The following is a 50,780-nucleotide window of genomic DNA, read 5'->3' on the forward strand; positions in this document are numbered from 1 at the left end:
GGCGCAGAAATAATATGTATCTCAACCTGTCGTCCGGAATCGATCGCTGTAACAATGTCGATGATTTCCGGGCGCTGGCGAAACGGCGCCTGCCCGATCCGATTTTCCACTACATTGACGGCGCGGCCGACGACGAAATCAGTTACCGCCGCAACACCGACGCATTTTCCACCTGTGATCTTGTACCGAACGTTCTGGCCGGCGTCGAGATTATTGACACGTCCGTGACCGTCATGGGCAGGAAATTGGCGCTGCCGGTGTTCTGTTCGCCGACTGCGCTGCAACGCCTCTTCCACCATGATGGAGAAAGGGCGGTAGCGCGTGCCGCCGAGAAGTTCGGGACGTTCTTCGCCATTTCTTCGCTCGGCACTGTCAGCATCGAGGAAATCGGGCGCACGATCAGCACGCCCAAGATGTTCCAATTGTATTTCCACAAAGACCGAGCGCTGACATGGAGCATGGTCGAACGCTGCAAGGAGGCGAAGTTCGATGCCATTGCTTTGACGGTGGACTCGATCACAGGCGGCAATCGCGAGCGCGACCTCAGGACCGGCTTCACCTCGCCGCCCAAGCTGACGCTGAGGAGCCTGATCAGCTTCGCGATGCGGCCGGCCTGGACCTCCAATTATTTCTTCCGGGAAAAATTCCGCCTTCCGCAACTCGAAGGACACGTCAGCGAGGGCATCAACATATCGATTTCGATCGGCGAGTATTTCACCAAGATGCTCGACCCGTCGATGAATTGGAAGGATGCCGAGGAGGTGCGCAAGAGATGGGGCGGCCATTTCTGCCTCAAGGGCATCATGAGCGTGGCCGATGCGAAGCGCGCCGTCGACATTGGCGCGACCGCCATCATGATATCGAACCATGCCGGCCGTCAGCTCGACGGCTCGCGCTCGCCCTTTGACCAGATATCCGAGATCGCAGACGCTGTTGGCGGCCAGATCGAGATTATTTGTGACGGCGGAATCCGCCGCGGCACGCATATCCTCAAAGCCATATCTGCGGGCGCGACGGCCTGCTCTGGCGGTCATCTCTACCTCTACGCTCTGGCCGCCGGTGGTCAGCGTGGTGTGGAGAGGGCGTTGGGTAATCTGCGCGCCGAAGTCGAGCGCGACATGAAGCTCATGGGCGTGACCCGACTGGATCAGTTGTCCCGCGACAACCTCCGCTATCGGTGAGTACTCATGGCTGCCCCTTTCTTTGTAGATCGACGGAAGCCCGGTAGTGGACTTACCGAAAATGGCAGTTCGGCGGGAACCGAGAGCGATTCCGGCGCGGTCGCTTACTCATCCTGTATCGCCGTGGGCTTCGAGGGCGTACAGGATGTTCTGCTCCGCCAGCCGGCAGCTTGACCTCGTCGGCGCGGTGGCAGGCGGTGATGCGCCGGTCCATCTCCAAGATCTGACGCTTAATCAGCAGCCGTTGCTCGGCCCGAGCCAGGACGCACGCGCGGGCCAGTTCCGGGATGCGCTCGTCCCCGTCGCCGACCATCAGCAGCAGCTCGTTGACGTCTTCGCGGCCGATCTTGGCCGAACTCCGCCAGGTGCGCTCGGATCGCATTCGTCAGCATGGTTTTCTGCCGGACTGCATCAGCCGCACCAAATAGGTGAAGGTGTGTATTCAGTTTTACATCCGGAAGGAGGCCATTCGAGTCGTAGTGCTTATCCGATTGCACCCAGAGACCGCCATCGAACAGCCAGCGTTTCCCGCTATGGGTGAGATGGCCTGCGACCATCGCCTCTGAACAGTAGCCCCCTCGGTGTCGGCCTCGGATTTGGTCACGAGCGGTCCACCGCGATCAGCGGATTTTCGCGCGGAGTTGTTCCCGCATACCATGCAGGTCCTATCGTCAATGCCGCAAATCCCGGCAATTCAATGCGCGTTCAATCATCCGTCTGAGCGGACGCAGTGATCCGCCGCGCCAAACCTGCGCGATCGCGTTCATCTCGGCCTCATCAAGAGGGGTGGCCCAGCGGTGATCGAATCCCTGTTTCTCCAGGATATCGACGATGATCTGACGACTGAGAACCGCTAGGTCTTCCGATCGTGGGTCGGGGAACTGGAGAATTTGACAACGATCCCGGAACGGCACGGAAAGTCCAACCAAGCTGTTGGCCGTCATCAGCCAAGTGACGTGAGAAACGTCGCAGGCGGCCTCAATGTAGGGATCGAAGAACTGACACGCCGTCTCTCTCTCCAGCATCGCCAGAAGCGCGGCGTGGAGATTGCCATTTTGATGGGATGTTCCCACTTTTTCGACTTCGTCCAGAACCGCTCCCGGATTGGCGAGCTTGTATCGCGTAATAAGAGCTAGCGGCAGCGATGGCTCTCCCGACGACCATCCGCGCGAAGTTCCCGCCAGTCGCGCATCCGAAACCCCGCCACATGGGATGATGTCGTGTGGCATGTTGAGGAGCGTCAGAAAGCGGCGAGCAAAACGGGATTTTCCGCAGCCTTGAGCTCCAACCAAAATGGTAGGCTCGACTTGGGCGTATTTCCTCGGCGCGAGGTTTTGAAGCAGACGATCAATGACGTCTTGTGCGTGAGGAAACTCCCACCGGAGCTTTTCACCAATGGCCGCCAGGTCGGGCGTCACCACGAGGGGCAGTGGCTTTCCCAGAAGATCATTGAATTCCTTCGCGAGCTTCTTTCCTTCCCCGGTATGCTCGTTCCCCACCTGCCTAAACACCACGGCAGAAAGAGTGCACTCATCCTGCTCTAAATCACTTGGCAACGGGAATGCCTCCGTGTCGGAGGCCGGATGTCTCGGTGCTGCTTCTGCGACTTCGCCGTGGCGATACGCTGCGGTCCGCGCCTGCTGCTCAATCAAGGCAACCAGGCTGGCTCCGCTCTGTCTCGCGAAAGCCGGACTCGCGCCGCGCGGGTGAAGGTTCCGCTGCTTGCCGAAATAGCGGAATGCAACATCGCATGCTGCAAACGAAAGCCAGCCTAGCGCCACTCGCAGCATCTCCACAGACTGTTCGGTCGAGTCATCAGCACCTTCTACCGAGGCTGCCATTACCACAGCATCGCGGGCAAGATCCAAGGCCGCCCCATGGTCCCCGAGATATGCCAGGTAAATACGGCAGCGCTGCTGCCACGATCGCTTCGTGGCGGGCAGGGATTCCCACGCGCCAGCAAGCGCATCCGCAACGTTCCGAATCTCATCCGGTTCTGCGCCAACGGTCAGTTGCTCGAGACGGTAGACCACGGCCGCGACGGCAATGTTGTCAGCCTTCTGCCGCAGCCGAGGCATCAATCTCTCCGCGAACGTACGGATATCGTGCTGGATATCACCCCCGAGAAAGGGCATTCCGATCAGCAACTCGTGTTCGGTGGGAAGATGGATGCCCGCAAGGGCGGCATTCTTTCGCCGCTCGAAGTGCTTTCGGTTTCGTTCCGCGCGCCGGGCGTAATTGTCGAGTGAGTGGTTCGAAGTCATTGATGGGCTCTGCTCATCACGAAGCTTGACCGACAGGTTCCTGCGGGCCGCGTAAAGGGATCGTCGTCACGAGAAATTCAGCTTGAGCTGGGCAGCAACTAGGCGGCAGCTAGGCAGGCGAGTCTCTGACGGTTGTCTTTCCGACCCTCCGGCGCATCCGAGAGGACCTTGGCAGTTGCAGCAACTGCGGCGGTGGCGTGTGCGCAGTTCTCAGTGCGGCCTGAGCAAGCGAGATCGCGATTCTTTTGATCTTGGGCGAGGGACTGAACCGTTTTCCAATCAGAAGCTGCTCCAGTTCATTGGGAGCTAGGTGCGGAATCCATTCGGGTAGCACCGAGATTTTTTCGCGGTGGCTCCTGTTCCGTTGATCGAATCCATCTGTCGCCGCATCCTTTCGCCAATTACCGACCGGCACCAACCAAGCGGCCGCGTTCTTTCGGGCGTTGCAACCGTCCGCCGAAAGCTCAAGAGAGCGCTCAACCAAGTCGTGATAGGTCTCCGCCGCAGCCTGGAGGTTGAGCCTTCCCTCGCGAATCGGAATCAGGAATGCGTACTCGAGGGGGGATAATCCATGTTCACACGGATCCCAGTTGGGGAAATCGATGACCACCGGCCCGAACTGCTCCCAGTTAGATGCAAGGGCGCACATCACTTTGACGGCACCCTCCTGATCGCGATGCGAATTGATGACGGTCAGATTGATGTCGCGGGGAGGAGAGTTCCCGAACAATGGCGGACCGCCCGATCCCATGACCTCAATCAGCAAGGCACGACGCCCGACGAGCATCAAGCCCCACGTGAGTAGGAGGCTCGTCACCGACCGCCCTGCTCCTCCCTTTGACGATGACAGCAGAAATTTCGTCATTCCTTGTGCTCCTCGAATTTACCAGCGACTGATCGCTTGAATCCTTGGAGGACGTTCTACCAGCGGCGCTTGCCGTTGCCCGGAGGCGAAGCTCGAAATCTCGCGGATATCCCCGGGACGTTTCGTCTGGGCAAGGATTCGTCTCTGGGGCTCACTTGTCCGCCGGGAGGTCGGAGGGACCTGACGCCGGGTGCTCCGTCTCGCCGCCGCGCGCGGCGAACTTCACGGCGGTGTTTGCACGGCCCGCCGGTAGCGTAAACTCGGGCCCGAATTCAGGCCTGGACAAAACCTGGATACTCTTCGCCGTCGATCGTCCGCGGAAGTCCCTTTAGGGCCGGTTTGAAGTCCTAACGAACCGGGGCCGCCGGATCATCGACCGCGTAAGCGACTGATGTCCCGGGATTATTTGGCGACCCCGCCTGGGCTCGAACCAGGGACCTACTGCTTAGAAGGCAGTTGCTCTATCCAGCTGAGCTACGGGGCCGTTGAGGGTGCGGGCGGACCTAGTGGGTCCAGGGGCCGACGCGGTTGAATTTGAAATTGTCCGAATAGGCCATGGGACGCCGCTTGATTTCCTGCGGTTCCTCGACCCGATAGGCGATGCCTTCGCGCTTGGCATAGGCCTCGGCCTCTTCCCGGGTGTCGAACCAGAGGCGGAGCTGCTGGCGGGTGTCGCCGGAACTGGTCCAGCCCATGAGCGGCTCGATTTCCCGCGGCTTGGCCAGATCGAAGGCCAGGAGCCATTGCTTGGTGCGGGCCATGCCGGACTGTGTTGCGGATTTGGCCGGCTTGTAAATCCGTGCTGCCATTGGTTCGGCCTTCTCACATTGTCCAACGGCGGAGATGGTCGGGGCGGCAGGATTTGAACCCGCGACCCTCTGGTCCCAAACCAGATGCGCTACCAGGCTGCGCTACACCCCGATGTCTCTCAAGCCGTGACGTTGCCTAGTGTTTTTTGCTCCCCGCCGCAAGCCCCTCGGAAGCATGAGATGGGCATAACGGGCACGAAACGCGAGGGGCTCGGCGTCGCGAGTGGGGGTTTCCGGCGGGATGTCGCAGGAACCGAAGCTGGCAGCTGCCGTTTCGTCCAGAAGCAATCGAGGAGTTCAACCATGACCAGCAAACCCCCACCCGTCCCCCCGGCGAACCAGAGCCACAAGGGCCCGGGCGACCCCAAGGGCGCCCCTGTCGATCAGACGCCGCATGACACGAAGCGCGGCCTGAATCCCGACAAGCAGGGCCAGCAGGCCAACACGAAACAGAATACGACCCATCAGGGATATCAACAGGATCGCTGAACGCGAGGCTCCCATGTCCACATCGACCAAGACGCCCAACACCATTCGTCAGGGCGGCCCGGGCGCTTCCCATGAGAACGCCAAGGCGCCGCTCGACGTGAAAAAGCCGCCGCCGGTCTCGGACCAGCGCGAACGCAGCACGGTCTCGGGAGGCGGTGGCGAACGGGACAGCCACCATACCCACGATTCCGAGAAGAAGGGCGGCGGCACCCGACCTGCCCATAGGAGTTGACGATGGCAAAACACGCCAAAACCCGGACGCCGAGCGATGCCGATCTTCGCAGCAATCCGCTGATCGGCGGCTCGAAAGGCACCACGATGGCGGCCGCGTCGCCCGACGAGCTCGACGCCGTGAAGGGCGTCAATACGGTCGAGGGCGACCTCGAGAACGACACCAACCCGCAGGGCGGCGTCGATAAGGCGACCAGCCGGAGCGGCCGTCGGCAGCATTCGTGACCGGCGACCCCTCGTCCCAACGGAGGAAGATCATGCAAGGTAACAAAACGCATGAGCAGCAGCTCCGCATTCTGGAGCGCAAAACCGATGTGCCGGAAGCCGGACCGCGTCCGCCGGTCGGCGGCGTGACGCCCCCCTCAAGGCCTGAGGCCCGTCGCAGCGAATACCCGGTCAGTCGCGGCGGCCTTCATCAGGAGAGCCGGGACCACAACAAGCACAACCGTCCCGGCCAGACGGGACACAAGCCTCAGCAGCACGGCCCGGCCGAAGAGAAGACGTGAACGCCAAAATCGCCGCTTCGCCCCACCGGGACAGAGGAATTGACTCATGGCTCATGCAAGCAAGAAACACATCGGACCCGGCGCCCAGGGCAAGGGCTCGGGAAGAGGCGCCACGACGGACATTCCGAAGGACATGGTCGAGGAGAACATGACGCTTTCTAACCGCGACAAGGCCCAGCACACGGCCGAGCGAGGATTGGACAGCAAGCAGGTTCAAACCGACCAGTTTCAGGACCATGTCGGCAACCGTCTCACTGACGATTAGCGCTTGATGTCCAGCACTGAGGAATCTCAGCGCTTGAAGAGCGGATGCTCGATCCGATCGCCGGCCTTGATGGCGAGCCGGCCGGCGGTCCCCGCATTCAGTTCGAGCACAGCCAGGACCGGCTCGCCCGAGGGAATCGTCCGGGTTGAGAGCGGTTCGGTATTGGCCGCGATGCGCGCGATGGTGCCGTCCGCGCGGACGAACAGCATGTCGAGCGACAGGTAGGTGTTCTGCATCCACATGTTGACCGGCGCGACCTTTTCAAAGTCGAACAGCATGCCGTGATCCGCCGGCATCGCGCGCCGGAACATCAGCCCTTGCGCCCGGTCGGCATCGTTGCGCGCCACCTCGACCCGGAAGCTCTGCCGTTGGCCGCCTTGCGTGACGATGGAAAGCGTCTCGAGAGACTGAGCGCCGGCCGCCGCGCCAAGCGCCAGAATGAGCAAGCCGGCGGCCGCGGCGACGGACGCGAAGCGGCCGGAAAGACCAGTTCTCATCGACAAGCGATCGCTAATGGGAATGCGGGAGAGCGGTGTCGGCGAGCCGGACTTCCGCCGCCATGAGGCCTTTGGAGCCATCGCCGAAGCGCACGAAGACCTGATCGCCCGGCTTCAATTCCATGATGCCGTAGCGCCGCAGGGTTTCCATGTGGACGAAGATATCGGGCTTGTCCTCGCCCTGTGTCAGGAAGCCGAAGCCTCGCAGGCGGTTGAACCATTTGACCGTCGCTGCCTCCAGCCCGCTGGTCGCGACCACCTGCACATGAGTGCGCGGCAGCGGCAGTTCGGAGGGGTGCAAGGCGGTCGATTCGTCCAGCGAGACCACGCGGAAGGCTTGAAGGCCACGCGGTCGCTGCACGGCTTCGACCACGATGCGGGCGCCCTCGTTGGCGATCTGGTAACCGTCGCGCCGGAGGCAGGTCACGTGCAGCAGAACGTCCGGCAGGCCATTGTCGGGGAGGATGAAGCCGAAGCCCTTGGCGACATCGAACCACTTGATCCGCCCGCTGACCTGGATGAGATCCAGGGACGGGTCCGCAGTGGTGTCCTGCGTGACCTCGCGACGGTTGTGATCCTGAGATCCTTCCTCGCGGAGATCGAATGACCGAGACCGAAAATCGCTAGCCATGCACAAACCCGAACTCAAAACAAAACGCCGATTCTGGAGGGCAGGATAACATTGTCCTGTTTCTGCGAAAGCCCTGAAACGCGCTTTGGCGGCCGAACTTTCTCCAGCATACGCGAATCACCTCAAAGATCATTGGCAATTCTGGAGAGGATCGGGCCAATTTCGCCAGCAATTACAATGTCGGCATGCTCATCCAGAGGGGTCGGTTCACGATTGATGATCACAAGCCGGGCGCCATTTTCCTTTGCTAGAGACGGCAATGTGGCGGCCGGATACACGACGAGCGAGGATCCGAGGACGAGGAAAAGGTCGCTCGCCAGCGCAAGCTCAAGCGCCGCGCGCAATCTCCCCTCCGGCATCGTCTGGCCGAACGAGATGGTGGCGGATTTGACGATTCCCCCGCACGCCTCGCAGGTCGGCGGCTCGCCGCTCGCCTCGAACCGGGTCCTGATCTCGGCCAGTTCATGGCGCCGCCCGCAGGCAAGGCAAGTCGCATAGGTGCCGTTGCCGTGAAGCTCGATTACCTGTTTGTCCGAAAGTCCGGAGGCCTGGTGCAGGTTGTCGATATTCTGGGTGATGACCGCCGGCATTTTCCCCGCAGCGACGAGGGCTGCAATGCCCAAATGCCCGCGCGTCGGAGCAGCGTGACGGTAAAGATCATCCATGGTGAATTTCCGCCGCCACGCTTCCCGACGCGCCTCCGCGCTTCGCAGGAACAGCTGGAACGGGATGGGCTTGTTCTGCATCCACGGACTGTCGGCCGACCGAAAATCGGGCACGCCGCTTTCGGTCGAAATACCGGCGCCGGTAAATCCCGCAATCGTGCCTGCCTCCCGGATCATCTCCTGAAGCGCGGCGATTGACGTGGCGAGGGGATCGGGCATGAAGCTACTATAACGCCGCCGCTCGGCGGGTCACACCCATCGCTCAACCGGATCGTTCACTTGGACATAGCCCCAGCAAACGCCCCTGCCCGCGCGCGCAGCCGATGGGATGCGATCGACGTGGCGCGCGGCGTCGCGATCGTGGCGATGATCATCTATCATTTCGGCTGGGACCTGAGCTTCCTGAAGCTGATCGAAACCAACCTTCTGGCGCTTCCGGCGTGGCGCTGGTTTGCGCGCGTCATCGCCGGCTCCTTCCTGTTCCTGTCCGGAATCGGGCTGGTGCTGGCCCATGGGCGCGGGGTCCGGTGGCGACCCTATCTGCGGCGACTGGCCATCGTCGGCGGCGCGGCGCTGCTGGTCACGATCGTGACCTATTTCGTCTTTCCCCAGAGCTTCATTTTCTTCGGCATCCTGCATTGCATCGCGCTGTCGAGCATCCTCGCCCTGCCCTTCCTGAAGACGCCGGTGGTGGTCACGCTGGCGGTGGCGGCTGTCGTATTGGCGGGGCCGTGGATGTTCACCAGCATCGCGCTCGATGCGCCATGGCTCGACTGGCTCGGGTTGGGCGCATTCGAGCCGGTGACCAACGATTACGTGCCGATTTTCCCGTGGTTTGCGCTTGTGCTTTTCGGCATCGTCTTCGCCCGGCTGGTGATGATGGGCGCTGGCCCGCGCACCCCTGGCTGGCAGGCCTCGGGCAAGCTTGCGACAGGGATCATCTGGGCGGGGCGGCACAGTCTGCCGATCTACCTGCTGCACCAGCTGGTGCTGCTCGGCCTGCTCTACGGCGTGCTGCAGATCACCGGGCCGAACGCGGCCGCGGAAGCCCGGCCGTTCATCGCCGAATGCGAAGCGACATGCCGCCGCCAGAATGCGCAGGCCGCGACCTGCCGGGCAATCTGCTCCTGCGTGGTGCAGAACCTGCGCCAGGAAGGCCTGTGGGCGAAGGTCCTCGCCAACGATGTGGGCGAGGACGAGCGCCTTCGGGTTTCGCGTATGACGCAGCAATGTCTGCGGCAAATACCGCAGGCACAGCCCTAGACGACATTCAGGCGCTTATCGCCTGCGCCCGCGCCCCGTTCCGAGCGCGTTTCAGCCAAAAGGCACAGCAACTCAAAAGCGATCGAGGCGCCGACCAACGCCGTATTGCCGGTCTGATCGAGCGGCGGCGACACCTCCACCATGTCGGCTCCAACCAGATTGAGATGACGGAAGCCGCGCACGAGCTGCAACGCTTCACGGCTCGTCAGGCCGCCGATTTCCGGCGTGCCGGTTCCGGGCGCGAAGGCCGGATCGATGGAATCGATGTCGAAGGTGAAATAGGTCGGCGCGGAGCCGACGACTTTCCGCGCTTCAGAGACGGCGAAGGCGACGCCCTTCTCGCCGACTTCTTCCATGTCGATGATGCGGATGCCTTGGTCGAGCGCCCATCGGCGCTCGTCGGCCGAATACATCGTGCCGCGAATGCCGATCTGCACCATGCGTTTCGGATCGAGAACCCCGTCCTCGATGGCGCGACGGAACGGCGTGCCATGCGTGAGTTTCTGGCCGCCGAAATAGGTGTCGCCAGTATCGCTGTGCGCATCCACGTGGATGAGACCGAGCGGGGCCTTCGCGCCGAGCGCACGCAGGATCGGATACGAGATGATGTGGTCGCCGCCGATCGACAGGGGCGTGATTCCGGCCTGATGCAGATTGCGAATAAAGGTTTCGATCCGCGCCAGGGTGTCCTCGACATTGATCGGATTGACCGGGATATCGCCGATATCCGCGCACGCGCAGAGATCGTAGGGCGCAACGAGCGTGCCGTAATTGACAAGCCGCATCAGCGAGGACGCCTCGCGAACCTGACGCGGGCCGAGCCGCGTGCCAGGCCGGTTCGTGGTCGCCCCATCGAACGGGATCCCGAGCAGCGCGATGTCGATTTCGGCGAGCGCCTGTTCGGGCTCGATATGGGGCAGCCGCATGAAGGTCGAGATGCCGGCAAAGCGCGGCACGACCATGCCGGAGAGCGGTTGATAAGCCTCCAGGTGATCGGACCGGCGGGGCGTGAGATTGCGTTTCGTCTTGGCGTTCTGGGTCATCGGTGTGGTCTTTCGGTCAATGGACGGCGCGGGAGAAGACGCGTTCGACGCGCTCCATGCCCCAGTCGATTTCGTCGCGGGTGATCGTGAGCGGCGGGGCGAAGCGGAGCACGGTGCCGTGCGTGTCTTTCGACAGAACGCCCTCTGCAAGCAACGCGTCGCAAATGACGCGGGCAGACGCCACGGTCGGATCGATCTCGACCCCGACCCAGAGCCCCTTGCCGCGCACATCGGTGACGATGTTGCTGCGGATCGCGCGCAGGCGGTCCTTCATGTAGCGGCCCATTTCGGCGCTGCGCTCCACGAGGCCCTCGTCCTGGATGATCGCCAGCGCCTCGGAGCCGATCCGCGCCGCCAGCGGGTTGCCGCCGAAGGTCGAGCCGTGCGAGCCGGGATTGAAAACGCTCATGACCTCGCGGGTCGAAACGAAGGCCGAGACCGGGTAGACGCCGCCGCCGAGGGCTTTGCCGAGGATCAATCCGTCGGGACGAATACCCTCGTGTTCGTGCGCGAACCAGCGCCCGGTGCGGCCAAGGCCGGACTGAACCTCGTCGAGGATAAGCAACACGTTTTGCCGGTCGCACAGCGCGCGAAGCTCGCGCAGATATCCCTCCGGGGGAACCACGATTCCGGCCTCGCCCTGGATCGGCTCGATGAGGATGGCGCAGGTATGCGGCGTGATGGCATCAGCGACGGCTTGCGCGTCGCCGAACGGCACAGCCCGGAAGCCGCCGTCGAAGGGGCCGAAATCCTCGCGATAGGATTCATCCGACGAGAAGCCGACGATGGTGGTCGTGCGACCGTGAAAATTGTTTGCGGCCACAATGATTTCGGCGCGGTCTTGAGGAATGTCCTTGAACCGATAGCCCCAGCGCCGCGCCGCCTTGATGGCGGTTTCCACCGCCTCCGCGCCGGTATTCATCGGCAGCGCCATATCTAGGCCGGTGATCTCCACCAGCCGCTTGAGAAATGGGCCGAGAAGCTCGGTGTGATAGGCGCGGCTCGTCACGGCGAGTTTGCTCGCCTGCTCCATCATCGCTTTCAGAATGCGAGGATGCGCGTGACCGAGACTGACAGCCGAATAGGCGCTCATCATGTCGAGGTAGCGCTTGCCATGCACATCCGTGACCCACACGCCCTTCGCCTCGCGCAGGACGACCGGGAGCGGGTCGTAATTCGCCGCGGTGACAATTTTTTCGAGAGCAATGCTGTCCATGATGGCCTCCGGGGAGAAGCCTAGCGGTCCGGCGGTCCCGATGAGGCTGAAATCCTACCCGGCCCCAGCCAATTCGGCTGTGGGGTCCAGCGGCGCCGTCACTCTCGGCTGTCCCCGACCGGATAGCCGTCGAAGCTCTTCAGGGTCTTCAGAACAAAGGTCGTGTGAATTCGCCCGATACCGAAACCGGGATCGGCCAGAAACGCCTCGGTCAGAGCCTCGTAGGATGCAAGGGTCGGGGCGACGATGCGCGCCACGTAATCGTTCTCGCCGTTGACCACCTGCAGCTCGACGATGGAAGGATGGGCGCAGAGCGCACGCTCCAATCGCTGACGCGCCGCCGCCGATGGGTCGCGCATGGTGATGCCGGCGAGTGCGATGATGTCGTGGCCGACGGAGGTGGGATCGATCAGCGCCGCATAGCCACGGATGACGCCTTTCTGTTCCAGGCGCTTGACCCGTTCCAGGCAGGGCCGCGGCGAAAGGCCCACGCGCTCGGACAGGGCCTGATAGGTCATCCGTCCGGACGCGGTCAGGGCTTCCAGGATCGAGAGATCGATTCGATCGAGAACGGCTCTTCCGGGTCGTGCGGGGGGCTTCATGGCTCTTCTCGCGTGGGGCTCGTCGATCTTTGAAGACGCGCCGAGGTCGTTGAGGGTCTCTAGCTCACCGGTCGCAATCAATCAAAGGCGAAGACGCGGCATCAAGGCCGACGACGCGGTTGAAACCGGCCCCGCGACGGCCAACTATGAGGCGGCGGACACAACAACATGCAATGTCCGGCCCAGAAGGATTTGACCATTGCTGCGCGATTACCTGATCGATCTGCCGCTTGTGGCGATTTTGCGCGGGCTGCGCCCTGAAAATGCGGAGGGCGTAGGCCAAGTGCTCGTGGAGGCGGGCTTTCGCATCATCGAGGTGCCCCTCAATTCGCCCGAACCGTTCAAGAGTATCCAGACCCTCGCGCGAAGCTTGCCGGAGAGCGTTCTGGTCGGGGCCGGCACGGTCATCGATCCGGAGGACGTGAACGGGGTCCTCGATGTGGGCGGCAAGCTGATCGTCATGCCGCATGCGGATGTGGCGGTGATCCGGCGAGCGAAGGAACTCCGCATGGTCTGCACGCCCGGCGTCGCGACGCCGACGGAGGCTTTCGCAGCCCTCAAGGCGGGCGCGGATGCGATCAAGATTTTCCCCGCCGAAGCCATCCCGCCGCAGATCGTCAAAGCCTGGCGCGCGGTGCTGCCGCCGGACACCATCGTGCTGCCGGTGGGCGGAATCAAACCGGAGACGATGAAGCCCTATCTCGACGCGGGTGCGAACGGGTTCGGGCTCGGCTCGGCCCTGTTCACGCCAGTCATGTCGACGGCCGATATCAGCCGCAACGCGCGCGCTTTCGCCGAGGCGTGGAAAGCGCTTTCAGCGCCCGCGTGAACTGCGTTGCCCGCGAAAAAACGGCACGGTGAGCAGTCGCCGTCCGGTTTCGTCGGCGATTTCCAACTCGATATTGCCGGCATCGCCGAGTTGGTCGCGCAACTCCTCGACGGTCGCGAGTGCCTCGGCACGGGCCGCATCGAGATCAGGAAGCTCGATTCCCTCATCGTCCTCGTCAAGGTCGTAGCCATCGCGGATGTTGAAGAAAAAGCGGGGCATGGCGGCACTCGATTTCGCAAGGTGAGATCGGTCTCGCGACCGACCGGAAGCGTGCGGGGGACTTTGGTTTTGGTAAAGGGGGAAAAGTGGCGCGGCCTAGGGGAGTCGAACCCCTCTCCCCAGCGTGAAAGGCTGGTGTCCTAACCGATAGACGAAGGCCGCGGATCGGGGCAGAGCCGCCGAATTGCGCGGACATATAGATGGGTTCGCGCGAGGGGGCAAGCTTAAGAATGACCTATTCTGGCTTCGCCGCATCCATAATTCGCAAGGCCACTTTTCCACCGCCGCCCCACCGGTCGATGGACAAGGTTCCTGCCACGTGCAGGTTGCCGCCAATCGCCGCGGCGAGCGTTTCGCCTAGGGGCTGACCGGCTGCGCGGAAGGCGATTCCTCCGATGAAGGACCCATCGCCACCACGCAATTTCACCCGCACATGGCCGCCGCTGCCAACCTCCCGCGCCTCGACGACGCGATGATTGGCGAAAACGAAGACGGGCTCCGGTTGCGCCGAGCCGAACGGCCCTGCCCGCTCGAGTGCCTGCACCACGCTCGTCTGGGCACCGCCCGCCGTCAAAGCCGCATCGACCAGGAAATGGTCGTCGAGCAGCGCTTGGCCTACGCGCTCGGCGAGCCTGGCTGAAATGAATTCGTGGAATACCGGCAGATCGGCTGCCGCAATCGTCACGCCCGCCGCCATCGTGTGGCCCCCGCCCTTGATTGCCACGCCCGATTCGACCGCGGCCCTGACCGCACTCCCGAGATCCACTCCCATGACCGAGCGGCCGGAGCCAGTAGCCGTCCCGTCAGGATTGAGCGTGAAGGCGAAAGCCGGCCGGCGGAAACGCTCCTTGGTCCGTGCGGCGATGAGGCCGACAACCCCTGGATGCCAACCGGCAGAGGACGTCATGAGGATGGGAAGATCGGGCGCGGCCTCGATTGCGAAAAGCGCCTGTGCCTCAGCCTCGGCCACCGCCTCGACCTCGATCGCCTGCCGGTCGCGATTGAGCCCATCGAGTTCGCCCGCGAGCTTGGCGGCCAGCAGCGGATCCTCGGTCAGAAGGAGCCGCGACCCGAGAGCCGCATCGCCGATCCGTCCGCCCGCGTTGATTCTCGGTCCGACGAGAAATCCGAGGTGCCAGCATTCAGGCGCGCCCGACAGCCCGGCGACATCCAGCAGGGCCGAAAGTCCGGGGCGGCGGCGATTGCGCATGATAGCAAGCCCCTGCCGCACGAACGCGCGATTCAGGCCGATCAGCGGCACCACATCGGCCACTGTCGCGAGCGCCACCAGATCAACGCTCCCGAGGAGGTCGGGCTCGGGCCGCGCCTGAAAAAAGCCGCGCGTCCGAAGAATCCGGTTGAGCGCCACCAGCGTCAGGAAGACGACCCCTGCGGCACAGAGATGGCCGAGCCCCGAGAGATCGTCGAGCCGGTTCGGATTGACGATGGCAACGGCCGCCGGAAGCTGCTCCGGTGCCTGGTGGTGATCGAGCACCACAGCGTCGAGATCGAGGCGCTTTGCTTCCGCCAGAGGAACGATGCTGGCCGTCCCGCAATCCACCGTCACCAGCAGGCCGGCGCCCTGCTCCTTCAGTGACCGGATCGCCTCGACATTGGGGCCGTAACCTTCGGTGATCCGGTCGGGAATGTGAATGACGTAGTCGATCCCGCAAGCACGCAGGTATTCTGCGAGCAACGACGCGCTGCACGCGCCGTCCACATCGTAATCCCCGAAAATTGCGACTTTCTGTTGCGCGAAGACAGCATCAGCCAACCGGTTCGCCGCGACCTCCATGTCGGTCAGGACATGCGGATCCGGCATCAGGTCGCGCAGGCGCGGGTTCAGGAAGCCATCGACCTCGGCCACGCCCACGCCGCGCCCGGCGAGCACGCGCGAGAGAACGTCAGGCAGCCCGTGCGTCTGCGCAATGGCAAGCGCGATGGTGCCCTGAGCGGCATCGCAACGCTCGACCCAGGTGCGACCGAGGGCCGAATGGGCGACGCCGAGGAACGGGCGGGAAAGCGCGAGGGGGAAAGCTGATTCGTTCACGACGCGAGTCTAGAGCGATTTGCCGACGAACAGAAACCCACAGCAGACGCCGTTTCCCCCGCATCTTGAGGAGGTCACAAGGTGGCCGTCTCGAAAGATACTCCAGTGCTCCCTGGAAACTCAGCATGAGGCTCCGGGAATGGAGGCGCGGTGTCGTGAACGGTTGCTGGCTCTACATCCTGGAATGCTCCGATGGCAGCTATTACGTCGGCACGAGCCGCCGGGACGATCTTGAAACGCGAGTCAGCCAGCACAACCAAGGCACAACGCCCGACTATACCTTCAAACGCCGTCCCGTGGCTCTCGTCTATTCCTGTTATTTCGACAAAATCACCGATGCGATCGCTTGCGAGCGACAGGTCAAAGGCTGGTCACGGGCCAAGAAGGAAGCCTTGATTAGACGAGATTTCGACGCTCTTCCGGGATTGTCGAAACGTGGTTCGAAGCGCGATCCGATCCCGTCGTCCTGACCCTGGCCGGAAATTGCCTGCGGCATAAGCGTGTCCGTCTCCACCTCATCCTGAGGAGCAGCCAAAGGCTGCGTCTCGAAGGATCCTCCAGAGACCACTGAAACGCCTCGTGCTTCGAGACAGGCCTTCGGCCTTCCTCAGCATGAGGCTCCGGGAGCTGGAGCACGGGCCCCAGCCCCAAGGCTCAAACAGTCTGGCGGTATTGCACGAATCCGCTCTGCGCCGCGACCTTGTCGTAGAGCGCCTGCGCGGTCGTGTTGGTTTCGTGGGTATGCCAATAGACGCGGGTGGCGCCTGTGGCCTTGGCCTGTTCGGCAACGGCCGCGATCAGGGCGCGGCCGACCCCGCGGTTGCGGGCGCTCGCGGAGGCGAACAGATCCTCAAGGTAGCAATAGCTCTCCATCGCCCAGGTCGAGCGATGGAAGAGGTAATGGACGATGCCGACGATCTCGCCGTCGAGAACCGCCACCAGCCCGTGAACTGGTTCGGTGGGGTCGAGAAGGCGCGCCCAGGTTTTGTCGGTGATCTCATCCGGAAGGGCCGACTTGTAGAAAGCCAGATAGCCCTGCCACAGAGGGCTCCAGGCGTGACGATCCGAAGGCTCGAGAGCCCTGATGACGATTTCGTTTTCAGCCATGCCCGCCCCCGACGCCACCCATTTTCACGCGATTGAAGAAGGCCCCGACCTAATCGAGGTGGAACTTCGACAATTCCCGGTGTTCGCCGTAGATGCGGCGGACCGTTCCGGTGGCTGAACGGTAGACGATCGTCTCGGTGGTGATGATCGGACCGCCGAACTTGACGCCCTTGAGGAGACCGCCATCGGTGACGCCGGTCGCCGCCACGATCACGTCGCCGCGGGCGAGATCGGTCATGTCGTATTTCCGGTTCGGATCGGTCACGCCCATCTGCAGGGCCCGGGCGCGGGTTTCCTCGGTGTCGAGGATCAGGCGGGCCTGCATCTGGCCGCCGATGCAGCGCAGGGCGCCTGCCGCCAGCACGCCTTCGGGCGCAGCGCCGATGCCGAGATAGATGTCGATGCCGGTTTCCTGCGGCTGCGTCGTGAAGATGATGCCGGCCACGTCCCCATCCGAGATGAGGCGCACGCCCGCGCCGAGCTTGCGGATCGCCGCGATCAGCTCGACGTGGCGCGGGCGGTCGAGCACGAGGGCCGTGAGTTCGTTGACCTTGACGCCCTTGGCCTTGGCAAGATTGTTGAGGTTCTCCTCCGGCGAGGCATCGAGATCGATGGTGCCCTGCGGATAGCCGGGACCAATGGCGATCTTGTGCATGTAGACGTCGGGAGCGGCCAGGAGCGTGCCGGATTCCGCCATGGCCATCACCGCGATGGAGCCCGGCATATCCTTGGCGCAGAGGGTCGTGCCTTCCAGCGGGTCGACCGCGATGTCGACCTTGGGGCCGTTCTTGTTGCCGACCTTTTCGCCGATGAAGAGCATCGGAGCCTCGTCGCGCTCGCCCTCACCGATCACGACCGTGCCGTCGATGGGAAGCTTGTTGAGTTCGCGGCGCATGGCGTCCACGGCGGCTTGGTCGGCGGCCTTCTCATTGCCGCGCCCGCGAAGCCGGGCGGATGCGACTGCGGCGCGCTCGGTGACGCGCACGAGTTCGAGCGTGAGGATGCGTTCGATGAGTTGGCCCGGTTGGACGGTAATGCCTAGCGACATGGACGTGTCGTCTCCCTTGTGCGTGTGCGAGCTTATCAGCTTTCCACGCTCTGTATGGCGAGCTTTCGGCTCGTTTCGAATTACTCGCGTTCGATCCGGATAACCTGGGGCGGCTCGGCGATAAGGCCATCCCCGGAGATCCGTTCGACCGCCGATCGGATAGCCGATTCGGTGGCAGCGTAGGTGATCAGCACCAGCGGCACCGGGGCGCCCGACCGGCCATGCTTGTCCTGACTGGCCGCTTTCTCGGATCGCTTCTGCAGAATGCTTTCGAGCGAGATTTCCGCCTCGGCCATCCGCATCGCCACGCCCGCGGCGACGCCGGGCCGGTCATGGACCGTCAGGCGGATGTAATAGCCGCCCTCATGCCGCTGCATCGGGGCGCGGCTCGCGCGCTCCAGGCGGTCGACGGAGCAGCCGAAGGGGTGGTGCGCCTTGCCGAGGACCACATCGGCAATATCGGCCACCACCGCCGAGGCGGTCGGATCGCCGCCGGCGCCCGGACCGATGAGCGTGAGTTCCTTCACGGCATCGGCGTCAATGGTGACCGCGTTGGTAACACCCATCACCTGGGCGATGGCCGAGGATTTCGGCACCATCGTCGGATGGACGCGCTGCTCGATGCCCATGGCGTTGCGCTCGGCCACGCCCAGAAGCTTGATGCGGAACCCGAGTTCGGACGCCATAGTCAGATCGAGCGGCGTGATCGAGGAGATGCCCTCCACATAGATTGCCTCGGCGTCGATCTCGGTCTCGAAAGCGATGCTCGTCAGGATGGCGAGCTTGTGGGCGGTATCGAAACCCTCCACGTCGAAGGTCGGATCGGCCTCCGCGTAGCCCAGGCGCTGCGCATCCTTGAGGCATTCCTGAAAGGTCAGGCCCTCCATCTCCATTCGGGACAGGATGTAGTTGCAGGTGCCGTTGAGAATTCCGTAAAGCCGCGAGATCGCATTGCCCGGCAAGGCCTCGCGCAGGGTCTTGATGACGGGGATGCCGCCCGCCACCGAAGCCTCGAATGCAAGCGCGACGCCCTTCTGTTCCGCCAACCGGGCCAGCGCCAGACCGTGCTTGGCGAGCAGGGCCTTGTTCGCCGTGACGACGTGCTTTCCGGCCGTGAGCGCCGTCTCGACGATCTCGCGGGCGGTGCCTTCCGACCCTCCCACCAACTCGACGACGCAATCGACCTCGTCCGAGGTGGCAAGCGCCAGCGGATCGTCGAACCAGCGGTAGGTCGAAAGGTCGAAACCGCGATCCTTCGTCCGGTCGCGCGCGGAAATCGCCGTGACCTGCACCGAGCGTCCATGGCGCTGCGTCAAGATCTCGTTGCGGCGAGCCAGGATCTGGATGACCGATGCGCCAACCGTGCCGAGGCCGGCAATGCCGACCCGTAAAGGACGTGTCACGGAGGAGAGCTCCTTTGCAAAATGGCGTTGCTCTTTACGAGAACGAGGCGCGGCTGTCCATGCGGAGCCCGTCTACCCGGCCCGGGTCAGCGGCACCACGTTGTGCAAGGTCGCGTCGGCGCCGTCGAAGAACTTGCGGATGTTCCGGGCCGCCTGCCGGATCCGTTGTTCGTTTTCGACCATGGCGATGCGCACGTAATCGTCGCCGAATTCGCCAAAGCCGATCCCTGGTGCGACCGCCACATCGGCCTTCTCGACCAGAAGCTTGGAAAATTCGAGGCTGCCGAGGGGGCGGAATTTTTCCGGGATCGGCACCCAGGCGAACATCGATGCGGTCGGCGCGGGGATTGCCCAGCCGGCTTTTCCGAACGAATCGATGAGCACGTCCCGGCGGCGCTTGTAGGTGGCGCGCATCTCGCGGATGCAATCATCCGGGCCGTTCAGGGCCGCGGTCGCGGCGACCTGGACGGGCGTGAAAGCGCCGTAATCGAGATAGGATTTCACCCGCGCGAGGGCCGCGAGCAGCCGCTCGTTGCCGACCGCAAAGCCGATCCGCCAACCGGCCATGGAAAAGGTCTTCGACATCGAGGTGAATTCCACCGCCACGTCGATCGCGCCCGGCACCTGCAGGATCGATGGCGGGGGGTTGGCGTCGTCGAAATAGACTTCCGAATAGGCGAGATCGGACAACAGGATCAACTCGTGCTTCTTCGCGAAGGCGACGAGATCGCGGTAGAAATCGAGCGAAGCCACATAGGCGGTCGGGTTCGACGGATAACAGACCACGAGCGCGACGGGTTTCGGGATCGAATGGGCGACCGCCCGCTCGGCGGCCGGGAAGAAGGCCGGCGTCGGCTCGGCGGGAACCGAGCGGATGACGCCCCCCGCCATCAGGAACCCGAAGGCGTGGATCGGGTAGCTCGGGTTCGGGACCAGCACCACATCGCCGGGCGCGGTGATGGCCTGCGCCATGTTGGCAAAGCCTTCCTTCGAGCCCAAAGTCGCCACCACCTGGGTGTCGGGATTGAGCTTCACCCCGAAGCGGCGCTCGTAATATCCGGCCTGCGCCCGGCGCAGACCGGTGATGCCCTTTGATGCCGAATAGCGGTCGGTGCGCGGTTTGCCGACGGTTTCCACCAGCTTGTCGATCACGTGCTTCGGAGCCGGGAGATCGGGATTGCCCATGCCGAGATCGACGATGTCGGCCCCACCCGCCCGCGCCGCCGCCTTGATGCGATTGAGCTGCTCGAAAACATAAGGCGGGAGTCGCTTGATGCGGTGGAAATCCGACATGGTCTGTCCTTGCAGTCTGATGAGGCGAAGCGGTCGTCAGGGCGTTTTGGATTTGCCCGCAGGCTTTGGGGCGGCAGCCGGGCTCGCGACGGGCGGCGGTGGCGGGGTGCCGCCAAGGGTTGCGGCAGCGGTTCCCGCAGCAAGACTGCGCGCCCGCGCGGCATCGAGTTCGGCCTCGGCCGCCTTCACTTCGGCCGCTGTCCGGGCGCTGGTGGCCCGTCCAGGATCGGAGGTGCCGATCGTCATATAGTCCAGCGATTGGGGGCGCGACTGCGCCACGAAATCGGGCCTGGGCGCGACGGTGGGTCCGAGGCCGCTGGAGGCCAGAAATTCCCCTGTCGGGTTGGCGCTGGAGCATGCGGACAGACCGGCGGCCAGGAAGACCACGCCCAGGAAGGCGGCTCGGCGGCTCGCTGCCGTTGAAAAATTCATTTTGATCCCAAGAACTAATGACATTGCGCTGGCATGTATGATGCCTCAATCGCTAAAATGTCGGAAATGCGGCGCATGAGCAATGGCCGCAGGACCTGACGGAGGCCGCCTGATGGACAAACCGCCCGGAACCGAGCAACCCCGCCTGGCCTCCCCTGACTTCGATGAGCTCTCCCGAAATCTCGCGCTGTTTCTCGAAGGCGCCGGCAAGGCCACCGCTGCCTATTTCAAGCCCTCCAACGGGGCCGCCGCAAAATCGAGTTTTGCCGATGAGGCGGCGGAGGCGGTGAAGACGTTCGGTCATGTGGCCGAATCGTGGATGGTCGATCCGCAGAAGACGCTGGAAGCGCAGACCAGGCTCGGAACCCAGTTTCTCGAACTCTGGACCGCCACGTTGAAACGCGCCCAAGGGGAGACGAGTGACCCGGTGGCGATGCCCGAGTTGAAAGATGCGCGGTTCCAGGATCCGGAATGGTCCCAGAATCCGGTCTTCGACTTCTTGAAGCAGGCCTACCTGATCACGTCGCGCTGGGCCGAGGATGTAGTGGAAGGCGCCGAACATGTGGATGAGACCACGAAACAGAAGGCGCGTTTCTACCTGAAGCAGCTCTCGAGCGCGCTGTCGCCGTCGAATTTCCTGCTCACCAACCCTGAACTGATCCGGGAAACCATCCAGCATAACGGCGCCAATCTGGTGCGTGGCGTCGCCATGCTGGCGGAAGATATCGAGGCCGGCGGCGGCGAGCTGCGCATCCGCCAATCGGATCCCAGTTTTTTCAAGGTCGGGCAGAACATCGCCGCCACTCCCGGAAAGGTGGTTTACCGCAACGACCTGATGGAGTTGATCCAATACACGCCGACGACCGATACAGTGATCAAGCGCCCCTTGCTGATCGTGCCGCCGTGGATCAACAAATTTTACGTGCTCGACCTCAATCCGGAAAAGAGCTTCATCCGCTGGGCGGTGTCGCAGGGATTGACGGTATTCTGCATCTCGTGGGTCAACCCGCAGGCGAGGCACGCGGAAAAGAATTTCGAACATTACATGCGCGAGGGCATCTTCGCCGCGCTGGATGCGATCGAGGAGAGCATCGGCGAGAAAAAGGTCACGGCGGTAGGCTATTGCGTCGGCGGAACGCTGCTCGCAACCACCCTCGCCTTCATGGCGGCAAAACGCGACAAGCGGATTGAAAGCGCCACCCTTTTCACCGCGCAGGTGGATTTCACCTATTCGGGCGACCTCAAGATCTTTGCCGATGCGGAGCAGATCGGCATGCTCGAAAAGACCATGAAGAAACGCGGCTATCTCGAGGGCAGCCACATGGCGAATGCCTTCAACATGCTGCGGCCGAACGACTTGATCTGGCCTTACGTGGTCAACGTCTACATGAAGGGGAAAGCGCCCTTCCCGTTCGATCTGCTCTATTGGAACTCGGATTCCACGCGCATGCCGGCCGCCAACCACGCCTTCTATCTGCGCAATTGCTACCTCGAAAACAAACTTGCCAAAGGCGAACTCGAAATCGGCGGCGTGCTGCTGGACCTGAAGAAGATCAAGGTGCCGATTTTCAACCTGGCAACCCGGGAGGACCACATCGCGCCGGCAAAATCGGTCTTCCACGGCTCGAAGATTTTCGGCGGCCCGGTCGATTTCGTGCTGGCCGGCTCCGGTCACATCGCCGGTGTCGTCAATCCCGTGGCGAAGCCCAAATACCAATACTGGACGGGCGGCCCGGTGGAGGGCGAGCTGGCCGACTGGATGGCGGGCGCGAAGGAAACCGAGGGGACCTGGTGGCCATACTGGTTTTCCTGGGTCGAGAAACAGGCGCCCAAGCGCGTCCCCGCGCGCGATCCTGCGGCCGGAAAACTTGCGCCCCTCGCCGAGGCACCCGGCACATATGTGCTCGAACGCGCCTGATCGCCTGCTGAATCCTGCACCGAGCGGCTAAAGGCTCGGGTCTCAGCTCATCCCGAGAACGACCGTTAGGCCTTCCTCCGCGTGAGGTTTCGCGACAGCGTTGCACACTGATCGGCATGCAAATAAAAAGGCCGGCGCAAAGCCGGCCTTTTATTAAGGATGCAGGAAAGGCATTCAGTATTTGCGAACGATCGGCGCCGGGATGGCCACGGCGGGATTGTCCCAACGATATTTGACCGCCGCCGAGATGATATCGACCGACGAATCCACGTTTGCGGCGAGCACCACGCCACGGGTCGGGAAGAGCGGATTGCCCGGTGCGATGTTGATGTCGGTGTTTCCGACCGAGAAAATGTGGGTGTAGGCCAGATCGAAGGAAAGTTGATCGCTCCAGTTATAGGTCGTGCCGAGCGAGACCCAGACACGATCGGAATCGGGCAGACGCGGGCTGCGCGTCTCGAGTTCGATCGGCGAGATCTCATAACCGAGGCCGGCGCGCACCTTCCAGGCGTTGTTCACCCGGTATTCGCCACCGACCGAGAAGAACCAGCCATCCTCATAATCGAGCGGAAGATAGGGCGATGAGGCCAGAAGCGTGCCGGTCGCCTGGTTCATGACGCGCGGGAATCCGAGGCGGCTCCAGTTGGTCCACTCGGCCGTGCCGTGAAGCGTGAAGGCTTCGCCGACCTGTTGGCTGATGCCGACCGAGACCGATTCCGGCAGCACAAGATGCGCCTTGATGGGAACGCCGAAATACTGGAACGACCCTTCGAGATCGTGCTCGACCGCGGAGCGGAAACCGACACCGATCGACGTGCCGGCGAACGGCGTCAGGGTGGCGCCAAGCGAGTAGCCGAAGCCGTAGCTGTCGCCTTCGAGACCGGCGCTTGCGGCGAACGGCGATGGGTTTGCGGGTGACGGGCCGATGGCCGAGAAGTAGCGCACCTTGAGATATTGCGCACGCACGCCCGCGCCGACCGACAGCCAATCGTTGACCTTGTAGCCGATGGTCGGCATCGCCTCGAGGGAGAAGATCGAGGTCGTGCGGGCATAAAGCTGACCGGCCCAGATTTCTCTCGGCTTGGTCGCGAGGCCGTAAGGCGCGCCGCTGTAGAGACCGATCCAGAGACGATCGTTCACCTGGTAGCTGGTGTAGCTCGCCGGCACGAGCGCATCGAGACCGATATCCCCCGATGGGCCGAGTCCGGCGAGACCCGCCGGGATCGTAAAGACCGGATTGATCTTCGATTCCGGGATGATGGCGGTGGCGTGAAACTCGGCTTGGAAACCGGGCGCCATGGTAATCGTCGCCGGGTTCCAGTACATCGACGAGACGCCACCCGAGCCGGATGCGACGCCGGCGAAAGACAGGCCCTGCCCGGTGGCGCTCTGCTCACGAAGAGCGAAGGCGCCAGCCTGAGCGCCGCCCTGGGCGGCTATGAGAGCTGCAACGGAGATTGCAGCCAAGGTCGCGGAACGGGTCAAATGGCGCATGAAATTTCCTGCCCTCGGGACTAGCATTCTTTTCGCGGCGGACGAATCCGCCTCTCGGGACACTCTGCCGTTGCTTCATTTTGGTCGCAATCGGTTAATGACAGCCTTCGCGCCCGTGGTGCCGGCCCACGCCCTTAACGGCAAGACTTCAGATTACTTTCGATTGAGCCCACGGATATTTGAAAACTCCGGGAATCCCAGATAGTTCACATGTAAACTAGCATAGACGGGCCGCCGCTGCTTGTGCGGGCAGTGCCTCTCCGCAGTAACTCCGAATGGGTAGTTTCCCGGCGATCGTGACAAAACCGCAACATAATCGGGGCAAAAAGGGCGTTGCCATCGCGAGGGGTTTTGCTCGATAACCGCCTCACCCTGCGGCAGGAGAGCCAGATGAAATTGCTTCGATTCGGTGAGTATGGACGCGAAAAGCCTGGTCTTCTCGATGCGGACGGCAATATCCGCGACCTGTCCGGTGTGGTGCCGGACATGGCCCGTGATGCACTGGCGTCCGACAGCCTCGCCCGGCTGAAAGCCCTCGACCCGACATCGCTGCCTCTCGTGCCGGCCGGCCAGCGCATTGGCGCCTGCGTGGGCAATGTGGGCAACTTCATTGCCATCGGCCTCAACTATGCCGATCACGCCGCCGAGACCGGAGCGGCCATCCCCGCGGAACCCATTGTCTTCAACAAGGCGCCATCCTGCATCGTTGGGCCGAACGACGAGGTGATCATCCCGCGCGGCTCCGTCAAAACCGATTGGGAAGTCGAACTCGCCATCGTCATCGGCGATCGCGCGTCCTATGTAGGCGCGAATGAGGCTATGAATTTCGTCGCCGGCTATTGCATCTGCAACGACGTGTCGGAGCGCGAATATCAGCTCGAACGCGGCGGCACATGGTCGAAAGGCAAGGGCTGCCCCACCTTCGGGCCGCTTGGCCCCTATCTCGTCACCAAGGACGAGATCCCCGACCCGCATAACCTGTCCATGTGGCTCGACGTGAACGACGAGCGCCGGCAAAAAGGCTCCACGCGAACCATGATCTTCAACGTGGCGAAGATCGTCTCCTACGTGTCGCATTTCATGATTCTCGAGCCTGGCGACGTCATCACCACCGGCACGCCCCCCGGCGTCGGCATGGGCATGGTCCCGCAGCAATTCCTCAAGGCCGGCGACACGATGCGCCTCGGCATCGAGGGTTTGGGCGAGCAATACCAACGGGTCGTCGCCTTCGAGCAGCAGGGCGTCGATACCAGCCGCGGACTCAAGTCCGAATCGCCGCTGGCGTAGGGCGAGACGGCCGGGGCCGGAGTCGGACGAAAACATCGCGGTCATCCGAATGCCCGCCGAAGACACCATCCGGATCGCCCTAACCGGCGAGATGGTCCATGCGCAGCATGTCGCCGCGTTATTGACGGGTTGAAAGCCGTGAACCTCCTTTAGGCAAAACGCACTTGCCGGCGTGCTCTTGCCCCTCTTGCGGCGGGGATCGGAGCTTGACGAAGGGGAAAGGACGCCGACCGGCTCTCCTCCCCTTGTGGGGAGGAGTTGGAGGTGGGGGTGCGGGCGCCTTTCTTGCCCGATCCGGAGCCGACACCCCCACCCTGGCCCTCCCCGCAAGGGGGAGGGAAAAGTGCTTTAAATGTGGATCACGCGTCCATATGCATCCAGCACGCTCTCGTGCATGGTCTCCGACAACGTGGGATGGGGGAAGACCGCGTGGATGAGTTCTTCCTCCGTCGTCTCGAGGTTCATGGCGATCACGAAGCCTTGAATCAGCTCCGTGACTTCCGCGCCGACGAGATGTGCGCCCAGCAACTGGCCGGTCTTCTTGTCGAAGATGGTTTTCACCAGCCCCTCCGGCTCGCCGAGTGCAATGGCTTTGCCGTTGCCGACGAACGGGAAGCGGCCGATGCGAACCTCGATTCCCTGCTCCTTCGCCTTCGCTTCGGTGAGCCCCACCGAAGCGATCTGCGGGTGGCAATAGGTGCAGCCGGGAATCTTCAGCTTGTCCATCGGGTGCGTATGCAAGCCCTTGATGGTTTCGACGCAAATGACGCCCTCGTGCTCGGCCTTGTGCGCCAGCATCGGCGGGCCGGCGACGTCGCCGATGGCGTAGATACCGGGCACGTTGGTGCGGCCCGATCCATCGGTGACGACGGTGCCGCGATCGATCTTCACGCCGAGCTTTTCGAGCCCCAAATTCTCGATATTGCCGACGACGCCGACGGCCGAGATCAGGCGCTCGGCCGTGATTTCCTGCGTCGCCTTGCCGTCGTCGATGGTGGCGGTGATGGAATTCGCGCCCTTCGCGACTTTCGTGACTTTCGCGCCGGTCAGGATCTTGATGCCCTGCTTCTCGAAGCGCTTGCGCGCATGAGCTGCGATCTCCGCATCCTCGACGGGCAGGATCTGCGGCAGCACTTCCACCACCGTCACTTCCGCGCCCATGGTGCGGTAGAACGAGGCGAACTCGATGCCGATGGCGCCCGAACCCATGACCAGAATCGATTTCGGCATCGCCTCCGGCTTCATCGCCTCGAAATAGGTCCAGATCAGCTTTCCGTCCGGCTCGATGCCCGGCAGCGCGCGCGGACGTGCGCCCGTCGCCACGATGATGTGCTTGGCCTGGTACGTTCCAGCGCCAAGGGTGCCTTTCGGCGGCGGCGTCTGCGGCTGCACTGCCGGCTTCTTCGGCTCGCTCACCACGACCTCGCCGGGCTTTGCAATGCTCGCCTCGCCCCAGATCACGTCGATCTTGTTCTTCTTCATCAGCATGCCGATGCCACCATTGAGGCGCCCCGACACCCCGCGCGAGCGCTGCACGATGGCCGCCGCGTCGAAGCCGATCTTTTCCGCCACCAAGCCGTAATCCTTGGCGTGGCTCATGTAGTGGTAGATCTCGGCCGAACGCAGCAGCGCCTTCGTCGGAATGCAGCCCCAGTTGAGACAGATGCCGCCGAGATGCTCCCGCTCCACCACCGCAGTCTTGAGGCCCAGCTGCGCCGCGCGGATCGCCGCCACATAGCCGCCCGGCCCGCCGCCGATGACGATGATGTCGTATTGGGTTGTCATTTAGGTCTCCATTTCCCCTCCCCCTTGCGGGGAGGGGTCAGGGGTGGGGGTGGTGCGGACGAGCGCCGCATGAATGGTGTCGAGCACGACATCGATTTCGAGCATGACATCGCGATTGGAAAAACGAAGAATCCGAAAGCCCTGACCGGCGAGATACGAGCTCCGTCTCTCGTCGTAGGCGACGGCTGCAGCAGCGCCGTGCTGCTCGCCATCGACCTCAACGATGATCCTCGCATTGTGACAGAGGAAGTCCGCCACATAGGGGCCGATGGGAACCTGGCGGCGAAAGTGCGTTCCTTCACGAGGCAAACGAGTTCTGAGATGCCACCACAACCGCCTCTCCGGCTCCGTCAATTCGCGGCGCAATGCCTTTGCATTCGTGGCGGCCCGCGACGAGATGGGCTCAAGACGAGGCTGCTTCCATGACATTGCTGGTCCTGTTGGCAAGAGCTTGCATCACGACCCCCACCCTGACCCTCCCCGCAAGGGGGAGGGAAAGATGCGGAGCTTTTTCACACCAACATCCCCATCGGGTTCTCGATCAGCACCTTGAATGCCGCCAGCAGTTCCGCGCCGAGCGCGCCGTCGACGACCCGGTGGTCGCAGGACAGCGTCACGGTCATGGCCTGGACGATGGCGGGCGCGTTGTTCTTGACCACCACGCGCTGCTCGCCCGCGCCGACGGCGAGGATCGTGCCTTGCGGCGGGTTGATGACGGCAAGAAAGTCCTTGATGCCGAACATGCCGAGGTTGGACACCGCCGTCGAACCGCCGGTATATTCCTCAGGCTTCAGGCGGCGATTGCGCGCGCGTCCGGCAAGATCCTTCATCTCGGCCGAGATCGCGGTCAGCGTCTTCACCTCGGCCTTGCGGATCACCGGCGTAAACAGCCCGCCCTCGACGGCGACGGCGACGCCCACATCCGAATGCTTCAGGCGCAGGATGCGATCATCCGCCCACACCGAATTGGCAGCCGGCACGCGCTGGAGCGCGATCGCCAATGCCTTGATGACGAAGTCGTTGACGGAGAGTTTGTAGGTCGGCTTGCCGTCCTTGTCCTTCGGCGCACCTGCATTGATCTGCTCGCGCATGGCCATCAGCGCGTCGAGTTCGCAATCGAGCGCGAGATAGAAATGCGGCACCGTCTGCTTCGATTCGACGAGACGCTTGGCGATCGTCTTGCGCATGCCGTCGAGGGGAATTTCCTCGTAGGTGCCGGCCTCGAACATGGCCTTGACCTGATCGGACGACAGGCTGCTGGCAAGCGCCGCCGCCGGCGCTGCCTTTGGCGCTGCGGCGGGTTCGGCGCGTTTGGGCGCGCCGCCGGCGACAGCGGCTTTCACGTCCTTCTCGACCACGCGCCCATGCGGGCCGGAGCCCTGCACAGATGCAAGATCGATGCCCGCTTCCTTGGCGATACGCTTGGCGAGTGGCGAGGCAAAGACACGGTTCTCCCGCTCTGCGGCGCCGTTCGGTTTTGCAGCCGGTGCAGGAGCAGCGGGCATAGGCGCTGCTGCCGGCGGGGGCGCGGCCTGTGGCACCTCGGCTGCCGGAGCCGGCGCGGGGGGAGCCGCCGTCGCTTCGGCTTTCGGTGCGGGTCCGCCGGAAGCCGCACCTGTGACACTCTTCGGATCTTCGCCCTCGCCGGCGATCACAGCGATGGGCTGGTTGACGGGGACGTCCGCAGTGCCTTCGGCAATCAGGATCTTGGCGAGGATGCCCTCATCCACCGCCTCGACTTCCATTGTGGCCTTGTCGGTTTCGATCTCGGCGATCACGTCGCCGGATTTGACCGTGTCGCCTTCCTTCTTCAGCCACTTGGCAAGGTTGCCCTTTTCCATGGTGGGAGAGAGAGCGGGCATCAGGATATTGATGGGCATGGTGTTATGGATCCTGATCGATGTTTCAGTTGATGGCCTGGGTTGGGCCGGGATCGGAGGGATCGTCCAATTCGGTTTGGATTCCGGCGGTGATTTCAGCCATCGCCTCAGCTTCCGAAAATTCAGTCTCGGCGGCATAGACTCGCGCGGCGTGACGCGCGAGATCGACCAGCAGAACGCCCCACGTGAAGGGATCGTCGAACGCGCGCCGCAGTGCCACACTCACCGCCCCGTCCACCACCGAAGCCCGCAAGATCTCCACGCCGCCTTTTTCAAGGGCGTCCGGCGGAACGTTGAGGGCTTCGAATTTGCGGTCGGTCATGGCGTCACCTGTAGCAAACGGCCTTCGCCGCCTGTACGATTTCGGCGACGGACGGCAGAGCGAGCTTTTCGAGGTTCGCAGCATACGGCATCGGCACGTCCTTGCCGGTGATGCGGATCACCGGTGCGTCGAGATAATCGAAGGCGTGCTCCATGATGCGGGCAGAGATTTCAGCGCCCACGCCCGATTGCGGATAGCCTTCCTCGACGGTGACGCAGCGTCCGGTCTTCATCACCGAGGCCACGATGGTGTCGGTATCCATCGGACGGATCGTGCGCAGGTCGATGATTTCGGCGCTGATGCCTTCCTTCTCGAGTTCCTGCGCGGCCTTCAGCGCGTAGCTGACGCCGATGGAGAACGACACCAGCGTGACGTCCTTGCCCTCGCGGTGGATGCGCGCCTTGCCGATCGGCACGGTGAAATCATCGAGCTTCGGCACCGGGAACGACTGGCCGTAGAGGATCTCGTTCTCGAGGAAGATCACCGGGTTGGGATCGCGGATGGCGCTCTTGAGCAAACCCTTCGCGTCGGCGGCCGAATACGGCGACACCACCTTGAGGCCCGGAACGGCGGAGTACCACGCCGAAAAGTCCTGGCTGTGCTGCGCGCCGACGCGGGAGGCCGCGCCGTTCGGGCCGCGAAAGACGATCGGCGCGCCGAGCTGGCCGCCCGACATGTAGAGCGTCTTCGCCGCCGAGTTGATGAGCTGGTCGATGGCCTGCATGGCGAAGTTGAAGGTCATGAACTCGACGATGGGTCGCAGGCCCGTGAAGGCCGCGCCGACACCGACGCCGGCAAAGCCATGCTCCGTGATCGGCGTGTCGATGACCCGGCGTTCGCCGAATTCCTGCAGCAATCCTTGCGTGACCTTGTACGCGCCCTGGTATTCGGCGACCTCTTCGCCCATCACGAAGACGTTCGGATCCTTGCGCATCTCCTCCGCCATGGCATCGCGAAGCGCTTCGCGGACGGTCATCGTGACCATCTCGGTGCCTTCCGGAATTTCGGCCATGGCATCGTGCGCAGAACGGCTCGAAATGATCGAAGGGGCGGCGGGCAAAGCATCGGGCGACGTATCCCCACCACGGCCCAAGGCCGATGAGGTCTCGCTCATGCCCTCGCTCTGCGAATCCGGTGTCGGAGCAGTCTGCCCGGGAGCGGCCGGTGCGGCCGGTGCGCTGGCGACGGCTTTCGATGCGTCCTCGCCTTCGACTGCGAGCACGCCGATGGGCGTGTTCACCGCGACGTTGTCGGTGCCGTCCCCGACGAGAATCCTCGCCAGAACACCCTCGTCGATCGCCTCGACCTCCATGGTCGCTTTGTCGGTTTCGATTTCGGCCAGCACGTCGCCGGGCTTGACCTTGTCGCCTTCTTTTTTCAGCCATTTGGCCAGTTTGCCCTGTTCCATGGTGGGAGACAGGGCGGGCATGAGAATGTCGATCGCCATGGAAGACTCTTTTCCAGTTGCCGCTGCGGCGAATATTGGAGGGCGAATTGTCGGGGAGAGCGCCTAATGCGCTTCCAGGAGAATGTCGGTGTAGAGCTCGGAGGGATCGGGCTCCGGATCGTGGGTTGCGAACTCGGCCGCCTCGTTGACGATCTCGCGCACCTTGCTGTCGATGGCCTTCAGCTCGTCTTCGGACAGCTTCCAGCTTTCGAGAAGCCGGCGGCGCACCTGCTCGATCGGATCGTGCTCCTCGCGCATGCGGGTCACCTCGTCCTTCGTGCGGTACTTGGCCGGATCGGACATGGAATGGCCGCGATAGCGATAGGTCTGCATCTCGAGGATGTAAGGCCCCTTGCCGGACCGTGCGTGCTCGACGGCGCGCTGGCCGGCAGCGTAGACCGCGCGGATATCCATGCCGTCCACCTGCTCGCCCGGAATGTTGAAGGAGACGCCGCGCTTCGAGAAATCCGTTTGCGCCGACGCGCGGTTGACGGAGGTTCCCATGGCGTAACGGTTGTTCTCGATCACGTAGACGACGGGCAGCTTCCACAGCTGCGCCATGTTGAAGCTCTCGTAGACCTGGCCCTGGTTGGCCGCGCCATCGCCGAAATAGGTGAGGCAGACATTGCCGTTCTGCCGGTAATGATTGGCGAACGCGATGCCGGTGCCGAGCGAGACCTGCGCACCGACGATGCCATGGCCGCCGTAGAAATGCTTCTCCTTGGAGAACATGTGCATCGAGCCGCCCTTGCCCTTCGACAAGCCGCCGCGACGGCCGGTCAATTCGGCCATGACGCCTCGCGCCTCCATGCCGCAAGCCAGCATGTGACCGTGATCGCGATAACCCGTGATCACCTGGTCGCCCTCCCGGGTCGCCAGCTGCATGCCGACGACGACGGCCTCCTGACCGATATAGAGGTGACAGAATCCGCCGATGAGGCCCATGCCGTACATCTGTCCGGACTTCTCCTCGAAGCGACGGATCAGCAGCATCTCGCGATAGGCGCTGAGATCCTGGCCCTTGTCGAATTGGGGAGAATTGGGAGTGGCTTTTCGGGCCGGCGTCTTGTTTGGCGTGGACTTGTTTGCCTTGCGGGCAGCAACAGCCATCGGGTCCTCCGAAGGGTTTCCTCGACGAAAGTTGTAGCGCAGTCCGTCCGGGAAATCGAGAGGCGCAAAGAGGTGTTTCAACGATACAGTGAACAGCCCAACCGACTGATTCAACTTGTCAAAATCGAATCAACTTGATTTGAGTTAAGTAGAAATTCGGTTAGTTTTTGCTGTCGGGGAGGATGATCACGAGATCGCTGCGGTGCACACGTCCGAGCATGATCCGCGCCCGCTCTTCGAGAAGATCGCGGTCGATCTGGTCGCTGCGAAGCAGCGCGATGCGGCGATCCCAATCGGCCCGCTCGGATCGAACGATCTCGAGTTCGTTGGTCAAATCCTGCGCCTGCGCCTCGTATTTCTCACGCGCGTCGAAGCCGCGCGCGCCGCTATGGGCGTGGTGCACGAAATAACCCACGACAGCCGCCGAAACGCTGTAAAGCATCAGCGGAATGAGGAAACGACGGACGCGCCTGCGAATGACCATGGCGAGATTCCTACATCGTCATGGTTAAGAACCGGTTTCCTGAGGGGCGTGCAACGTTCGGTGGAGGCGTTCACGCGGAGACCTGCAGGCCAATCATGCCGCACGGTTCAGCGTGATGCCAGAAAGGCCGAAAGGGCCTGTCTTGGAGCACGAGGCTGTCCAGAGACCGCTGGACGGTCCTTCGAGACGCCGATACGCGGCTCCTCAGGTGAGGCGGAGACACACTAAGTGCCATGGAGGCGTAGGCTCCGCCTTATCCTGAGGAGCGAGCTTGCTCGCGTCTCGAAGGATCCTCCAGAGACCACTGGCTTCGAGACCGGCCTGCGGCCTTCCTCAGCAGAGGCTGTGGGGTTCTGTTCAGTCCTACGGCGTCGCCGCAGCGGTCAGGCAACCTCCCGGGCAGCCTCTCAGGACGAGGCAGAGCCTTCGTCTTCGGAGGCATTCCCGGCCCATCCATACACTGACGCGCGCCGGAGTTAGGCGTGCGTGCCCGGGCCAGGCCCGGGCATGACGGAAAGAAATTCACGAGTGCGGGCACGTGCGCCCTCGCCTACACAACGAAGAAATCGCTCGCCGTCATCTTCAGGTTCTTGGTCACCGTCGCGAACTGAATCGCCGCCTTCGCGCCGGTGCCGTCCTGGTCGTAGAACAGCGCTCCGGTCTTCTTGTTGTAGATGATGCGGTCATTCGCATCATGCGCCTTGTCGCCCTGCCAAAAGGCGGATTTTGCCAGAACCCCCTTCTTGGCAATCTTGGTGAAGGCCGATTTCGCCAGATGAATGGTGTCGTCCTTGACGCTGAAGTCGGTGATCTTGTCGAGATTCGTCTTCTTGTTGGGTTTCGTGTCGAACACGAACACGTCCCGACCTTTGCCGCCGGAGAGAATGTCCCGGCCCAGGCCGCCGGCCAGTTTGTCGTTGCCGAGACCGCCGCCGAGCGAATCGTTCTTCGCACCGCCGACGAACAGGTCGTCGCCGATCGATCCGGCCGTTGTCTCCACCGCGACATCGCCGACGGCGATGGAGAGCAGCTGGTCGTGGGAGAGGCCGCCCTTGTCGGTGACGCGGACCTTGATCGTGTGGGACCGGGCCTGCTCGTAATCGAACTTGAAACCATCGGCCACCAGCAGCGACGTGCCATTGAGGACAAAGCGCCCGCCCGCATCATCCAGAAGCCGATAGGTAAAGGTATCGCCCGCATTGGCGTCGACGGCTTTCAGGATCGCCACAGGTGTTCCTGTGGCCGACAACTCGGCGATGGTGGAGGCGCTCGCATCGATCCGCGTCGGCGCCACGTTGTCGGGCTCGCTCGGCCCCGGATCCACAATGACGGCGGGGTCCACATTTACCGTCACCGTGGTCTCGCTGTCGCCCGCATCCGCCAGCTTGATGCTGATCTGCTTTGCCGCGGCGATCACACCGTCGACGTGGGAATAGGTCAGGGCCCGCACCAATTGTTCAATTTGCGCAACGGTGGCGGTGGGGTCGAAGTCGATTGCCAGTTGCGATCCGCTGACAGCGGTAAAATGACCGATGGGGGTGCCGCCGACGCTGATCACGCTGTTGGCCGCCACTCCGCTCGACAAGGTGACCGCACCCGTGACGGCGACGCCGAGCAGGTTGCCGGCGTCAGCCGGGCCGCCGACGCTCACTGTCAGAGACGAGATTGCATCATCGGACGCGATCGTCGCGCTCACGCCCGCATCGAGCACCACGGGAGCATGCCCGTTCAGCGTCACGTGATCCCCATCGAGTTCCGCGACAACCGGCGGCTGTGCCACAAAACCTTCAGGATCCACGGTCACAGTGGCCGTCGACTCGCGGAAGGTTGCATCCATGAGATGGATGCTGATTTGCCTGGACGCCGCGATGACGCCATCGGCATGGGAATAGGTCAGCGCCCGCATCAGTTCCTGGACGAGGGCGGGTGTGGCCGCAGGGTCGAACTCGACTGCCAGCTGCGGACCGCCGTCAGACGTGGAATGACCGATAGCGGTGCCGCCCACACTGATCACGCTGTCAACCGCCAGCCCGTTCGACAATGAGACCGAGCCGGTCGTATCGACACCGAGCATGTTGCCCGCGTCACTCGAGCCAGTGACGCTGACCGAGAGATATTTGATCGCGGCATCGGCGGTGATGGTGACGTTCAGGCCGGCATCGAGAATGACGGGATTGTGCCCGCTCAGCATCACGTGGTCGCCGTCGAGCTCCTCGAGGACCGGGGCCAGTTGGGTGGTGGTGATGACCGGTCCATCGATGGTTTCCTTGGCGGCGATGATGTCCACGCCCTGTGCATGAAGCGCAGTGCGCTCATCCGCGCTGAGTATGCCGTTCGTCAGGACCAGCTTGTCGTTATCAACCGAATGGCCCCTCACCAGCTTCGCCGTCTCTGCGTTGTCGAGCGTGATGACCGCGTCGTCGTCAAGCAATCCGATCTGCGCGACGTTCAGGATGATCTTCCCCGCAAGATTAATGTCGGTTCCCGCGAGCGAAAGGTAATTCGTGCCGCCCGCACCATCGATCCGTTTGACATCCGCCAACTGGTGGGCGCCGAGGACGATGCTATCGATGCCGTCGGTCCCCTCGATCGTCTCGATCCCTGAGAATGTCGCCAGCTGTGTCAGATCGAAAGAATTCACGGAGATGCTTCCGCCGACGAGTTGGAGCGTATCGTCACCCAGGCCGCCGTCGATCTCGTCCCCATCCGTGATGCAGAACTCAGGCACCGTGAAAACGTCGTCTCCGGCGGTTCCCACAAGATGATCGGTCCCAGGCGTGAAAACCTCGGCGTCGTCCGGAGCCGTCGTGATGGTCAGCGCCGCGCTCGCATACTCACCGTCCGGCCCGCCGATATCCACTTGCAACGATCTGTAGGCGATCAAACCGGCATCCGCCGATGTATTCACATAGGTCAATGAGCGAAGAAGCTCCTGCACCAGTTCGGCCGTCGCCGCCCCATTGAATCCAAAGCTGAGGAGAGTTGGATCGCTCCAAGCGGCCACCAAACCGATGACGATCCCGTCCACCGCGATCTCGCTGCCGATATTGAGCCCGTCGGTCGCGCTGACGCGGGAGAACAGCGGATCGATGCCGAATTGGTCGTCGGTCGTCCCCGAGCTGTTGTAGATATCCATGTAGCTGACGAGCCCGCTCGCCGACGTGATCAGGGCATCTCCACCCAAATCGATGTGAACGGCTTGACCTGCCGGGCTCCGGACGCTGTCGCCATCAAGACCCGTCAGCGTCAGGGGCTCGGTGAGGGCATCGAGCGCCACGTCGAACGCGGGAGCGGGTAGAGCGGTGGATCGGTTCGGAAGCATCGGGTCACCCTTTTGGCTGACGGCATCCGATCGCGGGCAGCCGTCCTGGTTCCCTTCACTATATGCAACGAAACATCATATCAAGCCCCTGACATAAGGTCAGCTCGGATGTCCCGGATCGACGCGGTACTCCGCCGGTACTCCGCCAGCGATGGGGCAAGGGCACGGAAACCATGGCGACGGACCGCCCTGGCCGGACCACCGCCTCAGAGCACGTAGAAATCGTGCGCGGTCATCTTGAGATTCTTCGACACGGTCGCGAACTGGATCGCCGCCTTGGCGCCGCTGCCATCCTGGTCGTAGAACAGCGCGCCGGTCTTCTTGTTGTAGATTACCCGGTCGGTCGCATCATGCGCCTTGCTGCCGGCGTAGAAGGCGCTGCCGCTGAGAACGTCCTTTTTGGAAATCTTCGAGAAGAAGGTTTTCACCAGGTGGACGGTATCGTCCCTGACGCTGAAATCGATGATCTTGTCCAGGTTGGTGCGCTTGTTCGGCCGGGTGTCGAAGACGAAGATGTCTCGCCCCGCGCCGCCGGTGAAGATGTCGTTCGACAGCCCGCCATAGAGCTTGTCGCTGCCAGCCTCGCCCGTCAGCCGATCGGCGCCCCGGGTGCCGCGCAGAGTGAGTGGATTGGTCTCGACGACGTTGGTGACGGCGAGATCGAAGGTCCTCGTCACTTCGCCGCCATAGGCGTCCTTCGCCGTCAAGGCGATGCTGTGATGGCTTAAGGCCTCGAAATCGGCGGCTCCCACCAGGACGAGGTTCGCGCCATCCAGTCTGAACAGGCCGCTCGGGTTCGACGTCAAGCTGTAGGAGAGCGCATCGCCATCCGCGTCGAACGCCGCGAGGCTCGCACGACGGCGGTGACAGGCGTGTCCTCGGTAAAGACGGCTGTGGAAAGGGCGAGATTGACGGGAGCAGCGTTGGTGAGGGTGATCTTCTGGTCGGCAAATTGTGCAAAGCGGATGTTTTTGAGGGTGTCGGTCCCATCGCGGGTCGCGTGCGAATCCGCGACGACGAACGAACCGTTCAGATTATCCTGGACGGCGTATTGCGAGCGGTTGCCGCTGAAAGTCGCGACATCATTGCCTCCGCCCCCATCGATCACATCGTTGCCTTGATCGCCCGAAAAGGTTTCGGAACCGGATCCTCCAAAGGCAGCGTCCTGACCTGCGCCGAGCGAAAGCAATCCGATGTGGGTCCCCGACCGCCCGAAATATGTGTCGTTCCCATCGCCAAGAATAATCCGGCCGCTGATGAAGCCGTCATTGGCCACAATATCGGTGCCGGATGCGCCGACGATGGCATAGCCGTTGCCGAGACCGGCGGTTGTCTCGATCTTTCCGGCGTTCAGGAGGCTCAGATTTCCGGATGCCGCCAATATTCCCGTATCGCTCGCAAGGACTCTGCCGAAATTCTGAACCGCGTGGGTCCCGACCAGATAGAGTCCGTATTGGCCTTCCACTTTCCCGAGCGCGCCGATGATCACGGTGCTTTGTGCGTTTTGGCTCCGCACGCCGGTCGTGTAGCCAATCGCCGAGCCATTGATCACAAGAGCATTGGAGGCGCCAGACGCTGTGGAGATTGAAGTCCCGAACATCGAATGCACGCTCACGCCGTCCATCAGGAGAAGCGTATCCCCGCCGGCGAGCGTGAAGACGGCGGAGCCCGCTTCGGACACAATGGACGTGGTGATGACTTGATCGGGCATGGGGTCTCCAAACGGTCTTGCGGCCGAGCTTCGACCTGAACAACAACGCGATAAATGAATTATCACGTTATAAAGTTCGAAAAGACCTGAAGGCAACCCGTGACAAAATGCTGAATGGTCGCAGCCTGCAGAGCCGCGACCTTCACTCAGCCCAAGGCCTCAGCGCCCCGCCCGCGTAGCGCGCCGTCGCCAAAAGCGAGCGGAGGAACAGCGACGGACCGCAGGTCAAAAGAAGCTTTTCAGAGCACGTAGAAATCGCTCGCCATCAGCTTGAGATTCTTGTTCACGGTTGCGAACTGAATTGCCGCTTGTGCGCCGTTACAACCTTGGCAGATCGTCAGTATCTTATGCCGAACTCGGTCGCTGGATTTGAGAAGCGCAAGACGCGCGAAATACGCGCGCGCCCTCAGCCCAACGCCTTCAGCGCCGCCCTGCCCGCATAGCGCGCCTGCTCGCCAAGCTCCTCCTCGATGCGGATGAGCTGGTTGTACTTCGCCGTCCGGTCGGAGCGGGCGAGCGAGCCGGTTTTGATCTGGCCGCAATTGGTCGCCACCGCGAGGTCGGCGATGGTCGAGTCCTCGGTCTCCCCGGAGCGGTGCGACATGACGGAGGTGTAGCCGGCGCGGTGGGCCATATCGACGGCGGCGATGGTCTCGGTAAGGGTGCCGATCTGGTTGACCTTCACGAGGATCGAATTGGCGATGCCGCCCTTGATGCCCTGCGAGAGGCGTTCGACGTTGGTGACGAACAGATCGTCCCCGACGAGCTGGCATTTCGACCCGACGAGATCGGTGAGGAGCTTCCAGCCCTCCCAATCGTCCTCCGCCATGCCGTCCTCGATCGACGCGATGGGATAATTCGCCACGAGCTGCGCCAGGTACTCGGCCTGCTCCTTCGAGGAGAGGCTTTTTCCAACGCCCTCATAGGCATAAGCGCCGTTCTTGAAGAATTCGGTGGAGGCGCAATCGAGGCCGATGACGATATCCTGACCGGGCTTGTAGCCGGCCTGCTCGATGGATTTCATGATGAAATCCAAAGCTGCCTCGGCGCTCGGAAGGTTGGGCGCGAAGCCGCCCTCGTCGCCCACATTGGTGTTGTGGCCGGCATCCTTCAGGGCCTTCTTCAGGGTGTGGAACACCTCGACGCCCATGCGGACCGCTTCCGACAGCGTCGGCGCGCCGACGGGTAGGATCATGAATTCCTGGAAATCGATCGGGTTGTCCGCATGCATGCCGCCATTGATGATGTTCATCATCGGCACCGGCAGCACCCGCGCCTGCGTCCCGCCCACATAGCGGTAGAGCGGCAGGGTCGAGGCATCGGCCGCCGCTTTCGCCACGGCGAGAGAGACGCCGAGGATCGCGTTGGCCCCGAGCCGCGCCTTGTTGGGGGTGCCGTCGAGCGCGATCATGGTTTCGTCGATGAGAATCTGCTCCTCGGCGTCGAGCCCACCGATGGCATCCAGGATCTCGTTGTTGACGGCCTCGATGGCCTTCAAAACACCCTTGCCCCCGTAGCGCTTCTTATCGCCGTCGCGGAGTTCCACCGCCTCATGGGCGCCCGTGGACGCGCCTGACGGAACAGCCGCTCGGCCCATGGAGCCGTCTTCCAACGTCACATCCACCTCGACCGTGGGATTGCCCCGGCTGTCGAGAATTTCGCGCGCGTGAATGTCGATGATCGCGGTCATGGAAGAATGCTCCTGCGGCTGAAAGAGGAGGCCATGCGGCCTTGCGTCATGGAACGGCTTATTGACCGAAACGGCGGAGTGAGCAAGGACGTGTCACACTCGAACGCAAGGTCATCAACCCATGACGGACCCATCCCTGCAACTCGGCAAGAATGTCGGAACTCCGCAATCGCCGGAGGAGGCGCTCCTCGACCGGGTGCCGAATCCGCACCCCGATACGGATTACGTGGCGCGGTTCACGGCGCCGGAATTCACCTCGCTCTGCCCGGTCACCGGCCAACCCGATTTCGCCCTGCTGGTGATCGATTATGTGCCGGGGCCGTGGCTGGTCGAGTCGAAATCGCTGAAGCTCTATCTCCACAGCTTCCGCAATCACGGCGCTTTTCATGAGGATTGCACGGTCGCTATCGGCAAGCGCCTGGCCGAATTGCTGGAGCCGCGCTATCTGCGGATCGGCGGTTACTGGTATCCGCGCGGCGGCATTCCCATCGATGTGTTCTGGCAGACGGGCGAGGTGCCGAAAAATCTCTGGCTGCCGGACCAGGGCGTGGCACCCTACCGGGCGCGAGGCTGAGGCGTGGGGCGGCGCAGGACGGATGCGGCCGTCAAGCCAAGGCCCACGACGACGATCGCCGCCACGAGGGTTGTGACAGTGAGCCCCGCCCGGTCCAGTCCGTAGCCCATGGCGACTACCCCAAGCGCCTGTCCGACGAAGAACGAGAATGCATGGAGCGCCACAGCCGATGCCCGCGCCGTCGGTGCAACCTCGGTCACCTGCGTCTGAAAGGTGTTGTGGAGCATGTAGAAGCCGAGCCCCATCACCACCATGGCGAAGGTGTAGAGCTTCCAGTCGCCGCCCCAGCCAATCGTCACCAGCGCCAGCGCCGCCAGAATGCCGCCACCGATCAGCATCCGCGTGAGACCGAGCACGCGCAGCATCCAGCTCACCAGAATGGAATAGACGAGGCCGCCGATGGCAAAACCGCCAAGCGCCACGCCCGCCTCCGTCGCGCCACCGCCGGCATTGAGCTCCAGCAAGGGCGCCATGTAGGGAAAGATCCCGAAGATGGCCATCGCCTCGACGAACACGAACGAGAACAGCGCCAGCGCGCGCGGGTTCGAGAGGATCTCGCCGTAGCGCCGAAGGGCACTGGCGAGGTCGAACCGGCCGCCCGGCGCGGCGCCACGGAAGCCGATGAACGTTGCGCCGAAAGCAAGGCCCATCAACACGGTGGAAAGGCCGAACACGCCGCGCCATCCCATCGTCTCGGCCAGGAGACCGGCCAGCGATGAGCCGGCGAGTTGGCCGGTGATGATCGCAACCAGGTAGCGGCTCAACGCCAGCTGGCGCTGCTCCATCGCAACCCGGTCGCCGATCAGCGCCAGCGACATCGGAACCGCGCTGCCGGCGGCGGCACCGGCAATCATGCGCAGGATGAAGAGCGTTGCGATGTCGGGCGACAGAACAGACCCGGCGAGCGCCAGAAGCGCAAGCGCCAGCCCGACCTTCATCACGCGCTCTTTTCCCAGCGCGTCGCCAACAGGTCCGAGGATCGGCTGAACGAGCGCATAGGGCAGCGCGAAGGCCGCCGACAGCAGCGCGGTGGTTTGTGTGGTCGTGCCGAGATCGCGCGCGATGATGCCTACCATCGGCTCGACCGCACGGGAGGAGAACGTGCTGGCAAAGCCGCTCGTGGCGAGAATCAGGATCAGATTGCGCGGCGTCATGGAACCGTTTCGCGGAGGACTCGGAAAGGCGCGTCCGCCTCCTTAGCACGACCTTCCGCAACGACGAGCCATAGAAGAGCGCCCCTGCCCTTCCGCCTCATCATGGCTTGACCGACGAAGTCAGGCCTTGGCGAGGGCGTCGAATGCCTTCAGGCGCGCCAGCAAGCCTTCCAGTTCGCGCAGCGGCACCATGTTGGGCCCATCGGAGGGTGCTTTGTCCGGGTCCTGATGGGTCTCGATGAAAACGCCCGCCACGCCGACCGAGACCGCGGCGCGGGCGAGGACCGGCACGAATTCGCGCTGCCCGCCCGAGGTGGCGCCCTGCCCGCCCGGCTGCTGCACCGAGTGGGTGGCATCGAAGATCACCGGCGCGCCGGTTGCCGCCATGATCGGCAGCGATCGCATGTCGGACACCAGCGTGTTGTAGCCGAAGGACGCGCCGCGCTCCGTCAGCATCACGTTGGGATTTCCAGCTCCGGTCACCTTGGCGGCCACATTCGCCATGTCCCAGGGCGCGAGAAACTGCCCCTTCTTCACGTTCACGACCCGGCCGGTTTTCGCCGCAGCAAGCAGGAGATCGGTCTGGCGGCACAGGAAGGCCGGGATCTGCAGGATATCCACGACCTCGGCCACGGCGGCGCATTGGTCGTTCTCGTGCACGTCGGTAATGACCGGCAGCCCGAACGTTTCCTTGACCTCGGCGAAGATCGCCAGGGCCTTGGCAAGGCCGATGCCACGGGCGCTCGAGCCGGATGTGCGGTTCGCCTTGTCGAAGGAGGATTTATAGACGAGCCCGATCCCGAGACGCGTCGTGATCTCCTTGAGGGCGGAGGCCATTTCAAGCGCGTGCGCGCGGCTTTCCATGGCGCAGGGTCCGGCGATGATGGCCAGCGGCAGGTGGTTGCCGAAGCGCACATTGCCGGCCTGAACGACGGCGGGTGTCTGGTTTGTCTGGTTCATGCCGCGTCCCTACGCTTTTTTTGCAGGCAGGCAAAGAGGATACGACGACCTCAGAGCTGACCGGAAATTGTCTCACCGACCGTCGCGGCGACAGCGTCCCACGGGCTCATGCCCCAGGTTTTCTCTCGAAAGCCTCATGCTGAGGAAGGCCGAAGGCCTGTCTCGAAGCACGAGGCTCTCCAGAGACCGCTGAACGATCCTTCGAGACGCCGCTTTGCGGCTCCTCAGGATGAGGTGGGAGAAATGCCCTACGAATCCTCATGCTGAGGAGGGCAAAGCCCGTCTCGAAGCACGCAGCACCCAAGCAGCCAGATCCCTTGAAGCAGCGCTTTCCCCGCCCTCCTCAGGCGGGGACACGCCTCGTCATGGCGATTCCCAGCCAGACTTTCAGAACGTCATCGCCGCAGCGTTGACGATGCCGGCCGCAAGCGAGGCGGCGCCGAGGAAGAGGGCTGCGGCCATCTCGCCCTTGGCGATGCGCAGCGACAGGTTCGGCATCACGATCCGCACCAGCCAATAGACCAGGATCTGCACCGCGAGCGCGACGAGGCCCCAGATCAGGCAATCCACGATGGTCTGGGCGTGGACGATGGCGCTGGCGAGCGGCAGCGCAAAGCCGACGAGGCTGAAGCCGAGGGCGGTCGCGGCCGAGATGACGTTGTGGCGGATCAGCGCGAACTCGTTGTGCATGGTCGCCAGCGTGTAGATCGCCAGATAGAGCGCGATCAGCGCCGTCGCGACCACGAACAGAATGATGAAATCCAGCAAGCCGGCCAGAGTCGAAGTCATGTGGTTCCCCCAGAGGATCGGTGAGCGTCTTTTAGAGAATCGCTTTCGATTCGCGCCCGATACTACGTTGCTTCGAACGCAATCGCGACGCCGAAAGCAGCGCTCGCCGGCACGACGAGCCGGTCGCCGATGTGCTGATAGGGGATGTGCGCCCGGTCGAGAAGCAATGCCTGCTCCTGAATCTCGCCGACACGGACCGTAAAGCCGACGAACGACGGCTGATCCATCTCCGCCTCGACCGAGCCATAAAGCTCGCCCGCGTCGTCCGGCGTCATGACGTCGAGATGCCCGCCGGCAAGCGCGAAGGCGAGGTCGTGCTCGGCCGGGCGGCTTGGCTCGACGCCCGTGAAGGCAGTCAGGAAGCCCGCTTGATCTTCGGGCCTGGGCACGGACAGGGCGACGACCACAATGTCGTCCGCCCCGTTCGCATGGACCTGAAAAGCCGCATTCCAGAAATTCTCGGGGAAATGCTGCTGACAGACGAAGAAGCCCGCGAGCGGCGCACCCGGTGCCCGCGCAAATGCCAGCGTGAACGCCACCTGGATTTCGCTGCCATCGGGCTTGCGCCCGCTGCGCTCGAAGAAAAATGGCGCGAAATCGCCGATGCCCCGTTGCGCGAAAAGCGCCGCATCGGCCTTGGCGTGCTCGCTGTCGAGCACCAGCATCGCGAGCCCTTCGCGGCGATTGAGATAATCGCGCACGAAAGCGCCGAAACTGAATGAGCTTGTGCCGTGCGGCGCAATCGCCGCCCCCGCTCCGAGGGAGATCAGTTCGATGAACGAGGTCTTGAACTGAACGAGCCGATTTTCGGTGCCCCAGGGATGCCGGTTGCGCGCGCCGACCTGGAAACCGAGCTTCTCGTAGAAAGCCGCGACGCGATCCAGATCACGAACGGCGACGACGAGATGATCGATGCGGCGTGTCATGGGCCACCCTTGCGCATTCGCCGAAACCCCTCTCCGCGACGCGGGAGGGCTTGCGGCACGGCATCATATCAAACCAGCCGGCTTTGCTCGACCGCCGCGTGGATGAAGCTCTTGAACAGCGGATGCGGCTCGAAGGGACGGGATTTCAGCTCGGGGTGATATTGCACGCCGATGAACCACGGATGGTTGTCGTATTCGACGATTTCCGGCAGCACACCGTCCGGCGAGACGCCGGAGAAGCGCAGGCCCTTCTGCTCCAGCCGGTCGCGATAGGTCATGTTGACCTCGTAGCGATGGCGGTGGCGCTCCGAGATTTCGGTGCCGCCGTAGATTTCGGCAACCTTGCTGCCGGGCCTGAGCGACGCCTGAAACGCGCCAAGCCGCATGGTACCGCCGAGATCGCCGCCGGCACTGCGCTTTTCGAGCTCGTTGCCGCGCAGCCACTCGGTCAGGAGCCCGACGACCGGCTCAGGCGTCGGGCCGAATTCGGTGGAGTTCGCGGTCTCGATGCCGCCGAGCGAACGGGCCGCCTCGATCACCGCCATCTGCATGCCGAAGCAGATGCCGAAATACGGCACCGACCGCTCGCGGGCGAAGCGGGCCGCGCGGATCTTGCCTTCCGAGCCGCGCTGGCCGAAGCCGCCCGGCACGAGGATGCCGTGAATGCCCTCAAGGAAAGGGGCCGGATCCTCGCGCTCGAAGATCTCGCTCTCGATCCAGTTGAGGTTCACCTTGACCTGATTGGCGATGCCGCCGTGGTGAAGCGCTTCGATGAGCGACTTATAGGCGTCTTTCAGGCCGGTATATTTGCCCACGATGGCGATATTGACCTCGCCCTCCGGGTTGTGGACGCGCTCGGAAATGGTCGTCCAGCGGGTGAGATCGGGCGCCTTCGCGTCCTCGATCCCGAAGGCAGCCAGGATTTCGCCGTCGAGGCCTGCCTGGTGATAGGCGAGCGGCACGTCATAGATGGAGGGCGCATCGCGGGCCTCGATGACGGCGGTTTCGCGCACGTTGCAGAACAAGGCGAGCTTGCGGCGCTCGTCCTTGGGGATTTCACGATCGGTCCGGCAGAGCAGGATGTCGGGCTGGATGCCGATGGAGCGCAGTTCGGCGACGGAATGCTGAGTCGGCTTGGTCTTCAGTTCGCCGGCCGATGGGATGAACGGCAGCAGTGTCAGATGGGTGTAGATCGCCTGCCCGCGCGGCAGATCGTTGCCGAGCTGGCGGATCGCTTCGAAGAACGGCAGGCCCTCGATGTCGCCGACCGTGCCGCCGATCTCCACCAGAACGAAATCGAAGCCCTCGTTGCCGGTGACGACGAAGTCCTTGATGGCATTCGTCACGTGCGGAATCACCTGGATGGTCGCGCCGAGGTAATCCCCGCGCCGCTCCTTGGTGATGATGTCGAGATAAATGCGGCCCGTGGTGATGTTGTCGGCCTTGGTCGCTGGCACGCCGGTGAAGCGCTCGTAATGGCCGAGATCAAGATCGGTCTCGGCGCCATCGTCGGTGACGAAAACCTCACCGTGCTGATAGGGGCTCATCGTCCCTGGATCGACGTTGAGATAAGGGTCGAGCTTGCGAAGCCGGACCGTGTAGCCGCGTGCCTGGAGAAGCGCTCCGAGGGCGGCTGACGCCAGTCCCTTTCCGAGCGAAGACACCACGCCGCCGGTGATGAATACGTACCGCGTCATGGACCCCTATCCAAAAGAAAGGCTGCCGATTCGCAAACGCCAAATCAGCATCCAGATTGCCATCCACAAAAAGAGAGGGCCGGAAACTCCGGCCCTGATCGTCAGCCCTACTGCGACTGAGGGACTTGAGGCGCTGCCGGAGCAGCAGGAGCGCTTGGCGCGGGAATCCCGGTCGCCGGAGCCGCAGGCTGGTCGCCCTGAAGTCGCTGAAGCTGCTCGAGAACGTTGCCGCCCTGAGCCCCCGCCGGAGCCTGCTGGCCCGGAGCCGCCGGTGCGGCGCCATCGAGAATCGAGCGCGGAGCCCGGCTCGAGCCGGCCATGATGGTCAGCCCGAGGCTGGTGACAAAAAACAGGGCCGCGAGAATTGCCGTCGCGCGGGTCAGCGCGTTTGCCTGTCCGCGACCGGTCATGAAGCCCGAGACGCCACCGCCGCCTCCGCCGAGACCCATGCCGCCGCCCTCGGAGCGCTGCAGAAGAACGACAGCGATCAGCGCCAGAACAATGATCAGGTGGACAATGATGAGGATCGTTTGCATTGATTCCAAATACCTCAAGCGGCCGCACCCACGGGCCGACCGCTCGTATTTCCATTCGTTGGGCGGGCTGTAGCATAGGTGTGTACGGGATCAAAGGCCCGCAAGCACCCTTTTGCGGATGGTTTGCCAACCTCGCAGCCTCATCCTGAGGGCCGCGAAGCGGCGTCTCGAAGGACGAGGCGTCTCAGGAGACCACTGGAGGATCCTTCGAGACGCAGCCGGAGGCTGCTCCTCAGGATGAGGCGACGGGAATTGTCGTGAACTACCTCCCGTAAGCCCCGGCGATCCCCAGGAAATCGGCCGCCACAAGACTTGCACCGCCGACCAGAGCGCCGTCCACGTTCTCCACCGCCATCAGTTCCGCCGCATTGGAGGGCTTGACCGAGCCGCCATAGAGGATTCGCACCTTGTCCTGCTCAGCCTCGCCGACCAGGACGCGCAGGGCCGCGCGAATGGCCGCATGCACCTCCGCGACGTCGGCGGCGGTCGGCGTCAGGCCGGTGCCGATGGCCCAGACGGGCTCGTACGCCACCACCAGATTGGTGCTGTTGCTTCCGGCGGGGACAGAGCCCTTCAACTGGGTACGAACCACATCGAGGGTCCGACCAGCCTCGCGCTCCTCTCTCGTCTCGCCGACGCAGACGATGGCGACAAGCCCGGCGCGGTGGGCGGCCTGGGCTTTGGCAGCGACGTCGGCATCGGTCTCGCCGTGGTACTGGCGTCGCTCGGAATGGCCGGCCAGCACGCAGGTTGCGCCTGCATCCGCCAACATCTCGGCGGAAATGTCGCCCGTGAAGGCGCCGGATTCCCGCGCGTGGCAATCCTGGCCGCCGATGGCGATGCCCGATCCCTCGGCCTGCTCCGCCAACTGGGCGATGAGGGTCGCGGGCGGGCAGATCGCCATGTCGACCTTGCTGCGCAAAGCCGCCACGAACCCTTCCTGGATCTCCGTCAGAACCTTTTCGGAGGCCTTGAGGCCGTTCATCTTCCAGTTCCCGGCTACCAGCGGGCGCGGCCGTTCGACGCTCATTCGGGCACTCCTGTGACACTCAAGGCAAAGGGACTAGCAGACGCACGGGGCGTCTTTCAACACGCTTGCCCTTTTCGCCGCGCCTCCGATCGGCTATCCGCCTCTATAACAAGTTTCAGGGAAACGGATTTACGATGCTTCGAGGAATGCGACTCGCCGGGCAGAGCCTGGTCGGAAAGATCGTCGCCACGGTTCTTTTCGGATTTTTGATCCTGAGCTTTGCCGTCTGGGGCATCGGCGATATTTTCCGCACGACGCCGCCTAGCGTCGTCGCGCAGGTCGGCAAGACCTCGGTGTCGGTCGATCAGGTCCGCACCGCCTATAACAATGAGCTGCAGCGCCTCGGGCGCCAGTTCCGGACGGTGATCACCCCCGAACAGGCCCGCGCCTTCGGCATCGACCAGCGCGTTCTCGCCAACCTCGTGACCGAAGCCGTGATGAGCGAACAGGCAAAGTCCCTCGGCCTCGGCGTGTCCGACCAGTCGGTGGCGCGCGCCATCATGGAAGACCCCAATTTCCGCGGCACCGACGGCCAGTTCAACCGCGCCATGTTCGACCAGGCGCTGCGCAATGCCTCCCTGACGGAAGCGGGCTTCATCGGCGAACAGCGCTCCGCCATGGCGCGCATCCATCTGGCAGAGGCGATTGCGGGTGATCTTGTCGTGCCGGTGGCGGCCCAGGACGCCCTTCACCGCTACAACAGCGAACGCCGCGCCGCCGCCTACTTCCTGCTGACGTCCGAGATGGCAGGCGAAATCCCGGCCGCCACCCCTGAGCAACTGCAAACGTTCTACAATGAGCGCAAGGCGACCTTCCAGGCGCCCGAATACCGCGCGATCTCGATGCTGGCCGTAGATGCGGCCTCGCTCGCCAAGCCGGATGCCGTGACCGATGCGGATGCGCGCGCGGCCTACGAGCAGGAAAAGGCGAAGTTCGGGACGCCCGAGCGCCGGACAGTCCAGCAGATCACATTCCCGTCGCAGGCGGAGGCGGAGGCCGCGGCCGCGAAACTCAAGGAAGGCGCGACATTCGACGCCATCGCCACCGAACGCGCTGTCGCGCCGGCTGACCTCGAACTCGGCCGGTTCAACAAGGCCGAGATGCTGGATCAGGCAGTGGCCGAGGCCGCTTTCGGCCTGGAAAAGGGCGCGGTCAGCGGCCCCGTGACCGGGCGGTTCGGTCCGGTCATCGTGCGCGTCACGGAAATCCAGCCGGAGGTCGTGCGCCCCTTCGAGGAGGTCTCGGCCCAGATCCGCAACGACATCGCCCAGTCGCGGGCGCGGGCTGAAATCGATGCGGTCCATGACGCCATCGAGGATCAGCGTGCAAGCGCCCGCCCCCTCGCCGACATCGCAAAGGACAAGGGCCTGAACGTCACCCAGATCGCCGCGATCGACAATAGTGGTCGCGACAAAGCCGGGACGGTGCTCGATTTGCCCGAGCGCGAGGCTCTGCTTCGGGCAGTTTTCGCATCCGATATCGGGGCCGATAACGAGCCGCTTCGCGTACCCAGCGGCGGCTATGTCTGGTACGACGTGACGGCGATCGATCCGGCCCGTGAGAAGTCGCTGGACGAAGTCCGCGAGCAGGTGGCCGGTCTGTGGCGCGACGAAGAGGTGGCGCAGCGCCTCTCCGAAAAGGCACGGCTTTTGACAGAGCGCCTCGAAAAGGGAGAGGCGATGGACGCCGTCGCCAACGAGGCCGGCGCATCGGTGAAATCCGCCTCCGACCTCGCCCGCAACACCGCCAAGGACGACCTGACCCCCGAGGCGGTGAACCGCATCTTCGCCGTTCCGGCCGCAAAGGCTGGCAATGTCGCCAATGGCGCGGGCACGCGAGCGGTGTTCAAGGTCACCTCCGCCACCGTGCCGCCCTTCATCACCACCACGCAGGAAGCTGAGCGGGTGGCCACGCAGTTGAAGAACAGCATGGGCGACGACCTGATCAACCAGTACATCGCGCAGATCCGTCAGGATCTCGGCGTCACCATCAACCCGCAGGCGCTGAGACAGGCGACCGGCAGCAGCGATCTGTAACGCCATGACCACCGCGATCCCGGACTTCGAAACCTTCGCGAAGGCCTATGCGGCGGGCGAGTCCGGAATCGTCCGCACGACTCTGGTGGGCGACCTCCTGACGCCCGTCGCCGCATTCCTGAAATTGCGGCATGAGCGCAAGGGCCCGGCCTTCTTGCTCGAATCCGTCGAAGGCGGCGCGGTTCGCGGCCGGTTCTCGATGATCGGCCTCGATCCCGATCTGATCTGGCGCTGTCAGGATGGCGTCGCGGCCATCGACCGCAAGGCGCTGAGCCGCGCGAATGATTTCAAACCGGACGAGCATGCTCCGCTTGAGAGCCTGCGGGCGCTGATCAAGGAAAGCGCGCTTCCCTTGGGCGACGAGCTGCCGCCCATGGCCGCTGGCCTCTTCGGCTATCTCGGCTACGACATGGTGCGCCAGATGGAGCGCCTGGCCGCGCCCAACGAGGACGTGCTTGAGGTTCCGGACGCCATCCTGATCCGGCCCACCGTGATGGTGGTGTTCGACGCGGTGAAGGACGAGATTTCGCTGATCACGCCCGTGCGGCTGCAGGCCGGTATAGCGGCGCGGGCCGCCTACGAGACGGCGCTGGCGCGGCTCGACGAAGTGACGACCGCATTGGAGCGCCCGCTGCCGCTGGATGCGCGGGTCGATCCGCGCACGATCGATTTCGAACCTCCGGTGTCGAACACGACGCCGCGCGAGTTCGAGGACATGGTCGCCACCGCGAAGGATTATATCCGGGCCGGCGACATCTTTCAGGTGGTGCTGTCGCAGCGTTTCGAATCGCCATTCCCGCTCCCGGCCTTCGCACTCTATCGGTCGCTGCGGCGGATCAATCCCGCGCCGTTCCTGTGCTATCTCGATTTCGAGGCGTTTCAGATCGTCTGTTCGTCGCCGGAAATTCTCGTCCGGGTGCGCGACAACAAGGTGACGATCCGGCCCATCGCGGGAACCCGCCCGCGCGGCGCGACGGCGGCCGAAGACCGCGCTTACGCCGACAGCCTGCTGGCCGATCAGAAGGAGCGCGCCGAACATCTGATGCTGCTCGATCTCGGCCGCAACGATGTCGGCCGCGTCGCCGAGATGGGCTCGGTGACGGTGACGGATTCATTCTTCCTCGAATTCTACAGCCAGGTCATGCATATCGTGTCGAACGTCGAGGGCACGCTCGATAGCCGCTACGACGCGCTTCAGGCGCTGATTGCGGGCTTTCCGGCCGGTACCGTCTCGGGCGCGCCGAAGGTCCGCGCCATGGAGATCATCGACAGCCTGGAAAAGCACAAGCGCGGCCCTTATGGCGGCTGCATCGGCTATTTCGGCGCCAATGGGGAAATGGATACCTGCATCGTCCTGCGCACCGCGCTGGTGAAGGATGGCCGCATGGCCGTGCAGGCCGGCGCCGGCATCGTCTACGATTCCGACCCCGCCTCTGAGCAGCAGGAATGCGTCAACAAGGCCAAGGCGCTGTTTCGCGCCGCCGAGGACGCGGTCCGTTTTGCCAGCCGCGCGAGGCTCGGCCAATGAGAGCTATTGATCTTGGCAGCGTCGATCCGAGAAAGCGCTTTCGGCGCTGCGCGACTCTCCTCCCCCTTGCGGGGAGGAGTTGGAGGTGGGGGTCGAACGACTGGGTGACGCAGATATCGATTGATCGAGTATCTGCCCTGCGCCTTTCCACATTCACGCGGTATTCCGACCGTCCAACCCCCACCCTGACCC

49 protein-coding genes and 3 tRNA genes are annotated in these 50,780 nt (G+C 63.3%); 14 read left to right on the top strand and 38 right to left on the bottom strand.

Going from position 1 to position 50,780, the window contains the following annotated elements:
* Positions 1 to 14 precede the first annotated feature (14 nt).
* Positions 15 to 1,181: an alpha-hydroxy acid oxidase gene (locus tag FEZ63_RS14465; RefSeq protein ID WP_150945649.1), complete on the top strand. Its 1,167-nt coding sequence runs from the start codon at positions 15 to 17 to the stop codon at positions 1,179 to 1,181.
* Between the two features lie 671 nt (positions 1,182 to 1,852).
* On the opposite strand, the gene FEZ63_RS14470 is transcribed toward FEZ63_RS14465, so the two are convergent.
* The 5 genes from FEZ63_RS14470 to FEZ63_RS14490 all read right to left on the bottom strand — a co-directional run bounded on the left by FEZ63_RS14470 (position 1,853) and on the right by FEZ63_RS14490 (position 5,231).
* Positions 1,853 to 3,445, bottom strand: coding sequence for a P-loop NTPase family protein (locus FEZ63_RS14470; RefSeq protein WP_150945651.1), 1,593 nt, complete (start codon positions 3,443 to 3,445; stop codon positions 1,853 to 1,855).
* Between the two features lie 109 nt (positions 3,446 to 3,554).
* Entirely contained in the window at positions 3,555 to 4,310 is a 756-nt protein-coding gene (locus tag FEZ63_RS14475) for a hypothetical protein (RefSeq protein WP_150945653.1), read from the bottom strand.
* 407 nt (positions 4,311 to 4,717) lie between these two features.
* A tRNA-Arg gene (locus FEZ63_RS14480) sits at positions 4,718 to 4,794 on the bottom strand.
* 19 nt (positions 4,795 to 4,813) lie between these two features.
* Complete coding sequence (locus FEZ63_RS14485) at positions 4,814 to 5,119, bottom strand: ETC complex I subunit (RefSeq protein ID WP_150945655.1); 306 nt, start codon at positions 5,117 to 5,119, stop codon at positions 4,814 to 4,816.
* A 35-nt stretch (positions 5,120 to 5,154) separates the two neighbouring features.
* Positions 5,155 to 5,231: transfer RNA gene (locus FEZ63_RS14490), tRNA-Pro, on the bottom strand.
* Positions 5,232 to 5,422: 191 nt separating this feature from the next.
* Between FEZ63_RS14490 and FEZ63_RS14495 the strand changes: the two genes are divergently transcribed.
* Genes FEZ63_RS14495 through FEZ63_RS14515 form a run of 5 tightly spaced genes read left to right on the top strand, consistent with a single transcriptional unit; the run spans position 5,423 to position 6,610 of the window.
* Positions 5,423 to 5,608: a hypothetical protein gene (locus FEZ63_RS14495; protein WP_150945657.1), complete on the top strand. Its 186-nt coding sequence runs from the start codon at positions 5,423 to 5,425 to the stop codon at positions 5,606 to 5,608.
* A gap of 13 nt (positions 5,609 to 5,621) precedes the next feature.
* Positions 5,622 to 5,840, top strand: a complete 219-nt coding sequence (locus FEZ63_RS14500; protein ID WP_150945658.1) for a hypothetical protein — start codon at positions 5,622 to 5,624, stop codon at positions 5,838 to 5,840.
* Positions 5,841 to 5,842: 2 nt separating this feature from the next.
* Positions 5,843 to 6,064: a hypothetical protein gene (locus FEZ63_RS14505; protein ID WP_150945659.1), complete on the top strand. Its 222-nt coding sequence runs from the start codon at positions 5,843 to 5,845 to the stop codon at positions 6,062 to 6,064.
* 32 nt (positions 6,065 to 6,096) lie between these two features.
* Positions 6,097 to 6,345 carry a hypothetical protein gene (locus tag FEZ63_RS14510; protein WP_150945661.1) on the top strand — a complete coding sequence of 83 codons (249 nt, stop codon included), beginning with the start codon at positions 6,097 to 6,099 and terminating at the stop codon, positions 6,343 to 6,345.
* Positions 6,346 to 6,391: 46 nt separating this feature from the next.
* Complete coding sequence (locus FEZ63_RS14515; RefSeq protein ID WP_150945664.1) at positions 6,392 to 6,610, top strand: hypothetical protein; 219 nt, start codon at positions 6,392 to 6,394, stop codon at positions 6,608 to 6,610.
* A 26-nt stretch (positions 6,611 to 6,636) separates the two neighbouring features.
* Here the strand turns inward: FEZ63_RS14515 and FEZ63_RS14520 are convergent, their stop codons facing one another.
* From FEZ63_RS14520 to FEZ63_RS14530, 3 genes are all read right to left on the bottom strand, one after another.
* A complete protein-coding gene (locus FEZ63_RS14520) occupies positions 6,637 to 7,107 on the bottom strand; it encodes a DUF192 domain-containing protein (RefSeq protein ID WP_150945666.1) in 471 nt (156 codons plus the stop codon).
* A gap of 13 nt (positions 7,108 to 7,120) precedes the next feature.
* Complete coding sequence (locus tag FEZ63_RS14525; protein ID WP_150945668.1) at positions 7,121 to 7,738, bottom strand: cold-shock protein; 618 nt, start codon at positions 7,736 to 7,738, stop codon at positions 7,121 to 7,123.
* Between the two features lie 122 nt (positions 7,739 to 7,860).
* On the bottom strand, positions 7,861 to 8,622 hold the full coding sequence (locus tag FEZ63_RS14530; protein ID WP_244622808.1) for an SIR2 family NAD-dependent protein deacylase: 762 nt from the start codon (positions 8,620 to 8,622) through the stop codon (positions 7,861 to 7,863).
* Positions 8,623 to 8,682: 60 nt separating this feature from the next.
* Here FEZ63_RS14530 and FEZ63_RS14535 point away from each other — a divergent pair, with 60 nt between their 5' ends.
* On the top strand, positions 8,683 to 9,666 hold the full coding sequence (locus FEZ63_RS14535; protein WP_150945670.1) for a heparan-alpha-glucosaminide N-acetyltransferase: 984 nt from the start codon (positions 8,683 to 8,685) through the stop codon (positions 9,664 to 9,666).
* Here FEZ63_RS14535 and speB read toward each other — a convergent pair.
* From speB to FEZ63_RS14550, 3 genes are all read right to left on the bottom strand, one after another.
* Positions 9,663 to 10,709, bottom strand: coding sequence for an agmatinase (gene speB, locus FEZ63_RS14540; RefSeq protein WP_150945672.1), 1,047 nt, complete (start codon positions 10,707 to 10,709; stop codon positions 9,663 to 9,665). The genes FEZ63_RS14535 and speB overlap by 4 nt on opposite strands.
* Before the next feature lie 16 nt (positions 10,710 to 10,725).
* Positions 10,726 to 11,925: an ornithine--oxo-acid transaminase gene (rocD, locus tag FEZ63_RS14545; RefSeq protein ID WP_150945674.1), complete on the bottom strand. Its 1,200-nt coding sequence runs from the start codon at positions 11,923 to 11,925 to the stop codon at positions 10,726 to 10,728.
* 98 nt (positions 11,926 to 12,023) lie between these two features.
* Positions 12,024 to 12,527 carry an Lrp/AsnC family transcriptional regulator gene (locus FEZ63_RS14550; RefSeq protein ID WP_150945676.1) on the bottom strand — a complete coding sequence of 168 codons (504 nt, stop codon included), beginning with the start codon at positions 12,525 to 12,527 and terminating at the stop codon, positions 12,024 to 12,026.
* Positions 12,528 to 12,726: 199 nt separating this feature from the next.
* On the opposite strand from FEZ63_RS14550, the gene FEZ63_RS14555 reads away from it, so the two are divergent.
* Entirely contained in the window at positions 12,727 to 13,356 is a 630-nt protein-coding gene (locus tag FEZ63_RS14555; RefSeq protein WP_150945678.1) for a 2-dehydro-3-deoxy-6-phosphogalactonate aldolase, read from the top strand.
* On the opposite strand, the gene FEZ63_RS14560 is transcribed toward FEZ63_RS14555, so the two are convergent.
* The 3 genes from FEZ63_RS14560 to recJ all read right to left on the bottom strand — a co-directional run bounded on the left by FEZ63_RS14560 (position 13,342) and on the right by recJ (position 15,625).
* Positions 13,342 to 13,575 carry a DUF6894 family protein gene (locus tag FEZ63_RS14560; protein ID WP_150945680.1) on the bottom strand — a complete coding sequence of 78 codons (234 nt, stop codon included), beginning with the start codon at positions 13,573 to 13,575 and terminating at the stop codon, positions 13,342 to 13,344. The two genes, FEZ63_RS14555 and FEZ63_RS14560, sit on opposite strands and share 15 nt — an antisense overlap.
* An 87-nt stretch (positions 13,576 to 13,662) precedes the next feature.
* Positions 13,663 to 13,737, bottom strand: a tRNA-Glu gene (locus FEZ63_RS14565).
* 73 nt (positions 13,738 to 13,810) lie between these two features.
* The gene (recJ, locus tag FEZ63_RS14570) at positions 13,811 to 15,625 is read right to left on the bottom strand and encodes a single-stranded-DNA-specific exonuclease RecJ (protein ID WP_150945683.1); all 1,815 of its coding nucleotides are present in this window, start codon (positions 15,623 to 15,625) and stop codon (positions 13,811 to 13,813) included.
* Between the two features lie 125 nt (positions 15,626 to 15,750).
* Between recJ and FEZ63_RS14575 the strand changes: the two genes are divergently transcribed.
* Positions 15,751 to 16,095 (top strand): GIY-YIG nuclease family protein, encoded by a 345-nt coding sequence (locus FEZ63_RS14575; RefSeq protein ID WP_150945685.1) that lies wholly within the window; start codon positions 15,751 to 15,753, stop codon positions 16,093 to 16,095.
* A gap of 184 nt (positions 16,096 to 16,279) precedes the next feature.
* On the opposite strand, the gene FEZ63_RS14580 is transcribed toward FEZ63_RS14575, so the two are convergent.
* From FEZ63_RS14580 to FEZ63_RS14600, 5 genes are all read right to left on the bottom strand, one after another.
* Positions 16,280 to 16,732, bottom strand: a complete 453-nt coding sequence (locus tag FEZ63_RS14580; protein WP_150945687.1) for a GNAT family N-acetyltransferase — start codon at positions 16,730 to 16,732, stop codon at positions 16,280 to 16,282.
* 49 nt (positions 16,733 to 16,781) lie between these two features.
* Positions 16,782 to 17,780: a class II fructose-bisphosphatase gene (gene glpX, locus FEZ63_RS14585; protein WP_150945689.1), complete on the bottom strand. Its 999-nt coding sequence runs from the start codon at positions 17,778 to 17,780 to the stop codon at positions 16,782 to 16,784.
* 80 nt (positions 17,781 to 17,860) lie between these two features.
* Positions 17,861 to 19,183 carry a homoserine dehydrogenase gene (locus tag FEZ63_RS14590; protein ID WP_150945691.1) on the bottom strand — a complete coding sequence of 441 codons (1,323 nt, stop codon included), beginning with the start codon at positions 19,181 to 19,183 and terminating at the stop codon, positions 17,861 to 17,863.
* 72 nt (positions 19,184 to 19,255) lie between these two features.
* Positions 19,256 to 20,476, bottom strand: coding sequence for an LL-diaminopimelate aminotransferase (locus FEZ63_RS14595; RefSeq protein ID WP_150945693.1), 1,221 nt, complete (start codon positions 20,474 to 20,476; stop codon positions 19,256 to 19,258).
* 36 nt (positions 20,477 to 20,512) lie between these two features.
* On the bottom strand, positions 20,513 to 20,908 hold the full coding sequence (locus FEZ63_RS14600) for a hypothetical protein (RefSeq protein WP_150945695.1): 396 nt from the start codon (positions 20,906 to 20,908) through the stop codon (positions 20,513 to 20,515).
* A 112-nt stretch (positions 20,909 to 21,020) separates the two neighbouring features.
* Here FEZ63_RS14600 and FEZ63_RS14605 point away from each other — a divergent pair, with 112 nt between their 5' ends.
* Positions 21,021 to 22,826, top strand: a complete 1,806-nt coding sequence (locus tag FEZ63_RS14605; protein WP_150945697.1) for a PHA/PHB synthase family protein — start codon at positions 21,021 to 21,023, stop codon at positions 22,824 to 22,826.
* A 174-nt stretch (positions 22,827 to 23,000) separates the two neighbouring features.
* Here FEZ63_RS14605 and FEZ63_RS14610 read toward each other — a convergent pair whose 3' ends face one another.
* Entirely contained in the window at positions 23,001 to 24,320 is a 1,320-nt protein-coding gene (locus FEZ63_RS14610; RefSeq protein ID WP_150945699.1) for an OmpP1/FadL family transporter, read from the bottom strand.
* 390 nt (positions 24,321 to 24,710) lie between these two features.
* Between FEZ63_RS14610 and FEZ63_RS14615 the strand changes: the two genes are divergently transcribed.
* Positions 24,711 to 25,607, top strand: coding sequence for a fumarylacetoacetate hydrolase family protein (locus tag FEZ63_RS14615; protein ID WP_150945701.1), 897 nt, complete (start codon positions 24,711 to 24,713; stop codon positions 25,605 to 25,607).
* Positions 25,608 to 25,955: 348 nt separating this feature from the next.
* On the opposite strand, the gene lpdA is transcribed toward FEZ63_RS14615, so the two are convergent.
* From lpdA to eno, 11 genes are all read right to left on the bottom strand, one after another.
* Entirely contained in the window at positions 25,956 to 27,392 is a 1,437-nt protein-coding gene (gene lpdA / locus FEZ63_RS14620; RefSeq protein ID WP_150945703.1) for a dihydrolipoyl dehydrogenase, read from the bottom strand.
* Positions 27,393 to 27,821: an endonuclease domain-containing protein gene (locus FEZ63_RS14625; protein WP_150945709.1), complete on the bottom strand. Its 429-nt coding sequence runs from the start codon at positions 27,819 to 27,821 to the stop codon at positions 27,393 to 27,395.
* A gap of 83 nt (positions 27,822 to 27,904) precedes the next feature.
* A complete protein-coding gene (locus FEZ63_RS14630; RefSeq protein ID WP_150945711.1) occupies positions 27,905 to 29,272 on the bottom strand; it encodes a pyruvate dehydrogenase complex dihydrolipoamide acetyltransferase in 1,368 nt (455 codons plus the stop codon).
* A 25-nt stretch (positions 29,273 to 29,297) separates the two neighbouring features.
* On the bottom strand, positions 29,298 to 29,594 hold the full coding sequence (locus tag FEZ63_RS14635; protein ID WP_150945713.1) for a DUF5076 domain-containing protein: 297 nt from the start codon (positions 29,592 to 29,594) through the stop codon (positions 29,298 to 29,300).
* Between the two features lie 4 nt (positions 29,595 to 29,598).
* Positions 29,599 to 31,041, bottom strand: coding sequence for a pyruvate dehydrogenase complex E1 component subunit beta (locus FEZ63_RS14640; RefSeq protein ID WP_150945715.1), 1,443 nt, complete (start codon positions 31,039 to 31,041; stop codon positions 29,599 to 29,601).
* Between the two features lie 63 nt (positions 31,042 to 31,104).
* Positions 31,105 to 32,151, bottom strand: coding sequence for a pyruvate dehydrogenase (acetyl-transferring) E1 component subunit alpha (gene pdhA, locus FEZ63_RS14645; protein ID WP_150945717.1), 1,047 nt, complete (start codon positions 32,149 to 32,151; stop codon positions 31,105 to 31,107).
* 160 nt (positions 32,152 to 32,311) lie between these two features.
* Positions 32,312 to 32,635, bottom strand: a complete 324-nt coding sequence (locus tag FEZ63_RS14650) for an FtsB family cell division protein (RefSeq protein ID WP_150945719.1) — start codon at positions 32,633 to 32,635, stop codon at positions 32,312 to 32,314.
* Positions 32,636 to 33,185: 550 nt separating this feature from the next.
* Positions 33,186 to 35,957 (bottom strand): M10 family metallopeptidase C-terminal domain-containing protein, encoded by a 2,772-nt coding sequence (locus FEZ63_RS25945; protein WP_150945723.1) that lies wholly within the window; start codon positions 35,955 to 35,957, stop codon positions 33,186 to 33,188.
* A gap of 206 nt (positions 35,958 to 36,163) precedes the next feature.
* Positions 36,164 to 36,763, bottom strand: coding sequence for a calcium-binding protein (locus tag FEZ63_RS14660; protein ID WP_150945725.1), 600 nt, complete (start codon positions 36,761 to 36,763; stop codon positions 36,164 to 36,166).
* Positions 36,760 to 37,668 carry a calcium-binding protein gene (locus FEZ63_RS14665; RefSeq protein ID WP_150945727.1) on the bottom strand — a complete coding sequence of 303 codons (909 nt, stop codon included), beginning with the start codon at positions 37,666 to 37,668 and terminating at the stop codon, positions 36,760 to 36,762. The genes FEZ63_RS14660 and FEZ63_RS14665 overlap by 4 nt, the downstream gene beginning before the upstream one ends.
* 406 nt (positions 37,669 to 38,074) lie before the next feature.
* Positions 38,075 to 39,358 (bottom strand): phosphopyruvate hydratase, encoded by a 1,284-nt coding sequence (gene eno, locus FEZ63_RS14670; protein WP_150945729.1) that lies wholly within the window; start codon positions 39,356 to 39,358, stop codon positions 38,075 to 38,077.
* Positions 39,359 to 39,479: 121 nt separating this feature from the next.
* On the opposite strand from eno, the gene queF reads away from it, so the two are divergent.
* Complete coding sequence (gene queF / locus FEZ63_RS14675) at positions 39,480 to 39,932, top strand: preQ(1) synthase (protein WP_150945731.1); 453 nt, start codon at positions 39,480 to 39,482, stop codon at positions 39,930 to 39,932.
* Here queF and FEZ63_RS14680 read toward each other — a convergent pair.
* The 7 genes from FEZ63_RS14680 to tpiA form a co-directional block, all read right to left on the bottom strand.
* Positions 39,914 to 41,086, bottom strand: coding sequence for an MFS transporter (locus FEZ63_RS14680; protein WP_150945733.1), 1,173 nt, complete (start codon positions 41,084 to 41,086; stop codon positions 39,914 to 39,916). The two genes, queF and FEZ63_RS14680, sit on opposite strands and share 19 nt — an antisense overlap.
* 120 nt (positions 41,087 to 41,206) lie before the next feature.
* Positions 41,207 to 42,046 (bottom strand): 3-deoxy-8-phosphooctulonate synthase, encoded by an 840-nt coding sequence (kdsA, locus tag FEZ63_RS14685; protein ID WP_150945735.1) that lies wholly within the window; start codon positions 42,044 to 42,046, stop codon positions 41,207 to 41,209.
* Between the two features lie 387 nt (positions 42,047 to 42,433).
* Entirely contained in the window at positions 42,434 to 42,835 is a 402-nt protein-coding gene (locus FEZ63_RS14690; protein WP_150945737.1) for a DUF350 domain-containing protein, read from the bottom strand.
* Positions 42,836 to 42,897: 62 nt separating this feature from the next.
* Complete coding sequence (locus tag FEZ63_RS14695) at positions 42,898 to 43,761, bottom strand: VOC family protein (RefSeq protein ID WP_150945740.1); 864 nt, start codon at positions 43,759 to 43,761, stop codon at positions 42,898 to 42,900.
* Between the two features lie 68 nt (positions 43,762 to 43,829).
* Positions 43,830 to 45,458, bottom strand: coding sequence for a CTP synthase (locus FEZ63_RS14700; RefSeq protein ID WP_150945743.1), 1,629 nt, complete (start codon positions 45,456 to 45,458; stop codon positions 43,830 to 43,832).
* 107 nt (positions 45,459 to 45,565) lie between these two features.
* Positions 45,566 to 45,994: a preprotein translocase subunit SecG gene (gene secG / locus FEZ63_RS14705; protein ID WP_150945745.1), complete on the bottom strand. Its 429-nt coding sequence runs from the start codon at positions 45,992 to 45,994 to the stop codon at positions 45,566 to 45,568.
* Positions 45,995 to 46,256: 262 nt separating this feature from the next.
* Entirely contained in the window at positions 46,257 to 47,024 is a 768-nt protein-coding gene (tpiA, locus tag FEZ63_RS14710) for a triose-phosphate isomerase (protein ID WP_150945748.1), read from the bottom strand.
* 134 nt (positions 47,025 to 47,158) lie between these two features.
* Here tpiA and FEZ63_RS14715 point away from each other — a divergent pair, with 134 nt between their 5' ends.
* Together FEZ63_RS14715 and trpE are read left to right on the top strand one after the other, a co-directional pair.
* Positions 47,159 to 49,060 (top strand): peptidyl-prolyl cis-trans isomerase, encoded by a 1,902-nt coding sequence (locus tag FEZ63_RS14715; RefSeq protein WP_150945751.1) that lies wholly within the window; start codon positions 47,159 to 47,161, stop codon positions 49,058 to 49,060.
* Between the two features lie 4 nt (positions 49,061 to 49,064).
* Positions 49,065 to 50,588, top strand: a complete 1,524-nt coding sequence (trpE, locus tag FEZ63_RS14720; RefSeq protein ID WP_150945754.1) for an anthranilate synthase component I — start codon at positions 49,065 to 49,067, stop codon at positions 50,586 to 50,588.
* Positions 50,589 to 50,780 lie beyond the last annotated feature (192 nt).

The organism is Microvirga brassicacearum (genome assembly GCF_008757455.1).
GTDB classification, from domain to species: Bacteria; Pseudomonadota; Alphaproteobacteria; order Rhizobiales; family Beijerinckiaceae; genus Microvirga; species Microvirga brassicacearum.

Excerpts from the sequence above, each read along its gene's own strand:
- FEZ63_RS14465 (WP_150945649.1), top strand. The coding sequence starts at position 15 with ATGTATCTCAACCTGTCGTCCGGAATCGATCGCTGTAACAATGTCGAT.
- FEZ63_RS14470 (WP_150945651.1), bottom strand. The coding sequence starts at position 3,445 with ATGACTTCGAACCACTCACTCGACAATTACGCCCGGCGCGCGGAACGA.
- FEZ63_RS14475 (WP_150945653.1), bottom strand. The coding sequence starts at position 4,310 with ATGACGAAATTTCTGCTGTCATCGTCAAAGGGAGGAGCAGGGCGGTCG.
- FEZ63_RS14485 (WP_150945655.1), bottom strand. The coding sequence starts at position 5,119 with ATGGCAGCACGGATTTACAAGCCGGCCAAATCCGCAACACAGTCCGGC.
- FEZ63_RS14495 (WP_150945657.1), top strand. The coding sequence starts at position 5,423 with ATGACCAGCAAACCCCCACCCGTCCCCCCGGCGAACCAGAGCCACAAG.
- FEZ63_RS14500 (WP_150945658.1), top strand. The coding sequence starts at position 5,622 with ATGTCCACATCGACCAAGACGCCCAACACCATTCGTCAGGGCGGCCCG.
- FEZ63_RS14505 (WP_150945659.1), top strand. The coding sequence starts at position 5,843 with ATGGCAAAACACGCCAAAACCCGGACGCCGAGCGATGCCGATCTTCGC.
- FEZ63_RS14510 (WP_150945661.1), top strand. The coding sequence starts at position 6,097 with ATGCAAGGTAACAAAACGCATGAGCAGCAGCTCCGCATTCTGGAGCGC.
- FEZ63_RS14515 (WP_150945664.1), top strand. The coding sequence starts at position 6,392 with ATGGCTCATGCAAGCAAGAAACACATCGGACCCGGCGCCCAGGGCAAG.
- FEZ63_RS14520 (WP_150945666.1), bottom strand. The coding sequence starts at position 7,107 with ATGAGAACTGGTCTTTCCGGCCGCTTCGCGTCCGTCGCCGCGGCCGCC.
- FEZ63_RS14525 (WP_150945668.1), bottom strand. The coding sequence starts at position 7,738 with ATGGCTAGCGATTTTCGGTCTCGGTCATTCGATCTCCGCGAGGAAGGA.
- FEZ63_RS14530 (WP_244622808.1), bottom strand. The coding sequence starts at position 8,622 with ATGCCCGATCCCCTCGCCACGTCAATCGCCGCGCTTCAGGAGATGATC.
- speB (WP_150945672.1), bottom strand. The coding sequence starts at position 10,709 with ATGACCCAGAACGCCAAGACGAAACGCAATCTCACGCCCCGCCGGTCC.
- rocD (WP_150945674.1), bottom strand. The coding sequence starts at position 11,925 with ATGGACAGCATTGCTCTCGAAAAAATTGTCACCGCGGCGAATTACGAC.
- FEZ63_RS14550 (WP_150945676.1), bottom strand. The coding sequence starts at position 12,527 with ATGAAGCCCCCCGCACGACCCGGAAGAGCCGTTCTCGATCGAATCGAT.
- FEZ63_RS14560 (WP_150945680.1), bottom strand. The coding sequence starts at position 13,575 with ATGCCCCGCTTTTTCTTCAACATCCGCGATGGCTACGACCTTGACGAG.
- FEZ63_RS14575 (WP_150945685.1), top strand. The coding sequence starts at position 15,751 with ATGAGGCTCCGGGAATGGAGGCGCGGTGTCGTGAACGGTTGCTGGCTC.
- FEZ63_RS14580 (WP_150945687.1), bottom strand. The coding sequence starts at position 16,732 with ATGGCTGAAAACGAAATCGTCATCAGGGCTCTCGAGCCTTCGGATCGT.
- glpX (WP_150945689.1), bottom strand. The coding sequence starts at position 17,780 with ATGTCGCTAGGCATTACCGTCCAACCGGGCCAACTCATCGAACGCATC.
- FEZ63_RS14595 (WP_150945693.1), bottom strand. The coding sequence starts at position 20,476 with ATGTCGGATTTCCACCGCATCAAGCGACTCCCGCCTTATGTTTTCGAG.
- FEZ63_RS14600 (WP_150945695.1), bottom strand. The coding sequence starts at position 20,908 with ATGAATTTTTCAACGGCAGCGAGCCGCCGAGCCGCCTTCCTGGGCGTG.
- FEZ63_RS14605 (WP_150945697.1), top strand. The coding sequence starts at position 21,021 with ATGGACAAACCGCCCGGAACCGAGCAACCCCGCCTGGCCTCCCCTGAC.
- FEZ63_RS14610 (WP_150945699.1), bottom strand. The coding sequence starts at position 24,320 with ATGCGCCATTTGACCCGTTCCGCGACCTTGGCTGCAATCTCCGTTGCA.
- FEZ63_RS14615 (WP_150945701.1), top strand. The coding sequence starts at position 24,711 with ATGAAATTGCTTCGATTCGGTGAGTATGGACGCGAAAAGCCTGGTCTT.
- lpdA (WP_150945703.1), bottom strand. The coding sequence starts at position 27,392 with ATGACAACCCAATACGACATCATCGTCATCGGCGGCGGGCCGGGCGGC.
- FEZ63_RS14625 (WP_150945709.1), bottom strand. The coding sequence starts at position 27,821 with ATGTCATGGAAGCAGCCTCGTCTTGAGCCCATCTCGTCGCGGGCCGCC.
- FEZ63_RS14630 (WP_150945711.1), bottom strand. The coding sequence starts at position 29,272 with ATGCCCATCAATATCCTGATGCCCGCTCTCTCTCCCACCATGGAAAAG.
- FEZ63_RS14635 (WP_150945713.1), bottom strand. The coding sequence starts at position 29,594 with ATGACCGACCGCAAATTCGAAGCCCTCAACGTTCCGCCGGACGCCCTT.
- FEZ63_RS14640 (WP_150945715.1), bottom strand. The coding sequence starts at position 31,041 with ATGGCGATCGACATTCTCATGCCCGCCCTGTCTCCCACCATGGAACAG.
- pdhA (WP_150945717.1), bottom strand. The coding sequence starts at position 32,151 with ATGGCTGTTGCTGCCCGCAAGGCAAACAAGTCCACGCCAAACAAGACG.
- FEZ63_RS14650 (WP_150945719.1), bottom strand. The coding sequence starts at position 32,635 with ATGGTCATTCGCAGGCGCGTCCGTCGTTTCCTCATTCCGCTGATGCTT.
- FEZ63_RS25945 (WP_150945723.1), bottom strand. The coding sequence starts at position 35,957 with ATGCTTCCGAACCGATCCACCGCTCTACCCGCTCCCGCGTTCGACGTG.
- FEZ63_RS14665 (WP_150945727.1), bottom strand. The coding sequence starts at position 37,668 with ATGCCCGATCAAGTCATCACCACGTCCATTGTGTCCGAAGCGGGCTCC.
- eno (WP_150945729.1), bottom strand. The coding sequence starts at position 39,358 with ATGACCGCGATCATCGACATTCACGCGCGCGAAATTCTCGACAGCCGG.
- queF (WP_150945731.1), top strand. The coding sequence starts at position 39,480 with ATGACGGACCCATCCCTGCAACTCGGCAAGAATGTCGGAACTCCGCAA.
- FEZ63_RS14680 (WP_150945733.1), bottom strand. The coding sequence starts at position 41,086 with ATGACGCCGCGCAATCTGATCCTGATTCTCGCCACGAGCGGCTTTGCC.
- kdsA (WP_150945735.1), bottom strand. The coding sequence starts at position 42,046 with ATGAACCAGACAAACCAGACACCCGCCGTCGTTCAGGCCGGCAATGTG.
- FEZ63_RS14690 (WP_150945737.1), bottom strand. The coding sequence starts at position 42,835 with ATGACTTCGACTCTGGCCGGCTTGCTGGATTTCATCATTCTGTTCGTG.
- FEZ63_RS14695 (WP_150945740.1), bottom strand. The coding sequence starts at position 43,761 with ATGACACGCCGCATCGATCATCTCGTCGTCGCCGTTCGTGATCTGGAT.
- FEZ63_RS14700 (WP_150945743.1), bottom strand. The coding sequence starts at position 45,458 with ATGACGCGGTACGTATTCATCACCGGCGGCGTGGTGTCTTCGCTCGGA.
- secG (WP_150945745.1), bottom strand. The coding sequence starts at position 45,994 with ATGCAAACGATCCTCATCATTGTCCACCTGATCATTGTTCTGGCGCTG.
- tpiA (WP_150945748.1), bottom strand. The coding sequence starts at position 47,024 with ATGAGCGTCGAACGGCCGCGCCCGCTGGTAGCCGGGAACTGGAAGATG.
- FEZ63_RS14715 (WP_150945751.1), top strand. The coding sequence starts at position 47,159 with ATGCTTCGAGGAATGCGACTCGCCGGGCAGAGCCTGGTCGGAAAGATC.
- trpE (WP_150945754.1), top strand. The coding sequence starts at position 49,065 with ATGACCACCGCGATCCCGGACTTCGAAACCTTCGCGAAGGCCTATGCG.